The organism is Runella limosa DSM 17973 (genome assembly GCF_000482465.1).
Lineage (GTDB): Bacteria > Bacteroidota > Bacteroidia > Cytophagales > Spirosomataceae > Runella > Runella limosa.
Window position 1 is genome coordinate 1 of sequence record NZ_KI519426.1, and the last position, 57,671, is coordinate 57,671.

42 protein-coding genes (1 of these 42 running past the window's edge) are annotated in these 57,671 nt (G+C 45.6%); 4 read left to right on the forward strand and 38 right to left on the reverse strand.

The window, feature by feature from the left end; translation table 11 throughout:
* The 38 genes from K339_RS0124690 to K339_RS0124870 all read right to left on the reverse strand — a co-directional run.
* The coding region (locus tag K339_RS0124690; protein ID WP_028525754.1) for a transposase at positions 1-275 on the reverse strand (275 nt) is incomplete at its 3' end.
* Between the two features lie 53 nt (positions 276-328).
* Positions 329-637, reverse strand: a complete 309-nt coding sequence (locus tag K339_RS0124695) for a two-component regulator propeller domain-containing protein (RefSeq protein ID WP_028526003.1) — start codon at positions 635-637, stop codon at positions 329-331.
* 695 nt (positions 638-1,332) lie between these two features.
* On the reverse strand, positions 1,333-1,824 hold the full coding sequence (locus tag K339_RS36215; RefSeq protein WP_028526004.1) for a hypothetical protein: 492 nt from the start codon (positions 1,822-1,824) through the stop codon (positions 1,333-1,335).
* Positions 1,825-2,020: 196 nt separating this feature from the next.
* Positions 2,021-2,236 (reverse strand): hypothetical protein, encoded by a 216-nt coding sequence (locus K339_RS37290; RefSeq protein ID WP_157607736.1) that lies wholly within the window; start codon positions 2,234-2,236, stop codon positions 2,021-2,023.
* Positions 2,214-3,236 carry a DUF4365 domain-containing protein gene (locus K339_RS0124705; protein WP_028526005.1) on the reverse strand — a complete coding sequence of 341 codons (1,023 nt, stop codon included), beginning with the start codon at positions 3,234-3,236 and terminating at the stop codon, positions 2,214-2,216. Before K339_RS0124705 ends, K339_RS37290 begins: the two co-directional genes overlap by 23 nt.
* Before the next feature lie 205 nt (positions 3,237-3,441).
* Complete coding sequence (locus K339_RS0124710) at positions 3,442-3,906, reverse strand: HEPN family nuclease (protein ID WP_028526006.1); 465 nt, start codon at positions 3,904-3,906, stop codon at positions 3,442-3,444.
* A 321-nt stretch (positions 3,907-4,227) separates the two neighbouring features.
* On the reverse strand, positions 4,228-5,310 hold the full coding sequence (locus tag K339_RS0124715) for a DUF4932 domain-containing protein (protein WP_028526007.1): 1,083 nt from the start codon (positions 5,308-5,310) through the stop codon (positions 4,228-4,230).
* 44 nt (positions 5,311-5,354) lie between these two features.
* Positions 5,355-6,101: a LytR/AlgR family response regulator transcription factor gene (locus tag K339_RS0124720; RefSeq protein ID WP_028526008.1), complete on the reverse strand. Its 747-nt coding sequence runs from the start codon at positions 6,099-6,101 to the stop codon at positions 5,355-5,357.
* Positions 6,098-7,729, reverse strand: coding sequence for a sensor histidine kinase (locus K339_RS0124725; RefSeq protein WP_037301861.1), 1,632 nt, complete (start codon positions 7,727-7,729; stop codon positions 6,098-6,100). The genes K339_RS0124720 and K339_RS0124725 overlap by 4 nt, the downstream gene beginning before the upstream one ends.
* 312 nt (positions 7,730-8,041) lie before the next feature.
* Positions 8,042-9,178, reverse strand: a complete 1,137-nt coding sequence (locus tag K339_RS0124730) for a chromate transporter (RefSeq protein ID WP_037301863.1) — start codon at positions 9,176-9,178, stop codon at positions 8,042-8,044.
* Between the two features lie 14 nt (positions 9,179-9,192).
* Complete coding sequence (locus K339_RS0124735; RefSeq protein WP_211243841.1) at positions 9,193-9,717, reverse strand: hypothetical protein; 525 nt, start codon at positions 9,715-9,717, stop codon at positions 9,193-9,195.
* An 82-nt stretch (positions 9,718-9,799) separates the two neighbouring features.
* Entirely contained in the window at positions 9,800-10,645 is an 846-nt protein-coding gene (locus K339_RS0124740; protein ID WP_028526012.1) for a chromate resistance protein ChrB domain-containing protein, read from the reverse strand.
* An 8-nt stretch (positions 10,646-10,653) separates the two neighbouring features.
* Complete coding sequence (locus K339_RS0124745; protein WP_028526013.1) at positions 10,654-11,913, reverse strand: YeiH family protein; 1,260 nt, start codon at positions 11,911-11,913, stop codon at positions 10,654-10,656.
* A gap of 28 nt (positions 11,914-11,941) precedes the next feature.
* Positions 11,942-12,850 carry a cyanophycinase gene (locus K339_RS0124750; RefSeq protein ID WP_028526014.1) on the reverse strand — a complete coding sequence of 303 codons (909 nt, stop codon included), beginning with the start codon at positions 12,848-12,850 and terminating at the stop codon, positions 11,942-11,944.
* On the reverse strand, positions 12,847-14,286 hold the full coding sequence (locus K339_RS0124755; protein ID WP_028526015.1) for a phytoene desaturase family protein: 1,440 nt from the start codon (positions 14,284-14,286) through the stop codon (positions 12,847-12,849). The genes K339_RS0124750 and K339_RS0124755 overlap by 4 nt, the downstream gene beginning before the upstream one ends.
* Positions 14,286-15,215: a TIGR01777 family oxidoreductase gene (locus tag K339_RS0124760; protein ID WP_037301865.1), complete on the reverse strand. Its 930-nt coding sequence runs from the start codon at positions 15,213-15,215 to the stop codon at positions 14,286-14,288. The genes K339_RS0124755 and K339_RS0124760 overlap by 1 nt, the downstream gene beginning before the upstream one ends.
* 87 nt (positions 15,216-15,302) lie before the next feature.
* Complete coding sequence (locus tag K339_RS34695; RefSeq protein ID WP_051398230.1) at positions 15,303-16,820, reverse strand: hypothetical protein; 1,518 nt, start codon at positions 16,818-16,820, stop codon at positions 15,303-15,305.
* A 41-nt stretch (positions 16,821-16,861) separates the two neighbouring features.
* Entirely contained in the window at positions 16,862-18,265 is a 1,404-nt protein-coding gene (locus K339_RS0124770) for a hypothetical protein (protein WP_084332307.1), read from the reverse strand.
* Between the two features lie 47 nt (positions 18,266-18,312).
* The gene (locus K339_RS0124775) at positions 18,313-19,617 is read right to left on the reverse strand and encodes a RagB/SusD family nutrient uptake outer membrane protein (protein ID WP_037301867.1); all 1,305 of its coding nucleotides are present in this window, start codon (positions 19,615-19,617) and stop codon (positions 18,313-18,315) included.
* Between the two features lie 29 nt (positions 19,618-19,646).
* Positions 19,647-22,751, reverse strand: coding sequence for a SusC/RagA family TonB-linked outer membrane protein (locus K339_RS0124780; RefSeq protein WP_028526019.1), 3,105 nt, complete (start codon positions 22,749-22,751; stop codon positions 19,647-19,649).
* 688 nt (positions 22,752-23,439) lie between these two features.
* Positions 23,440-24,846 carry an APC family permease gene (locus K339_RS0124785; protein ID WP_028526020.1) on the reverse strand — a complete coding sequence of 469 codons (1,407 nt, stop codon included), beginning with the start codon at positions 24,844-24,846 and terminating at the stop codon, positions 23,440-23,442.
* Between the two features lie 4 nt (positions 24,847-24,850).
* Positions 24,851-26,014 (reverse strand): LLM class flavin-dependent oxidoreductase, encoded by a 1,164-nt coding sequence (locus tag K339_RS0124790; protein WP_028526021.1) that lies wholly within the window; start codon positions 26,012-26,014, stop codon positions 24,851-24,853.
* Complete coding sequence (locus K339_RS0124795) at positions 26,014-27,720, reverse strand: amidohydrolase (protein ID WP_051398231.1); 1,707 nt, start codon at positions 27,718-27,720, stop codon at positions 26,014-26,016. Before K339_RS0124795 ends, K339_RS0124790 begins: the two co-directional genes overlap by 1 nt.
* A gap of 31 nt (positions 27,721-27,751) precedes the next feature.
* Positions 27,752-29,221: a RagB/SusD family nutrient uptake outer membrane protein gene (locus tag K339_RS0124800; RefSeq protein WP_037301869.1), complete on the reverse strand. Its 1,470-nt coding sequence runs from the start codon at positions 29,219-29,221 to the stop codon at positions 27,752-27,754.
* A 19-nt stretch (positions 29,222-29,240) separates the two neighbouring features.
* On the reverse strand, positions 29,241-32,426 hold the full coding sequence (locus tag K339_RS0124805; RefSeq protein WP_028526024.1) for a SusC/RagA family TonB-linked outer membrane protein: 3,186 nt from the start codon (positions 32,424-32,426) through the stop codon (positions 29,241-29,243).
* Between the two features lie 401 nt (positions 32,427-32,827).
* Complete coding sequence (gene ygiD, locus K339_RS0124810; RefSeq protein ID WP_028526025.1) at positions 32,828-33,703, reverse strand: 4,5-DOPA-extradiol-dioxygenase; 876 nt, start codon at positions 33,701-33,703, stop codon at positions 32,828-32,830.
* A gap of 13 nt (positions 33,704-33,716) precedes the next feature.
* Positions 33,717-34,919, reverse strand: a complete 1,203-nt coding sequence (locus K339_RS34700; RefSeq protein ID WP_051398233.1) for a dipeptidase — start codon at positions 34,917-34,919, stop codon at positions 33,717-33,719.
* Positions 34,920-35,158: 239 nt separating this feature from the next.
* Entirely contained in the window at positions 35,159-36,406 is a 1,248-nt protein-coding gene (locus K339_RS34705; protein WP_229598811.1) for an alginate export family protein, read from the reverse strand.
* Positions 36,407-36,439: 33 nt separating this feature from the next.
* A complete protein-coding gene (gene soxC, locus K339_RS0124825; RefSeq protein WP_028526026.1) occupies positions 36,440-37,678 on the reverse strand; it encodes a sulfite dehydrogenase in 1,239 nt (412 codons plus the stop codon).
* A gap of 2 nt (positions 37,679-37,680) precedes the next feature.
* Entirely contained in the window at positions 37,681-38,289 is a 609-nt protein-coding gene (locus K339_RS0124830; protein ID WP_028526027.1) for a c-type cytochrome, read from the reverse strand.
* Between the two features lie 11 nt (positions 38,290-38,300).
* Positions 38,301-39,182 (reverse strand): DUF1684 domain-containing protein, encoded by an 882-nt coding sequence (locus K339_RS0124835; protein WP_028526028.1) that lies wholly within the window; start codon positions 39,180-39,182, stop codon positions 38,301-38,303.
* A 49-nt stretch (positions 39,183-39,231) separates the two neighbouring features.
* On the reverse strand, positions 39,232-40,980 hold the full coding sequence (locus K339_RS0124840) for a tetratricopeptide repeat protein (protein ID WP_028526029.1): 1,749 nt from the start codon (positions 40,978-40,980) through the stop codon (positions 39,232-39,234).
* Positions 40,981-41,044: 64 nt separating this feature from the next.
* A complete protein-coding gene (locus tag K339_RS0124845) occupies positions 41,045-42,505 on the reverse strand; it encodes a RagB/SusD family nutrient uptake outer membrane protein (RefSeq protein WP_028526030.1) in 1,461 nt (486 codons plus the stop codon).
* Between the two features lie 241 nt (positions 42,506-42,746).
* The gene (locus tag K339_RS0124850; RefSeq protein WP_028526031.1) at positions 42,747-45,920 is read right to left on the reverse strand and encodes a SusC/RagA family TonB-linked outer membrane protein; all 3,174 of its coding nucleotides are present in this window, start codon (positions 45,918-45,920) and stop codon (positions 42,747-42,749) included.
* Between the two features lie 29 nt (positions 45,921-45,949).
* Positions 45,950-47,638: a hypothetical protein gene (locus K339_RS0124855; RefSeq protein ID WP_028526032.1), complete on the reverse strand. Its 1,689-nt coding sequence runs from the start codon at positions 47,636-47,638 to the stop codon at positions 45,950-45,952.
* 19 nt (positions 47,639-47,657) lie between these two features.
* Positions 47,658-49,001, reverse strand: coding sequence for a hypothetical protein (locus K339_RS0124860; RefSeq protein ID WP_028526033.1), 1,344 nt, complete (start codon positions 48,999-49,001; stop codon positions 47,658-47,660).
* A 100-nt stretch (positions 49,002-49,101) separates the two neighbouring features.
* Positions 49,102-50,445: a RagB/SusD family nutrient uptake outer membrane protein gene (locus K339_RS0124865; protein ID WP_028526034.1), complete on the reverse strand. Its 1,344-nt coding sequence runs from the start codon at positions 50,443-50,445 to the stop codon at positions 49,102-49,104.
* A 15-nt stretch (positions 50,446-50,460) separates the two neighbouring features.
* The gene (locus K339_RS0124870; RefSeq protein WP_028526035.1) at positions 50,461-53,496 is read right to left on the reverse strand and encodes a SusC/RagA family TonB-linked outer membrane protein; all 3,036 of its coding nucleotides are present in this window, start codon (positions 53,494-53,496) and stop codon (positions 50,461-50,463) included.
* Between the two features lie 961 nt (positions 53,497-54,457).
* Here K339_RS0124870 and K339_RS0124875 point away from each other — a divergent pair.
* The 4 genes from K339_RS0124875 to K339_RS0124890 all read left to right on the forward strand — a co-directional run.
* Positions 54,458-55,075: a YceI family protein gene (locus K339_RS0124875; protein ID WP_028526036.1), complete on the forward strand. Its 618-nt coding sequence runs from the start codon at positions 54,458-54,460 to the stop codon at positions 55,073-55,075.
* 131 nt (positions 55,076-55,206) lie between these two features.
* Positions 55,207-55,671 carry a hypothetical protein gene (locus K339_RS0124880; protein ID WP_157607737.1) on the forward strand — a complete coding sequence of 155 codons (465 nt, stop codon included), beginning with the start codon at positions 55,207-55,209 and terminating at the stop codon, positions 55,669-55,671.
* A gap of 257 nt (positions 55,672-55,928) precedes the next feature.
* Positions 55,929-57,158: a cysteine desulfurase family protein gene (locus K339_RS34710; protein ID WP_064751014.1), complete on the forward strand. Its 1,230-nt coding sequence runs from the start codon at positions 55,929-55,931 to the stop codon at positions 57,156-57,158.
* Positions 57,142-57,671 carry the start of an O-acetylhomoserine aminocarboxypropyltransferase/cysteine synthase family protein gene (locus tag K339_RS0124890; protein ID WP_037301870.1) on the forward strand. 763 nt of this gene lie beyond the right edge of the window, so only the first 530 of its 1,293 coding nucleotides appear in the window; it begins with the start codon at positions 57,142-57,144; its stop codon lies beyond the right edge, outside the window. Before K339_RS34710 ends, K339_RS0124890 begins: the two co-directional genes overlap by 17 nt.

Sequence of the window (57,671 nt, forward strand, 5' to 3'; positions counted from 1 at the left end):
GCATCCTTGATTCTAAGTGACAATTCTTTTTCAGCGATTATCTCTTTATAAGCTTGAATCTCTCGCTGAAGGCGAAGAATCTCTTTGTCTTTATCAGAGTTACTAACGCTGGATGGGCTTGAAAAACCTCCTTTTTCGTACTGGGAAACCCAGTTATAAATGTTTGCACTCGAGACGTTAAACTCCTTAGATGTCTTAGCAGCTCCGTGTTCTTTGTAGTAATTCACTATGGTCAGTTTTTCCTCCTGGCTCCATGATTTTTGATGCTTTCCCATTGAATCACAAATTTAAAAGTTATACCCTAATTTGTGTCCAACTTTTTAGCGGGCTAGATTCTGCCTGACTTATCTTCTTTTATATCATCAATTCTATCGCTGTGTAAACCGTGTTTTGTTGTATAATTTATCAAATTTTTGCCGTCATATTTGTACACTCCTGTTTTCCAACTGCCAAACCAATACGTGTTTTTCTTGTCTTGGTAAATTACCATAATACTGCTTCCAAGTTCTTTCACAGTGTCGCCCTTTGCATTGGTTTTTTTTAAAAGGATAGGTTGGTTATTCGAATTAGAAGTCTGCCCATTGCACGAAGATAAAAAGGATAAAATACTAAAAAATAAGAGTGTTGTTAATTTCATTTCTATTGGTTTATTGTTTAGCGCTGTCTGTTATAGAATAGCCGATAACGTTTTCGGGAGTTGTGTTCGGACTGGTTTTCGAAGCACAAAGCTCTAATTGATACGCCATCAAGCCTGACGCAAAACCCGTGTTGAACAAAACCTTCGGTAGCTACACAGCGCACAAAGGGGCATTATATAGCCCAATTTAACCTTAAAATTTAGCATAACAAAAAGAAGCAGGTTGAACGAATTAAAATGTAACTTCCCTTTTATTGCTCCAGAGGAGCTAAATCTTAGTAGAAAAAAATGACGTAGGTTTTCCCCCCAAGCCCCATCGGGGTGACATCTTTCACCAAGCATCGGCCGTCCCATCGGAACCTTGGGAGGTGTTTGTTTGCCTTTTTCTACTAAGATTTAGGCCTCGCTGAGGCTTTTTGTATAATGCGTTTCACCTGAAAAGGAAGTGTAATGCGCTTAGAGAGAATAGGTTCGTGTATGGCGCGAGGAGGTTAAAGCCTGCTCTCAGTATAGTTGTTCGCTCGACGATAACTCCATAACAAAAGTAAAAGGTTAGGTGAGCACTCACCGCTACCTAAGCTTTCGTTCAAGACTGGGCGTCCCCCAGCTATTTCATCGCTTGGCTTTCAGCCACGACGAAACCTTAGTTATTACCTGCAGTGCTTTCTTCCGTTGTGTCGTTGATTATTCTCATTTTATACTACTTGTCCGTAATAAATTACTCCAGGAATATTGTCACCAAAGTTGAATTGCCTGTAAAGGTAGTTTTCTAAACCATTGGTTATGTGTCCGAGATGAACTTGCCAATTTAAGTTGTCGTGAGTAATTGGAAACACAATGAACACAACGAACTTGTCAATAAAATTTGTGCCTCTTAAATTCTCAATGTCTTCGTTTACGCCATTAATATTTTTCGTGATTGGTCTTGTCGTGTTGATTACATTGGGATAGCGAATATTCGTGTTCACCGTTTTAAGTTCAATTCCAACTGTGTCAAATGAAACATCAATTCGTTCAATTTCAGGTAAAGCATTTTGTCCACTTCGAACCAAAATGTCAATTAGTTCGACTTTAAGCCAACCTTCAAATTTTGCTCGTCTATGTGCAAACTTTGTCAAGCCAACAGAAGTTTGGATTCTTGTTACAATGTCGTCCGCTGTTAGGTCAAAAAGTTCTTGTGTTGTCATTTGTCAAAAGTTGTCAGTCGTGTTAGATGATTGCCTGTTCGCAATAATTTTTTTTCTATAAAAGTCAACGGTTGACTGTCCACTGACAAAAAGTTAAAGAAAGCACCAAACTTGCAAATTACGTCTAAGTTTGCCAGAAGTCGAGTAGTGGACAGTCCACCGAGGACTTTACAGATTGTCGTGATTGTGTGGTCGTCTAACATTGCTGGTAACGTTCCCGCGCTTGGCGTTCGGGCGGGTTTCGGAGTACAAAACTATCAACCAGCACTGAACTTGAATAGAAGTACAAAGCTCCAAGTTTGCACATCGCCCCGCCTGAAGCAGAACCCGTGTTAGCGGCTGGGCTACTGCCCGTCCGAATATGTGTCAGTTCGTATTTACAGACAAATTTACTGACTACTAATCCAGTCATATTCCTCCTTTAGATTTTGCTTAATAAGTTTCTTTTTGTCCTCCGCAATTAGGTCTCCGTTGCAGTTGTAGAGCAAGTAAAGGCAAAATGCTCTGAGTTGAACAATGTAAGTTTTGTCATGTAGAATTTCTTCCAAAACTGGCGGTGCATTTTCATTGCAATTCAAAACATCAATCGCTCTTTCCCCTAATCCTTCTGGTCCATTCCAATATTCGTCTTCTACAAGTTTTACAACTTGTATTATTTCATCTTTAGCCAGTGAAGCACAAATTTCTGACGCATACTTGATAATCTCTTTTTCCTCCTTGTTGTTTGGATTCCACGACCATCGTTGTCTGCCAGCACAAAAACCTAAAAGGAATAAAGCGTCCTTGGCAAGTTCAATGTCAGAAGACATGAGAAGTCTCTTTGCAATAAAGGTTGTGATTTTTCGGTCTCTTGAAAATGGGTGGTTTGATAAAATTAGAAATCCGTCTTTTTGTTTTTGTAAGTCGTCACTTAAACACTTGTCGGTTGAATCCAGCAATATCTTTTCATCTTTATAAACTTCAAGTAATCCTTTGAAATTTTTACCGACTGCATCCGCATCAAATTTTCTGCTCTCAAGTCCAACTTCAATCCTTTTGATTGGGAGTCTGTCATGATACTTCTCGTGACTAACAAAACTTTTAATTTCTATGTAGGCGGATTTGTCTAAAGTCGGTGAATAGAAAATTAAGACAACAGGAATTGAAAAGTCATTCCAATATGATAAATGCTTTTCACTAACTGATAATACAAACTCATCTTTCTTACTGTTTAAATAAGAGTCGCCTGACTTAACTTGAACAGCAATGAGTTGTCCAGTTGCTACTTCATTCTCAACAAACTCTATAAACCCGTCAATGCCGATGTCTGTCTCTTGATGAACAGGACGGAAAATTGAACCATGTTTGTTAATCTCTTGCTGAAGGAAGATTATTCCTTCGTTGGCTACAATATTTTTCTTAGTCCATTGCATCGTCTCTTTGTCGTTACTATTTTTTACTGTCTGGCGATGTTTGCACGGTCGTCAAGCCTTGCCGCTAACGTTGAAGCATTGGCGTTGTGGCGGCAATAGAATTTCGTCAGCCGAATATAGCAAAAAAGCTAAATAGTAGTACAACTGTTGAGCCTATATTCGTCAGCCGCCATAATGCCAATGCAATGTTGGCTGTCAGGGCTTATTAGTGACGTTCAAGATTCGCTAATAAAGATGTTGAGTAATATCTTAAAAACTGTAAAAATTCGTCAGCATAAAACGTTGCTACATCAATACCTGCTTCAACGTCACGGAACTCAATTCTATCAATTAGATGTTCTGGCGTTTCTGAAATAAAATCAATGTCAAAATGAGCAACTGCATTTCTAAGTCGTTGGAACAGTTCACTTGTGTCTTTGATTTCTGGGTTGAATGTTGATTTGGTTATACCCCATTCTTTTAGAGCTTTTACAAAGGCGAGTCTCGTTTTAGGAATGTATGTCAATGCCTTTTCCTTTGGTAAAACGATAAGTCCTAATAAACAATTTGTCAACAAGGTGTGATTGTATTGTTGGTCAAAAGGGTACTGCTCTTTTAATTCCTCGTATTGGTCAATTAGGTTTAAAGTTCTTCTTACAAAGTCAATTTCAAGTTGATAATAGTTTCCCATATTTCTTGTGGTAGAATTTATTTGTTTGTCAACGGTCGGTTAGCTGGGTCGTTGTAGCCTTGCAGCCAACTCCCAAATATACGAAAGTTTTGCAGTATTTCTTGTATTTATTTGTATTATATCAATTATTTATGGTATTATTTATGCCTCATTTTCATTGCCACCTCACCACACCCCAAAACAAAGATAACCACCTCCAAAAACAATTCAAAATCAAATAGTCAACCGTAACCATTAAATTAACAAACCCCGACAAAACGCTTAAAAACGGGTCGGGGTTGTGGAAAAATTAGGTTTTGGTTGCCGTTGGGTGGTGCGTTACTATTTTTTTGGTGGTTGGGCTAGGGTGGTTTGCAATTGGCCGAGGTGTTTGATGAAGGCGGGATACAGATCGGCAATCGTTTGGCCACGCTTACGGCGGCGGTACATTTTTGACAATTCTTCGTTAAACAAAACGCTGGCGTGAAAACCTCGGGTGGCATTTTGCTTGGCCCACGCGAGGCTCACTTTCTCGGCAACGGTAGGGAAGAAACGTTGCACGTACAAATCGTATATGCCCCACGTCATGTATTCGTTGAAGGTGGCTAGGCTGTCGGTTTCGTAGCCGCTGCCTTTGTCCCAGACCTGATTGGAAAAATTTGCTTTAATTAGGTTTTGGTACTTAGCAGAAAGCGGATTGACAAAGGCGTGGTCAAGCTCGGTAAACAACATGTGCGTTCCCGACGCAATTTCTTCTTCGCTCGCCGCTTTCACGGTCTTGCCCGACAAAATAAAGTCGGGAAGGGTGATGAAATCGGTGCCCACGCCCTGCACCACGCGGTGGCAGTTCATCCGCCCAACGAGCGGCGAAAACACAATCGCGTACGACGTCAAATGGGATTGTTTGCCCAGTTCTTCTTCTAAAAACTGCCGCATTTCGGGGTAGCGTTGCGATGCCAAATACGACGACGCGATGCCCTCAAAATACGAGAGGTGGCGTTGGTAAAACGCCCGAAAACGGCTGGTTTTGGCAAAATCTTCGATGAGTGCGAGCTGTTCCTCAAACGGATTAAACCCTTTATTGGCCGAAAACGGCATCGTACGCACCAGCCGATTGTTGGCGTCGAAGGCAAAAGCGTACGAATCGGTGCGGAAACTGAGGTAATTTTCCCATTCTTTGCGCGAATAGTTGACTTTCGCCAACAAAGGATGCTGGCTGTAAGGGTCAAAATATTGCCGCACTTCGCGGTAGTAATCCGAGCTTTGCCACACCTCCCAAGGGTCGGTTTTGCCGTAGTCGGTCAGGGCCAAAATGATGTTGGCCAACTCGTAGGTTTCCGACAAACGAACGGGCGAATTGGCCTGCGAAAAGAGGGGAAAGTAGCCCAAAAAGAGCATAGCAAAGGTGGCTGATAATTTTTTCATCAGAGTCAATGGTTACAAATGGACAGAATGTACTTGGAGAAAGTCTATAAATGAAGCGCTTTTTTGATGGCGTCTTTTTTGCCGCGCGAAATGGGCACCTGAGCCCCGTTGGTCAGCAGCAGCACGTCGCCCACGTCTTTTTTCCAGCTTTTGATAAACGTCTTATTGACCAAATGTGACTGGTGGCAGCGCAAAAACCCGTGGCTACTCAGCAGGTCGTCGTATTCGTAAATCGGTTTGCTCACGACTAAGGCCGAGCCGTCGGTCAGGAAGAACGTGGTGTAATTGTTGGACGATTCGCAGCGAATGATTTCACTGGTTTTGACAAACCGTGTCTCTTGCCAACTAGACAGGGCGATTTGCAGCTCTTCTTGCTGCGACTGCGCTTTTAGCCACCGCATCAAATGCCCAATCTGCTGGTTTTGAACCTTCAGCGCGCGCTGTTTGGTCGCGCGTTCGACGGCATTTTGTAACTCACTAATAGCGACGGGTTTGAGCAGATAATCCACCGCCGAAAACCGCATGGCTTGAATAGCGTACTGGTCGTAGGCCGTCACAAAAATGACCTCAAAGTCGCATTCGGCAAGGCTGCGAAGGAGCTCAAAACCGTCTTGTTCAGGCATTTGAATGTCCAAAAAAAGCAGGTCGGGCTGGTGCTTACTCAGGGCTTTTTTGCCTTCTTCGGCGTTCAAAGCCACGGCACACACTTCCACGCTGGGGCAATACGTCGCCAAAAGCGAACGTAGGTTGCTAAGGTTGTGGGGTTCGTCGTCAATCAAAATCGCTTTCATACAAACCAGTGGTTAAAAGTGAGCGTCACGCGTGTGCCCAACGTGGGCGAGGAGTCAATGGCCAGCGTAATCGGCTGTTCGGGGTGCAGTTGGTTCAACAACGTAATGCGTTCCTGCGTCAGTTTTAACCCAAACCCAGGGTACGTCTCTTGGAGAACAAAGCCTTTGCCGTTGTCGTGCAGGGTCAGCACGAGCGCTTCCTCCTGTTGCTGAAACCTCACCTCGATGTGCCCACGTTGTTGTCCACTCGCGACGCCGTGTTTGACGGCATTTTCCAACAGCGGCTGCCAAAGCAACGACGGCAGGTTGGTCGAATACACATCCAGCGCCTTCGGTACGTCGATGTGGTAGCGAAACCCAAACCGAAGTTGTTCGAGTTTGAGGTAGGTGTCCATGCTTTGGAGTTCTTGTTGAAGCGGAACCTCTTCTTTGCTGCTGTTGGTCAAGGTTTCACGCATCAAACGCGCAAAATCCGACAAGTACTCGTTGGCCCCTTGCACGTCGTGGCGGTTGATTAGCCCCTGAATCGAACTGAGTGCGTTGAAAATAAAATGAGGATTGAGCTGGGCATGAATGGCTTTCAGTTCGAGTTGGAGTTTTTGTTTGGTCGCCATTTCTTGCTGGGTTTTTCGCCGCTGCCGAACCAGCAAGTATCCAAACACGCCCAATCCCGCGAGCAAGATCCCAAGACCAATGATAATCAGCGCAAACCAAAACGTTTGGTACCAATGGGGCTCTATCTCAAAGTGATACTTGGACAGGTGTTGAGGCTGAACAGTATAGCGAATTTGAATGGTGTAATGCCCAGGCGAAAAATCTTTGAGCCAAATGAAGCTGTTGTCATACTCGTTGTTTTGCCAAGGACGAATCAGCGTTCCGTCGCGGAGCAACTGGTATTGAATCTGGTTTTTGGTATAAATGTCGGCGTTTAGGGTGAAAATCAAATTACTATTGTTGGCGGGCAATTGCAGCTTGTCCAACGAATAGGTAGGGGAGCGGCGCGCGGGCGATTGCGCCCAAGGGTACTGGAGTTTTTGGAGGAAAATGTCTAAGTTTTCGGAGGTGTAAACCCCTGCTACCGTGGGGCGAATAGACTCCCACGCCAGCAAGCTAGTGGCTACGATGCCAGCCTTGCCTTTCTTCCGAACATCGACGATAATCATGCTCCCCAAGCGGGTAACGTACCCTCCCAAATAGGCCATTGGGGGCAGGGTTGAGCTTTTTACCACGGTTTCATCGGCAAATTGCGTAATGGCACTCCACGGTACTAGCACCCGTTGGCTAGGGTAGTCGGTGACGCGAAACTCGTAGTCTTGGGCATTTTTGGCATGAACCCCGTGGAGAAAAAAGTGTCCTTTGTCCCTGCTAAACGTGGTGCGGGCGACAATTCCCGACGGGCGATTTTTGCGAAAAGCAGCGTCTTTTTCCAGCGTCCTAAAATGCTCGCTGTGTTCCCGAATTGTCCAAAAAGAGTTGTTGGTTTTGGGAATGGTTAAAATCAAGGCAACCGTTTCGGGTTTGTCCAACGCGCCCGTCAGGTAGCTCTGTGAATAATTTCCCCAATTGATTTGGGCAAAAAGCGGGGAGGAGCCCAACAACAAGAGAATCAGCAAGCGCATTGTTTTCATGGCGGCGGTTTTGATAGGTCAAATATCTGCCGTTTTTTTTACAAACAAGTACGCGATGTGAATTCGGTGCCGTTGGCTGTGAATGTGGTAGAAAAGCGGGGGTTTAGGAGAAGTTCAAAGACACGCAGTAAGCTAAGTTACTTTAACTATTACCCGCAGATTTACGCCGATTGAAAGTCGCAGATGACGCTGATTAATAACACTATAAAGCCCTTTTTCAGCGAAAATCAGCGTTTATAATTCTGCGGCTTTCTGCGGGTAAAAAATAAAGCTATTTAGTTTACACTGTAATTAGCCTATCTATATTATATTTTATAAAAAATACTTCAAAAAAATACCAACAAAAGCTGCCATAAGAATAATAGAGGGCTCTTTTATTTTTTTGAATTTGAGCATGACTACCACCACGGCGAGGGCAATCATCCAAGTAGGAGTATCGGTTAGCGTCCGTTTACCCAATACCAACACTGAACCAGCGATGGCCCCCACTGCTGCGGCTGTGATGCCTGTTACAAAGGCTTTGAGTTGTGGGTTGTTACCATATTTTTTTAGGTAAGGAGCAAACAAAATGGTGAATAGGTAACAAGGCAAAAAAGTAGCGGCAGCGGCGACACAAGCCCCTGAAAAGCCTTCAATGAGGAATCCGATGAAACCTACCGTGATGACGACGGGGCCTGGCGTAATCATGGCTACGGCTACGGCGTCAATGAACTGTTGTTCGGTCAGCCATTGGTATTCTTTTACAATGCCACCGTATAAAAAAGGAACAATCGCTAGGCCGCTGCCAAAAACAAATGTCCCAGCTTTGGTAAAAAACCAAGCAAGTTGGGTAAGTTTAGAGCCAGAATACAACGTAGGAACGACCCCAAACGGCAAAAAAATGAATACTTTTGGGGTAGCCTGCGAGGGAGATTTAATCAGCCAATAAAATAGCCCAGCCACTAAGATGAGCCATAAGATTTCTTGTTCGGCAATAAAAGTCACAATACATACGATACTAAAAATGCCCCATAGCCAATAATCATTCTTTAGGGATTTTTGAGTTAATCTAAAGCTACTGAGCGTGATAATGCCAATCACTGCGGCGCCTACTCCGTAAAAAATGGCTTGTATCCAAGGTAATCCCCCAAAGTGCTGATAGGTAATTCCCAACACCAACACCATAATGAAGGAGGGAAGCACAAACGCTAGCCCAGCTAACGTTGCTCCCCAAATTCCGTAATGGACATATCCAAGATAAATACTTACTTGCGCCGCGAGTGGCCCAGGGGCAAGTTGAGCCAGTGTCATTGCTTCGCGGTATTCTTCTTCAGAAATCCAAGAACGGGTTTCGACTAAGTCGCGGTGCATATAGCCCACTAAAGCGACGGGGCCGCCAAAGCCAGCATATCCCAATTTGAGAAAATAAAGCACAAGTTGGCGTAGTGTATAAGAAGGCATTTTGTCCATGAAACTAAGGGGGATTAGAAGCTGATTCCGAATTGAAATCCGATGGTGGCGGAGGTAGGTCTATCGTTCCCAAATCGTATTGGAAGTGGAATAGCGATAAAGTAATTGCTGTGGTCGTTGCGTTTAAACGCTTTGTTGAAAACGGGGGTAAATCCGTACCTGCCCGATGTTTCAAAGGCCGCTCTTCCTGCAAAAGTAAATCCCTTTCCTAAGCTCAACAATATACCAGGATGAAACAACAAATTTGACATTTTACTCACGCCTTTTTCTGCCCGAATTTGCGGGACAATTTCTACCGAAAATCCAATTTTATTGTTTTTCCAAAGATTAAGCCCCGTTGGAAAACCAACCACGTAGGCATCTCTAAAATTGGGGGTTGTACCCTCGCTGCTAAAAGTGACAATGGGATGGAGAATGCCCATATAGCCCGCCATTTTCGGATAAACTGCGGGCGTTGTTTGCGCACTCACTTTTTGTTCGGCCCCCCACAAAAAGAAGGCTAGTAGCAGTGACGTAGAATAAAAGTAGCTTTGTTTCATTGTAAATGGGTTGATAAGACGGCACAATGCTACAAAGCGTGAAGCTAGGAGAATAGAATGAAATTAACCTTTTGTATATTCTTTACCTTTTAGGCTTATTTTTTCTAAATTCTGAGGGGTTTTGCCCTTTGAGTTTTTTAAAAATACGGGTAAAATGGCTTTGGTCAGAAAAGCCCGTGAGGTAGGCGATTTCGGTTAGGGTACGGTTAGAGTTCTCCAACAACTCAACCGCCTTTTCGATTCGGAGCTTACGGATGTATTCGCCATAACTTAGGTTATCAAAGTATTTTGAAAACTCCCGCGACAAATAGGAGGGATTGAGGTCAAGCTCTTTAGAAATCTCTTTGAGGTTTAAAGACAGGTTGGTGTCGATTTGGTCTTGTAAAATCTCCCTTAGTTCCTTGGCCCACGAAGGGGTCTTTTTATGCGGAGAGGTAGCGGAGGTCAATACTTCTCGAAAGATAGTGACCAGTAGGTCTTCAAAAGGAGATTGGAGGTGTTTGACAGATTGTAGATAGGATGCCCAGCTGTAAAGAGCATCGTAGATAATCATCCCTTGGGTGAGCAGGGCTTTGTCATCGCTAAAATTATGCGCAAGCCCTGCTGAAATGGCCCAAAGTCCTGCCGATTGAGCGGCGAGGTCGTGCCGGTCGGTATCTGCTCCTCTAACAATCACTGCCATGGTATGGATGGCAGGGTCGTCAATTTGGTATTTTTCCACTAAATAATCGAAAGTACATTTTTCCCCATAGTGTGAGAACTCTACATTGGGTACGTCGAAGGGAATAGCATCAAGCCGAAGAGCCTCGCTTATTACTTTGTCGAAAGGCACGTAAAAAAACACGGCATCGGGGTCGATAAACTTTTTAATAAGCCAAGGACAAGCAATTCGATCAATTTTGGGTTTTTCGCGGGTAATCCAATTCATGGCAAAAGTTACCTAAAAAGCAGGTAACTCACAACCAACGTAATCAAAATGTTGAAAAGTTGAGCGGTTAGAAATGAGTAGAGGGGCTTGCGATTTTCGGCATTGAAGATGTCGGAGAAGTTTGTTTCCAACCCAATGCTTGTAAATGCCAACGCAAACCACAACCCTTGTAAGTTTTTAAGGCTTCCTTTGACGCTATCAATCGTTTCGGAAGGGATAAAAAATGAAAAAACAACAGAGGCGGCCACAAAGCCAAGGACAAACTTGGGAAAACGCTCCCAAATGACGCTTGCTGTAGGTTTGGCTTCTTGGTCTTTGGCCAATGGGTTGTTGGTGTACGTCCAATAGACCGAAATGGCAAAAGCGGCTACTCCAAGTAAAACATTTTGAGAAAACTTGACGATGGTGCTAATTTTGAGGGCAGTTTCTCCGACTAAGGTGCCTGCCGCCGCAACCGCTCCCGTCGTGTCGATGGTTCCACCCAGCCAAGCTCCAGTAACTTCTTCGGACAACCCGAGCCAATGAGCAATGTAAGGTTGAAATATCAGCATCGGAATGGCAACAATCAACACAAGTGAGATGACGTAAGAGAGCTTTTTGCTGTCACCTTTGATGGCTCCCGCAGTTGCGATGGCCGCCGAAACACCACAGATAGAGACGGCACTCGAAATCATAATGGCTAACTCATCGTCAACGCCTAGTTTTTTGGATACCCAAAAAGCAAAGTACCAAACTGATACCACGACAATAAGTGCTTGAATCAGCCCTAATGAACCTGCTTTTAATATGTCGGAAAAGATGATGGTAGTTCCGAGCAAAACCAAGCCGATTTTTACGAATACCTCCGTAGATAAGGCTGATTTGAGCCAGTCGGGTAAGGTAAAAAAGTTGCCAATCAACAAGCCGATTAATAAACTGAAAATGACAGCTTCTAAATTAATGGCTTTGACGGCGCCATTGCCTGCGATGATTAACGCGAAAATGGTGAGAAAATAAACGATGGGTAAACCGATAAAAAAAGGTCTGACGGACTTTCCTGTCAGCCAAGCGCCTAAAGCTGCGATGACCAATACGACACCGAGTTGAAGAAAGATGCTTAGTAAGTTGGTGAGTGAAAGTACCTTTTCAACTAAATCGCTGGCAGATTTCCAGCCAAAGGAGGGCACAGGAAGGGTCAAGCCTGCAATAGAGGCTACAATAATAACAAAGCCTAAGACAACGACGGTCCAGTCTTCGGAGAGAATAGGTTTAGGTGGTGAAGTTGACATACATGGAGGTTGGTTATACTGAATCGTTTTAACGACTGATTGGCAATTTTTCCCGAACCACTTTTCGTTGTTGTAAATCGTAGCGTTGGCCACTGCTCAACAAAATGAAAGGGCCGTTGGAGGCGGTACTGACTTCGTTATCGTTGACCACGTGAGGTGCGCCTTTTCCGATAATCGTCTGGTAGTCATAGACGGCCACGTACGATTTCCCAATGACTTCAAAGGTGTCTTTTTGGACCAAAACGGCGGTTGATTCGTCCAACCCAAGACCAATTAAATCGGGAGATTGGCGGATAAAATCGACCAAATCAAACTGACGGTTGCGACGAAGTAAGTGCTGATCGATGGCCGAATTTTTCAGAAAACCGAGTCCTTGGGTATGGTCACCGACCAAAATGTGAGGGCCTTTGGTGTCGCCGCGCCACAAAAACGACCCTTGAATACTTGCCCCTGCGGAGGTGCCCGCAATCACCCCGCCGCGCTCTAGTACTTCGTTGAAGGCTTGGTGGGTGAGGGTATTGAGGTACGAATCCGCAATGCGCCATTGACGACCACCCACAAAAAACACGCCCGTCGCTTGTCGGAGCGAAGCCACAAACGCTTCGCTGTTGGCTTCGGTGAGGCGTTTGGTGTGCAACAGCGTCACTTGCGCCGCACCCGTTTGTTTTTTTACCAGTTCCACGTGCGACGGACTCAAGGCCGCCGAATCGCCCGCCGCCGCCGTCACCACCACAAGTTTGGCTTTTTCTTTTCCCCCTGCCAGTTCGATGAATTTAGCCCAAATTTCGGGGGGAATCGTCCCGCCGCCAATGATGAGCAACGAGCCTTTTTCGGGGCCGTGGCGGGTGACGGTTTTTTCGTTGATGGTAATGGGCGTCTGAGCGACTAACGTAAGCGTGAGGCAGCAGGCCAGCAGCGTAGATAAAAGGCGTTTCATTGGGAGATAGTTAGGTTGAAAATGTCTTTAAGGGCTTGTTTTGCAGCATGATACCCGCTCATGCCGTGCACTCCGCCCCCTGGAGGAGTAGAGGCAGAACAAAGATACAAGCCTTTTGTCGAAGTTCGGTAGGGCGACCAACGCAACGCAGGGCGCGTAAAAAGTTGGTCTAATGTCACCGCCCCGCCGTTGATGTCACCCCCAATGTAGTTGGGGTTATATTCTTCTAATTGAGCCGTATGAAACGTATTTTTTGCCAAAATTCGCTCTCGAAACCCTGGTGCAAACCGTTCAATTTGGTTCTCAATCGCCTCGGTCATGTCTTTGGTCGAACCGTTCGGGACGTGGCAATACCCCCAAAGCGTATGTTTTCCTTCGGGCGCGCGGGTTTTGTCAAACAAACTTTGCTGGGCCAGTAAGACAAAGGGTTTTTCGGGATGTTCTCCTTTCCAAGTGGCTCGTTCAGAAGCGGTTATTTCTTGAATGGTATTTCCCAAATGAAGGGTTCCTGCCAATCGCGCATCCCTCGACGTGAACGGCACAGGCCCATCCAGCGCCCAATCCACTTTGAAAACCCCCATGCCATAACGGTACTTTTCGAGTTGCCAACGGTAAAGCGATGAAAACGTATGACCAGCGATTTGGAGGAGTTGGCGCGGGGTAGTATCAAACAAAATCGCCTTCGACGAGGGCAACTGTGCCAAAGAGGTGACCTGAAAATTTTTCTCCACTTTTCCACCCAAAGCCACAAAATACGCCCCGAGTGCATTCGCAATTTGTTGGCTTCCTCCTTTGGGAATGGGCCAGCCGCCGAGGTGAGCGGCAGTCATCAAGACCAAGCCAATGGCTGACGTCGTGGGTTTTTCAAGCGGTAAAATCGAATGTGCTGCCATTCCTGCCCAAAGCGCTTGGGCGGCAGGGGTGCGGAATTTGTTGGCTAACCAAGTGGCTGGTTGTAGGGCGGAAAGCCCAAATTGCGCCAATTCGATGGGGCTTTCGGGAAAGCGCAATGGTCCCAAAATAGCGGGTATGAGCCTGTCCCATTGTTGTTTGAAAGGCTGAATCAACTGTTTGTACACTGTTTCGTCACTCCCCAACAATGCCGCTGTTTCTTCCAAATGTCGAGTAAGGACGGCTGATGTTCCGTTGTCGAATGGATGAGCGGCAGCAATGGGAGCGTGCACAAATTCAAGCCCGTGATGTTGAAGCGGCAACGACTTAAAAAAAGGCGAAGCAAATGCCATCGGATGAATGGCCGAGCAGATGTCGTGATGAAAGCCTGGCAAGGTAAGTTCGGCGGTGCGCATTCCGCCCCCAAGGGTAGCTTTTGCTTCTACCAATAACACCGAAAGCCCTGCCCGCTGGAGGGTAATGGCGGCCGCAAGCCCGTTGGGTCCCGAACCTACTACGATGGCGTCAAAGTCTGTGTGAGGCATTAAAGAGGCGTTTGGTTAACGTTGATTAAATTTTGCAATGCTGGTTTTAGTGTTACAAACGTAAATTCGAAGCCGTTTTCTTTTAGTCGTTTAGAAATTACTCTTCTTCCCTTCAAAAGCAGCTCGGGTTCTGTTCCAACTACCTTGCCACCTATTTTAATCAACCAGGTTGGAAGTGGAAGAGCGACAGGAATGCGGAGAACAGTTCGTAAATCAGCGAGGAAATCCTCGTTTTTGACGGGTTCAGGAGAAGCGGCATTGTATATACCTTCCGCTTCTTTCTTCTCAATGCTCCAGTGAATGAGGCGGATAAAATCGTGCTCATGAATCCACGTAATGTATTGTTGCCCAGAACCGATACTTTTCCCAAAACCAGATTTGACCAAATAAATAAACGGTTGCAGTAAGCCTTGACCTTTTTGAAAAACGAGTCCCATCCGCAAGAGAACCTTCCGAGTATTAGGAGTGGTACAACTAAAAAATGCTGACTCCCACTGTTTACAAACTTCCGCAGGAAAACCATCGCCCGTGGCCGAGGTCTCATCTTTAAATACGTTTCCTCCGTCCCCAAAAATAGCAGCAGAGCCCGCATTTATCCAGACTTCTGGCGCTTTTTTTCGAGAAGCGATGGCTTGGCCAAGGACGAGAGTTGAATCAATTCGCGATTGGATTATTTCTTTTTTGTTAATGTCAGTGTAACGACAATTAACGGATTTGCCTACCAAGTTGATAACAGCGGTACTCCCTTCCAGTTCGTGTACCCAATCTCCTGCGGTTTTTGCATCCCAAGCTACAAAACGTACACGATCAGTAGCGGGGAGTGTTTTACGAGTGAGAACTACGATTTCTACTTCGTGGGGCGAAAAAGACTGAATGATTGACTTCCCAAGGCAGCCTGTTCCACCCGCAATGACCACTTTTTTCTTCATTACTCTATGGTTAGAAAAGAGGAAACTGACTGTTCATAGTCAATTCCCCCTTTTTGGTTAAGTGCTCAAATACACGTTTAAAATATTCTAAAACTCACGCACTCCTTTGCGCCCTTCCACCAGTGGGTATTTTTTAGGGTTTCGCTCCAGCACTACGTAAATAGAATCTTTAAATTCATTCGTCCCGTTTAAAATGATTTTATCGGGAGTCGAACGGGTATAGTGCAGTACTTGCGTCTCAGTAGCGTGGTTTTTGTTTTTGTTTTGCAAGTATAAAACGTGATTGACAGTATCAGCTTTGTAAAAGAAGTAGCGTCGTTCTCCCGACATTCCCCCTACTTCCCAGCGCGTGACACCAAGGTCGCGGTTTTTGTTTTGCTTGCCGAGTCGGTCAGAATCTTGCGTATTGACTTGGTTAAGCTTGGTATTTGTTTTATCACCTTTTACGCGCAACGGCGAATAACCAATCATACGATCTACAACGGCTCCTCGGTTAGTTCGATAGCTCAAAGACGACCAAGCCTCCAGCGTGGCGTCTTGCCAGCGCAGCGAATCAAACGGCGTGTAGGAGAGAGGTTTGTTGTTCAACCGATATTCTGTTACGTTGTAGTATCCTTGGGTGCCAGTCAAGCCTGGAGTGCTCGGTATGTTGTAGTTGTTGCCAAAGAAAAACCCGTAGGCCCACATAGCCGCAGCAACTGGGACGAACAACGTATTGAAGAAAAGCTTCAAGCCTGTGCGTAAGTTACGTTGCCATTTTTCAGGAAAAGTAGGGTAGTAGCGATAGGGTTGAATGTCTTGCTCGTTGACGAGTAAGTTCCAAATTTTTGGCAAGTCGTACCACGCAATAAACGTTCCGATGAGGGCAAAGTAGGCAGCAGGGACAGCCACGCCAGCGTCATAGGCATGGTTGGCGATACAAATGTTAAAAGTAACAACCGCAGCTAAGGCAGCTCCCAATACCGCCGTTTTACGGTGTAAGAGTAACAGTCCAGGGATAATTTCTGCAAACCCAAGAAAAACGGTGTAATTGGACGACACGCCAACGTGTGACCAATAGAGTTTTTTCTCCGCCATATCGACAAAAGGAGTGTTCAGCATCCCGATGGTAGGATAGACCATTTGCATAGGAAACGCTTTTTTTAATCCCCAACCTACCATGCCATAGGCCAAGCGATACCTGGCCAAAACTCGTACCCAGTAATAAAGTTTACTGTAGTTTTTTGATTTTTTATCGACAAAAGTCCAAAGGACACCCCCAACTACCGCTACGACAAAAACTAGGAATAAGTTGATGTAATTAAATAGTCCAAAAACTCCTTCTTCGGATTCGATGAGTATGAATTGAGGCGGCCAAAAAGCGACAACACTCTGGAAGTCATGGTAGGTGATTTTGGAAAATTTTAACCCAAAAAGGTGTTTATAAAAATTGGAATACGTCGGAATACACAGTAAAAAAAAGTAAACAAAGGCAATTCTGAACGCTATCTTTTGGAGATTAGTCCATTCAAAAGAGGGCGTTGAAGTGGTCGGTACGTCAGGAGATGCGCTTTGATTTTGCTGCGCTTCCTCTACTTGTTCTATGCTATTTTCTGCCGTTGACATATCAATGAGTCGATTAAAAGGTGAATAAACGGAGGAGATATTTAGATTTTTACAGGGCGTCGGCGTCCTTCAAACATTAAGAATTTCTTGTTGATTTTAGACAGCGCTACGCGGATGGAATCCTGATTTTCGTTGGTACCTGTGAGAAGTAAAGTAGAGTCAGGAGCCCAACGGTAGGTTAAAACCATTTTCTCGCTTCGGTGATTGCGATTTTTGTTTTGGAGATACAGGGTGTTGGTGAGTGTATCTACTTGGTAATGGAAATAATGGCGACCAGCAAAACCCGCAATTTCGTAGTTACGATCAATATCTTCTGGATGGTATCCTTCACCATTGGTTAAATCGATTTTTACGGGTCGATTTACTTTAATCGATAGCGTGGACCATTGCTCAAATACAACATCTTGCCAACGCTGAGGGTCGGTTTTTGAGTAAGCCAATGTATCATTATTGACGACAAAATCTTGCACATTGTAGTACCCGTAAGATCCTTTCAAGCCAGGGGATTTAGGGTATTTGTAGGGGTCATTTGCCCAGCTTTGGTACGTTTTAAAGGCATACAAAACCACAAACGAGTAAAACAAAGTACGACCAGCGATGCGTAAGCGATGCAGGGTAGGCGCTGTAAATTGTGGAATAAAACGATTGGCGCGTGCGGTTTTTTCTTGAATCAAAAGTTGGTAAAGCCGAGGTATATCGTAGGCAAACAGAAATGCGGAAAGCAGTACGATAAGGGTACTCAATGTTTGTTCTCCAATGTCGTAAAACCCATTGGCTACGGCTACATTTCCCAAAAAACCAATGATAAGACCCACACCGAAGGTAACAGTACGGCGATTAAAAATCAGGAAAGCCGCGATGATTTCAACAAAACCAAGAAACGACTCATACTTTGGAGCAATGCCGACGGTTTGGAAATAAATTTTCCACGCGTAAAAATCACCATAATTGGTCAACAAATTACTCAACGATGGATAGGGCATTTGCAAGGGAAAAAGTTTGAAAAAACCATACGCAATCAAGACGATGGCCAATCGGAAACGAACGAGTACCCTCAGCCAGTAATACAACGTTGTGTATTCTTTTCGGGGGTGGTCAACTCGCCCCCAAACGTAAGCTCCCACGCCAGCAATCAGCGCAGCAATACCCCAATTATAAAAACTTTTAACCCCCAAAAGCGGTACCCCGTTTTCTTCTAATGGAATAAACTGAGGTTGGTATTTTGTGAGTGTTAGCAAATCATAAAAATGCAAGTCGCTCCAATCAATCGAAAAGACCAATTGGTAGTATTTCCAATCAAGCGGGACGATTAAAATGACTAGAAAGAGGGCAAAAAAACGGAACAGCACTTTTTCCCATTCTTTCCATGGTTGGAAAGAAACGTCAGGGTTAGCAACCGACAATAAGTGGTCTGCTAAGGTTGGGTTGGAAGTAGTTTTGCTCATCAGAATATTGATTTTAGTAAGGAAGTATCAAGCGAAAAGAATAAGAATTAGTAACCAGGATTTTGTTCTAACACTGGGTTCGTAGAAATTTCGTTGGCGGGAATGGGAAAGATGTATTTGTTGGCATCGGCGAGTTTTAGAACTGCGGAAGCGCGGCCTGTTCTTACCAAATCAAACCAACGATGTGGCTCTAACGCAAACTCTATACGTCGCTCATTTTCTATGTCAAGTAAAATCGCCTCTTTGGTGGTTGCGGTGCTGTTGGATATTTCCGAACGGCTTTTTACTTGGTTGAGGTCGCTAAGTGCTCCTTCAATGTCGGGCGTAGATTTATTTAATCTCGCCTCCGCTCGGTTCAGGTACAATTCGGCGGTGCGAATCACGTAGTTTGCCGACGTATTGGTGGGAAAAATGCTGCCAATAAACTGATTAGACGCGTTTAGCTTAGAGAGAATTTTTCTGCCTCCACCTACTTTGGGGTCGTTTAGCAGTGCGTGTAGCGTCGCAGTGGGCGAAAGCTGACGGTTGCCCTGCCAAAGTGTAAAACCTGGGTTTTGATTGTTGATGGTATAGGTAAGCTCAAAAACAGATTCTGTGGTGCCACTTGCCAAATTGAACGGTTTTATCAGGCGATAATTGGTGTTTGCTAGGACTAAATTTAAGTCTTTTTCCGCGTCATCGTAGCGTTTTAGGTAGAGGTACAAACGGGCGCGAAGTGCATACACTGTGAATTTAGTAGCTCGATTACGGACAATCGTAGAAGGCAACAAGGCTTCGGCTTTTGTAAGATCATCCAGCACTTGGGCATAGACTTGGGCTTGCGTACTTTTTTTGACCCCCAGTTTGTCGGCAACGGATTTGGTGGGTGTTAGAAACAACTGAACCCCTCCGTACAACCGCGCTAAGTCAAAATAGGACAACGCACGAATGAAGTAGGCTTCCCCTAAAAACTGATTTTTTAGCTCCGTAGTCAATTTTACGTCATTAACCAGCGGGACTTTCTCCAGGATGTGATTGGTTCGATTGATTGTGTTATAGTTGTTGTTCCAATAAGTTTGCAGAAAGGGAATATCAGAACGTAAATTGTAATTTGTAACCGATAGGTCAGTCAAACCTACGTTGACCGAAACGATGTCGGCGCCAGATTGTAAAATTGTATTTTGAAACCCACCGCTGTAGTTGAGGTTGGCAAGTCCACGGTAAGCACCCCTTACGGCTGTTTCAGCGGAGGTTTTATCAAAGATGGTTTGTTCGTCCGAAACTTGGTCAAGTGGCTGAACCTCCAGAAAGTTTTTGCAAGATTGAAGACTAACCCCAGTGCAAAGAAATAGGATGACAATAAATTTCTTCATTTGAATAAAAGTTACTTTGGTGGAAATAATTAAAAAGAAATACTCGCTCCCACTTGAATACCAACAGGTTGAGGAGGGGTAGCTGTGTCTAAGCCTTGGCGGTTTTGTAAGGCACTACCAGAAGACTCAGGGTCGGCACCTGTGTATTTGGTGAAAATCCAGAGGTTGGTGCCTTGGGCAAACAAGCGAACTTTTTCAGCTTTGATGGCTCTCGCAACGCGCGTAGGAAATGAGTAGCCAATGCTCAACGATTTCACCCGCAAAAACGAGCCATCCTCCAAAAAGCGACTGTTTTGCTCAATTGTATAATTATTGCCAAAAAAAGTAAGTCGAGGAACGTCAGTAACATCGCCAGGTTTTTGCCAACGATTTAGCTGACTTTTTAAGATCGAACGAGAAGCATCTCTCGTACCGCCACCTTCCAGAATGAAGCGGTTGAAGTTATATACTTTATTGCCGTACTGAAAAGTAAGCAGGAGGTTTAGGTCAAAACCTTTGTAAGAGATACGGTTGGTTAACCCACCAAAAAAGTCAGGAATTAAGTTTCCTAAAAGTTGACGGTCAGCGGCGGTAAGTTTTCCGTCTTTATCCACATCGTCAAAAACGGCATTTCCTGTTTCTGAGTCCACGTAGAGTTGTTTGTACAACCAATAAGAGCCTAGTGCCGCCCCTTCTTGCGTACGAATGTATTCACGGGCTTCAAAAGTAATGGGGCTAACGAGCTTTTCGGCACGGTTAACATTTCGGGCGATATTGAATGTGGTACTCCATTCCCAACCCGAACGCTTGATATTTGTTGAAGTAACGGCGAGCTCAACCCCTTTATTACTTACCTCACCCCCGTTGGAGAGTACGCTTGCATAACCAGTACTACCAGGAATAGGTACGTAGAGTAGGGCGTCGGTAGTGTATTTGTAATACGCATTTAGGTCAACAAACAGGCGGTCTTTGAAAAGCCCTAAATCAACCCCAACGTTGTACGTGGCAGTTTTTTCCCATTTCAAATCGGGGTTAGCCAACTGTGACGGAGCGGTTCCTGATTTATCACCACTCGTGAGGTTGTCGGGGTATTGGGCTGTTCCATTCCAAAGACCAAGAGCGGCAAAATCACTGATTCCGTTTTGGTTACCTGCCGTACCTGCACTGACCCGAAGTTTTAAATCCGAAATGACGTCCACGTTGCGCAAAAATGCTTCTTGTTTCACTCTCCACGCAGCTCCAATGCCTGGGAAATAGCCCCAACGATTATTGGCTCCAAACTTAGAAGAGGCATCTGCTCGGAATGTGCCCTCAAGAAAATAGCGGTTGTCAAAGTTGTAAGTTAGGCGACCAAAGAAAGAAGCTAAAGTTGATTTCGAAGCACTTTGGGCCGATGTTCTATTAGACGCAGCTGAGATTTGCTGAAAAGAGTTATTAGGGAAACCAAAACCAGTGGCTGAAAGCACTTTTAGATTGGTAGCTTGAATGGTGTTCCCAATCAGAGCAGAGAAATTGTGGTTTTTCCCAAATGTTTTTTTGTACGCCAGTGTTTGCTCATTAACAAATACGCTAAAGTTGGTGTTGACTTCATTTTTGTATCCACCAGGATTGAGCACGCCTCCAATTTGAGTTTGATCGTTAAAGAACTCTTGTTCATTGTATATATTGTAATCTAATCCGAAGGAAGTTTTAAATTTTAGATTCGGAAGTACATTCACTTCTACAAATTGATTTCCTAAATACCGCAAACTTGTAGTTGAAATATTAGCCGTATTTATGTCAATTAAATTGTCAATACTTTCATAAATAGAGCCTCTTGAAAAAGTGCCGTCAGCATACGTAAAGGGAAAATACGTTGGGTGATGCAGGGCCGATAATAAATGCCCCGCTTCTTGTCCAGCCCCACCACGAACTTGCTGACGAAACGAACGATACACACCATTGCTTGAACCAAATGTTACATTTTCGTTGAGCTTTGTATCGAAGTTAAACTTGAAACTTGCCCTTTCAAAAGAAGCTGGTCGTAAGATGGCTTCTTGTTTGGTATAACCTGCTCCCAAATAATAACGAATGCTTTTTCCACCGCCTCTGACACTAAAATCATAATTCTTGATTTGGGCAGTACGAAAAACTTTGGATAGACGGTCATAGGTTTGCTGGTCTTCGGGATTACCTCGTAAAGTTGTTGAGAAAGGGTCTGCAATTCCTTTGGTATTTGGTTGGAATGGACGGGTCGCAAACGAATATCTGGTTTGAGCAGGATTCTCAATGCCTGAGTTGGTGTAAGCTTCGTTCACCAGCGTTGCATGTTCGGGACCAGTGGTGAGCTCCCACATGCGAGTTGGGTCAGCCCACTGTACACCTTGAGATACATTGAGGTCATATTTGGTTTTGGGTGCTTCATAATTGCCCCTTTTGGTCGTTATCAAAACCACACCATTGGCACCTCGTGACCCGTAAATGGCCACGGCGCTCGCATCTTTCAGAATCTCAATACTTTCAATGTCGGCGGGATTGAAGTCGGCTAGCGGAGAGGTAAATTTGCTACCGAGGTTTATGGTTGATAGTGTATTATTATTCGCAAATACTCCGTCGATAACGTAAAGAGGGTCATTACTTGAGTTGATAGACCCCGTTCCCCTCACTTGTACGCGAACGCCCTCACCAGGCATTCCAGAAAAGGTATTTACTTGTACACCAGCTGCTTGTCCTTGGAGTTGGGCGTCAAAACTTGCTACAGGTGTTGTTTGAGTTTCTTTAGGATTAATCTTGGCAATGCTGCTTATCAAACTCTTTTTTTCTTGGGTTCCGTAACCAACCACTACGATTTCGCCGAGTTGGCGTGCATCGGGTGCTAATTCAATGATAATGGTGTTTTTATCAACTACAATTTCTTGTGAAGTATAACCGATAAAACTGGAAACAAGGGTAAAAGGTAATTTTTGACCCGTTTTTAAGTAAAACTTACCTTCAACGTCGGTGATGGCACCATTGGTCGTACCCTTTATTAGGACGGATGCACCGATGAGGGGCTCCTGCGTAGTTTTATCGACAATTTTGCCTGATAACGTGGCATTAATGGTCGGGGTATTTTGGGAAAAAGCAAGTCCGTAAACTAGCGTGAAAAATAATAAAAGTAATTGTTTTTTTTTCATTACTTTGCGAGGGTTAAATTAAACAATAAGGTAACAGTGACTGTCAAACAGTCATTAAGAATCATAGCCAATGAGCCTTAAAAAATTTAACAAGTGCCAGGGTAGTTGCCGCTACTCTGGCACGTTTTGTTTATAAACTAGTAGCTTTTTGTTTTGCGTTAAAATCTATAGTTTATATATATAATTTACTAAAAATAAATTGCTCGTTTGATGGTATTTGCGTTAAAAATAAACAGAGACTAGTTGAAAAAAATGCTTACCAAACTAGCGTTTTTTGGTGTTTGAATGATAGAAGAAGTGTAACTAGGCGTTCGTAAATATAGATCTACAATTAGTATTTTTAATTGTGATTGCAAAGTTGAAAATCATGTTTGAAATAAACAAGTAAAAAAATGATTTATTTTCGATTTTTTTGTTATAAATCTATCGACTTTCAGCGTTTTAACTGCTTCATAATAAGCGATTTTTATTGTATCATTTCAGTACTCTCATATTTGTATAATTATAGCAAGGATAGTGTGTATATTTTAAATTTAACTCTGATTTTTGATAAAAAATAAAAAAAGAAAATTTCAGTAAAATACTATTTTAATAGATTTTTTATTTTTGATTAGAATACCCATTTAGGGCATATTGAATCGCCACTTATGGATAGTGGACTGTTCAATATACCCTAAATAAAATACGCTTATCGCTTCACCCAATAATAAACAGGGACACCCAGTCCCGCGATGATGAGACCTGGCCAGGTGTAGGTGGGTTTGTAAATGATGAGTAAGGTACAAAAAGCTAATCCCATTAAGATATAAATGGCAGGCAAAATGGGATAGCCCCAGGCTTTGTAGGGACGGTCGAGGTTGGGTTCTTTTTTGCGTAGAACGTAGATAGCTGCAATCGTCAATACATAAAAAATGACGACCACAAACGAAATCATGTCGAGCAAATCGCCGTAGCGGCCGCTCAGACTTAGCGCTACCGCTACCAAAAATTGCAACCACAGGGCGTATGCAGGAACGGCATTTTTGTTGAGTTCGCCCGTTTTTCTAAAAAAAAGTCCATCTTGCGCCATGCTGTAATAAACCCTTGCCCCCGCCAAAATCATACCGTTGGCGCAGCCAAACGAGGAAATCAAAATCAAAACGGCAATCACGGCGGTACCACTTGCCCCAAAGATGGCTTGCGCCGCTACAATTCCGACGCGGTCTTTTTCGGGCGTACCAAGGGCTTCGATGGGCAACACCGCCGTGAACATGAGGTTGATGGAAACGTAAATGAAGGTAACTACGGCGGTTCCTATCAGTAAACTCAATCCAATATTTCGTTTGGGGTTTTTGATTTCACCCGCTACAAACGTTACATTGTTCCAAGCATCATAGCTAATGACGGTTCCGACCAATGCGGCTGCAATGGCTCCCCACAGCGCGGGGGTGTCGGCGTACTGCTCAAAATTGCCCGCTTTGGTAAGCCGTTGTAAGTGAAAGGGTTCAGTCCAGTTTGATTGCCAAATGTCGGGTTTGAGGTAAATAAAACCGAAGAGCGTAAGCCCCAATAAACTCAAGAGTTTGGTGCTAGTAAAAATGCTTTGGACGATTTTCCCCAGTTTCAGCCCTCTGGTATTGAGGTACGTCAACAAAAAAAGTAACGCGATAGAAGAGAGCTGGGCGGGTGACACTTTAAAGGAGTCTCCTAGCTGAAAAGCCACTAAATCTTCGCTGAAAATAGGGAAAAAATAGGCCAAAAATTTAAAAAATGACACGCAAACGGCCGCAATTGTACCCGTTTGGATGACGGTAAAAAGACTCCAGCCGTAGAGAAAAGCGACCAAGCGGCCGTATGCTTCTTTCAAATACACATATTGCCCGCCTGCTTTTGGGTACATTCCACTGAGTTCGCCGTAGCTTACGGCCGCTGTCAGGGTCATAAAACCACCAATGAGCCAAACCACGATGAGCCAACCCGCCGAACCAACGTTTCGGGTTACGTCGGCGCTGACAATAAATATCCCCGATCCAATCATGCCGCTCGCCGCAAGCAAAGCCGCATCGACGAGCCCTAGTTCGCGTTTAAATTCAACTTTTTCTTCTTGTTGAGACATAGGCTTACACCAGTTCGGCGGTGGTTAGGGGAGTGGCGGGGATTTCGGCGGGGATTTTGTCGTAAAGCCTTGGCAACGAAACATTAGGCAAATGAGGCAAAACCAGTTCTGCAAAATGATTGGCTTCCTCAATCAGCGGAAAACCCGAAAATATGAAAGCTCGGAAACCCATGTCCATGTAGCGATTGAGCTTTGATACAATCTGTTCGGCACTTCCTACCAGTCCACTGCCACAGCCCGAAAACACCTTTCCAATGTGGGTCCAAAGTATTTCTTCGGTATAGCCATCATCATCGGCCGTTTTACGAAACTCGTCTTGGCGAATAACGCCCAACGAACGAGAGTCTTCGCCCCGAGCTCGGATTTCAGCGGCGCGTTTTTCATCAAATTTTGAAATCAGTTTTTTGGCATAGGCCCGTGCTTCTTCTTGCGTTTCGCGCGCTACTACGTGAATTCGGAGGCCAAAATCTATTTTTCGGCCGTATTTTGCCGCTCTTGCCGTCATGTCTTGCATGGTTGCATACATGGCTTCTTCCGACTCTGGCCACATCAAAAACACGTCACAATGTTTGGCACAGACCTCGCGCGAGCCGTCAGACGTACCGCCGAAATAAAGGAGCGGGCCGCCGTTTTGGTAGGGTTTCACGGGGTCGGCGGGCATATCAAAGTTGTAAATTTCGCCCTTAAATTGAATTCGGTCTTGTGTCCAAGCCTGTTTCAGAATTTCGATGACTTCGGTGCAACGTTGGTACCTGAAATCGGCGTTTTCGCGCGTACCTGGTAAGTCAGAATTAATGATGTTCAAAATGAGTCGTCCCTTCAATTGGTGGTCGAGGGAGGCCAACGCTCTCGCCAGCATCGGCGGGTGGATTTCGCCCGTCCTGATGGCGGCCAAAAAAGTAATTTCACTCGTTTCTTGGGCCAGCGCGGAGGTAATCGTCAGCACATCTTGCCCTACGGTATAGGCCGTTGGGTACAAAATATTGCTAAATCCCAAACGCTCGGCTTCGAGTGTGATGTCGCGGCAATGGTCAAAACTGCTTCTTCGAGCGCTGTCTAGCACGCCTAAATAGTCGGTATCGCCGCCAATGATGTCATTAAACCACGCGATTTCGGCGACTCTTTGGGTGGTTCGGATGTCGGCCGTTGTTATTTTTGAAAGTGTCATTACTTTTTCTTAAATACTGTTTTCCCTTCTTTGATGGTTTCTAAGACGACCACGTCTTTGATTTTTGACGGTTCGATGGTCAGAATGTCGTCCGAAAGCACTACTAAATCCGCTAGTTTTCCTTTTTCGAGAGAGCCTTTTAGGTTCTCCTCAAAGTATTCGTAGGCGCCATTGATGGTGATGGCACGCAGCCCTTCGAGGGGAGTCAGGCGCTCTTCGGGGCCAATGACTTTTCCCGAACGAGATTTACGTTCAACGGATGTCCACAACAAAAACAATTGATTGATGGGCGTCACGCCAAAGTCGGTGTGGTTGGTCGCAATGATTCCTTTGGTCTGGGCGGTTTTGAGAGGGCTTAAAAACTTTGCACGGTCGTAGCCTAAGTTTGTCTCGTGTACATCGCCCCAGAAAAAGGCGTGGTTGCTGAAAAGGGAAGGTAAAAAGCCAAGTTCTTTGTATTTGTCGAGTTGGTCGAGGCGGACAAACTGCGAGTGAATGACCACAGGACGGCGGCCAAGGCTCTTGGTTCCTAGTACTTTATTGGCGTTTTCTACGGCCGTGATGTACATGTCAATCGCCGCGTCGCCATTGCAGTGAACGTAGGGCTGAATATTGTTTTTAAAGCTCTTGATAATCGCCTCGTTGAATTGGTCTTGGGTAACCACAGGAAACCCCCGACACTCGGCATGGTCGCAGCCTGGGACTTTGGTCAAATAGGCTTTGCCAAAAAAGGCAGTCTTGCCTTGAGGTGACCCATCCGAGAAAAATTTAAACCCGTTGATTTTAAAGTGATTTTTTAGAACACCGTATTGATAATCAGGGTTGTTAATGACTTTATCTACAATGGGATACGAAGGCAATGCTTCAATGTCAATCACTAACTCACCACGTTTGGCGGCTTCGCGGAGCAACTCTAACGACTCAAAACTACTGCTGCCGTCTTGGGCCGTAGTGACGCCAAAACTCGCATAGTATTCTTGTTGTTCTTTGAGTTGGGCCAATCGCTCTTCTACGGTTCCCTTACTCGACCCACTCAAATTGACCCGCACCAATCCTTGGGCTTTTTCTTGCAGGAGACCTGTGGGTTCTTTTGAATTTTCTTTGCGCTCAATGACGCCCCCCGCAGGGTCGGGTGTTTCTGAAGTGACGCCACCTGCCTTCAAAGCGGCCGAGTTGGCAACCGACATGTGCCCCGATACGTGCGTTATAACGACGGGGTTGTTGGGAAAAGCAGCATCAAAATCCTCTTTACGTGGGTGTCGTTTTTCTTCCAATTGGTCCACATCGTAGCCAAATCCACTGATCCAGTCGCTATCTTTGAGTCCCTTCTGGGCTTTAAATTTCTGCAATTCGGCCACGATGTCGGCGATTTTACGGATGTTACCGACGGGTGGTGGGTTGAGATTGGCTAGGTTGGCGCGGCCAAAACTCATAAAGTGACTGTGCCCATCAATAAAACCTGGGGTGACGGTTTTTCCACCCAAATCTACGACTTGGGTGTTTTTACCTTTCAGCTTTTCAATGTCTTTGGTAGTGCCAACCGCTAAAATTTTGCCATCTTGGACGGCCACGGCTTGGGCAATGGAGTTTTGGCTATCGACCGTTATGATTTTACCGTTAATAAAAATCTTATCGGCAGGGGTTTTCTGAGCAAACACCGCCGTGCTTGCCCAGAAAAGTGAAATACTGAGAATGACTTTTTTCATCGAATGGTAAATTGAAATTTGGGAGTAGATTTTATCTTGGAGCTAATTTGTTGTAAGCCAGTTCGTTGCTTGGGATAGCCCATACGTAGTTGGCCGCTGTGGGCAATACTTCGGGTGCAACGCCTGCGTTTCCGATTTTTGCAGGCAATTTTTGGACTCTTCTCAACAAATCAGGCGTTCGGAAGCCTTCTCCCAGTAGTTCAATCCGACGTTCGTTAAGAATCGTTTCAATCAATTCTTCTTTAGACGAGATTCCTTTTGTGAACGTATAACTCGCATCCGAACGGTTCCGAACGGCTTTCAATAACGCCGTAGCCGTCGTCAAATCGCTCGTTTGGGCAGCCGCTTCGGCATAGTTGAGCAGTACTTCCGCGTAGCGAACGAGGGGCACATAATCCGAGAAAGGTGCTGAGTTTTTTGGGAATTTTCGTACTAGTTTTTGTCCCGTTGTGTTGGTAGTAATCAAGCCTTTACGTGCGTCGTTCGAGGTTGCCGAGGCAAATACTGGGTCGGCGACAATGCCCGTCGTGCTAAGGTAAATAACGGGCGTTAGGTAGTTGGCCGCCAGCGCACTTTGCAACCCTGGCGCTTCGGTCGGATTGATGTAAGGAATGGTTAAAAGCACTTCGTTGCCTACGTACGAACCTCCGAAAACGGTAGCGATGTTGGCCTCTAGTTTATGCGTCAATGTCCCCGAAACGTACTGATAAGGAGCGACGTCCGAAACGATTTTTTTTGCTTCGGTGACTACGGCAGCATAATCGCCTTTTACCAAGTTAACGCGGGTTTTCAGGGCAATTGCCGTTGCTTTGTGGGCACGTGAAGCGACCAAAAGCGGCGTTGAGTACGTCACGGGTAAATCGGCTTCCGCATCGTTTAAGTCTTTCAAAATTTGTGCATATACTTCGGCTACCGTACTGAAAGTGAAGTCATTGTTGCCACCCGACGTCTCGGCCTTTAAGCGAAGAGGCAATGCTGCCGCTGTACTGCTTTGGAGGTAAGGCTTGGCGTAGGTTTGTGCTAAACTAAAATAAGCAAACGCCCGTAAAAACTTGGCTTCCGCAACGTAATTCTTGCGTAAATCATCGGTTAGGACCGTGGATGTGCTCAGGTTTTCTATCAAAATATTGGCCGAATTAATGGTGGTATAGGCCGAACTCCAAACCGCATTTACGAAGTCGCCCGAAGACGTAATCGACTGGTTCCAGACGTTGGCACCCGTGGAGTTGTTGCCGTCGTTTTGGCTAAATTCGTCGCCTCGTTGTTCATTAAAGACCACATGGCGACCTCCAAAATAGGATTGACTGCCAAACAGTGAGTACAGGCCGTTGACTTGTGCCAAAATTTTGGCAGGCGTACTGTAGGCGGCGTCCGTCGAAATACTTGTGACAGGAACGGGGTTCAAGAGGTTTTCGCGGCAGCTAGACAACGAACCAATCAATACGGCCGAAACCAAAAGAGAGCGACGAAAATGTGGGGTATAGAAAGAATTCTTTTTCATTTTTTGAAATGTTAAATAATTAAAAACCAACGTTTAAGCCCAACGTGATGACCGAAGCATTGACGGGGACGTTTTGGTCTTTTCCAGAGTTGACGGAGTTCCCATTGATCGAAATTTCAGGGTCTGAGCCAGTGTATTTTGTGAAGGTCAAGATGTTAGAGGCTTGAACGTACGCTTTAATCGACGATACGTATTTTGAAAACGAGCCGTTTTGAAGCGGTACATTGTAGCCAAAGGCAATGTTTTTCAATTTCAAGAAAGAGCCGTCTTCCACAAAGGCGGAGTTGGTCGAAGAGAAACCACCGCTGAAGCTATCGCCCCATACGAGCTTAGGTACGTCGGTGACTTGGCCTGGGGTTGTCCAACGGTCTTTGATCCACGTACCATTGTTGAAATAACGTTGGTCAGAAAGCGTCCCTTTTGTTCCGTTGTAAATCTTATTTCCTCCCGAGAAAATGAGCCCAATCGTCAAATCGAAGTTGCCGTAGGTAAAGTTGTTGTTCAACCCTCCGTAATACGTAGGTAATGAAGGCCCCTGAATACGACCGTCTTTGTAGTTGTCAATGGCAGCCACCGCTGTTCCTTCGAGGGTCGTGAAGGTGCGCTTCAACGCGTCGTATTGTACTTGTTGGTCGTTGGCATTGAGGTAGATACGGTTTCCGTTGGCAGGATTGATACCAAGCGAAGGCACCGCAAAAATAGAACCTACTGAATAACCCACGCGAGTGATGTTTTGAATCCCAAACGTGCTGATGACCGTAGGATAAATATCTCCTCCTGTACCCAACGCCGTTACGCGATTTTTGAGGGTGGCAATGTTAAAATTAGCATTCCACTGAAACTTCTTCCCATTGATAATGCTACCGTTGATCGCAAACTCGAATCCTTCATTGTACAACGAACCCACATTGGCCGAAATTGAGTTGCCAGGAATCCCTTGAGAAAGCGATTGGGGGGCACTTAAAATGAGGTCGTCAATGGTATTTTTGTAGTAATCAGCTTCCAACGTAAAGCGATTGTTCAAAATGCCTACACTTATCCCAATATCGGTTTTCTTGCTCGATTCCCACCGTAAATTGGCGTTTCCTGCTTGCCCAAAGTACAAGGTAGGGACGCCCGCGTAGGTGCTTGAGCTGTACTGCGAAAGCGAGGCATAGTCGCTCAAACTGCTGTTTCCAACTACGCCGTAACTAGCTCTGATTTTGAGGGAGTTAACGTAGTTTTTCAATGATGAGTTTTGGTAAAAATTCTCTTCCGAAATGTTCCACCCAACCGAACCACCGCCAAAGTTACCCCATTTATTTCCCTCGGCTAAGGCCGATAAACCATCGCGGCGGAAGTTGAGGCTTACTAAGTACTTGCGGTTATAGTCGTAGTTGATGTTGCTAAAAAATGAAAGCAACCCGTTTTCTGACTGCACCGTGGATGAAGGCGTGATGTTGGTAAAACCTCCTTGGTACGAAGTAAAGAAGGGGTCGGCAAGTCCCGTGCGCGTTGCTCCCCAGCCATCTACTTTGCGGTAGATTTCCTCGTGGCCTAGTAATACTTTTAGGTTATGCACATCCGAGAAGGTAGTGTTGTAGGTGAGGGTGTTGGTCCAGTTGGAGCGAAAAAACGTCGTGGTAGAATTGGCGGCTGTTCCTTTGGTAGCGAAGCCGTCGCCGCTCTGAGGGTTACGAAATTCCTTGTTTTCAATGACCAAATTATTGATGCCGTAAACGGTCTTAAATTTGAGGTCTTTGAGAAGCTCTACTTCCGCAAAAATACTTCCTAACAGCGTGTTGTTCTCCGACGAGTTTTTGTCAAGATCTAAAATCGACTGCAAATTATAGGCATTAAATACCCCCAGGGCAGTACTGTTCGGCCCATAACCGATGTTGCCGTTTGAGGTATTGATATTGTACGAGCCATCGGCGTTGTAAACGGGCACGTTAGGTGGCAAAATGTAGGTCATACGTGCCAACGGCTGTAGGCCAATGTACTGAGTATTCACGCTGTTGCCCGACGAACTTGCAATGGAATTGGGGCCGATTCCGCCTGAGTTAGGGCCCGTATTTAGAGAATTGGTAAACGAAAAATTGGTACCAATCGTAATGCTTTTGTTCAGTTTATGGTCTAAGTTTACCCGCGCCGTTTTACGGTCAAACGCATTGGTTTTCAGGATACCATTTTGTTTGGAATAATTGACCGATACAAAATAACTGGTCGCGTCGTTGGCGCCTGATACGTTGAGGGTGTGGTTTTGCGAAACACCCGTTTGGTAGGCGACGTCGTACCAATTGGTTTCGACGGTGGAGCCGTCGGCGTTTTTGCCCAATACAAACCCAGGCGTTAAACCTGCATTGGTACGCGCTTCGTTTTTGATGGTTACGTAATCTTCCGCATTGAGTAATTTAGGTAAATTGAACGGCTTGCTCCAGCTTACCCACGTATCGTAGTTGACTTTTGTTTTGCCTTTTTTTCCTTTTTTGGTGGTAATGACCACGACACCATTGGCCGCACGCGAACCGTAAATAGCCGCCGACGAAGCATCTTTTAGTACATCAATCGATTCGATGTCGTTGGGGTTGATGTCGGCCAAAGGGTTGTTGCCGACCGATCCTCCCGCCGACCCCGTAAATACGGTCACCCCGTCAACGATAATCAACGGATACACCGATGAAGTGATGGAGTTGATACCGCGAATCCGAAAAACAGGAGTACTGTTTAACGCACCACTGGGCTGTACGATGTTGACGCCCGCTGCTTGCCCGCCTAATAACTGGTCGAGACTTTGGGCAGGGCGATTTTCTAATTGCGAAGCAGAGACTTTTACGGCCGAGCCCGTGAAGGCTTTTTTGCTTTCGCTGCCATACCCCGTCACCACGACTTCCGACAGTTGTTTGGCGTCTTCTTCGAGGTCAACCACGATGGGGCTAGATTCGACCGTCACTTCTTTGGTTTGGTAACCAATAAAACTAACTACGATCGTAAACGGAAACTTTTGCCCCGTTTGTAAATGAAAAGCCCCTTCTTGGTTGGAAGTGGCACCGTTGGTCGTGCCTTTGATTTGAATGGTAGCGCCGAGAACGGGCTCGTTGGTGCGGTGGTCAAAAATGCGCCCATTTAATTTGGCGTTGATGGTTGGCTCGCTGTTCTGGGCGTGGAGGGTGTACGTTCCCAAGAATGCCAACGCCAAGAGAAGTAGGGATACTGTTTTTCTCATTTTGTCAAATGTTTGGTGAGTTAAAAGCATTTTGTCAAATAAAATACTTAAACTATATTTTTTATATATAAATAAAAAACGATAAAAAATCATTTACCTTCTCAGGGCTTTTTTCCCAAGAAGTATCACGTTCGACTCGTTAAACAAGGATTAGTATATGCTTGAATATAGTCTCTGCACAAATAAACTCACATCATCACGCTCTCTATCCTACTTTCTTTATCTAGGAAGAAGAGACGTGCAAATGTGAGCCTATTTGAAATAAAAACCAAAAAATAAATATAATTTTTTTTAGTAAAAATACCCATTTCTCTATCTGTTTATAGTACTAAAAATAGTGCATGTAGTGAGTAGAGATATGGGAAGTGTCGGCAATTGTTACTTTACTTCAGCCCATTTATTTACCCTTTTTCAATGTGAAGCGAGGTCATGGAAAGGCTGCCCGAAAGAATATCATCGTTGAAAAAGCATACATTTTCGTCCTTCTCCTGTAACCCCAATACGTAGAGCAACGGAAAGAAGTGATCGGGGGTAGGAATGGCGTTGTTGGCATACTCACCCAAGGATTGGTATTTCAACAACGGGGTATGATTTTTATCGGCTATCAACTTGTTGAATTTTTCCTTTGCCTCAATGGCCCAGTCAAACGGCTTGGCGTTGTTGGAGGTAGTGTAGAGATTGTGAATGATATTGCCGCTTCCTAAAATCAAGACGCCTTTTCGGCGTAACGAAGCCAACTGTTTTCCAAGTTGATAATGGTATTCCGCAGGTTTTGAATAGTCAATACTTAGCTGAATAACAGGGATGTTAGCTTCGGGGTATAGTCTTCGGATGACCGTCCAAGCCCCGTGATCTAGTCCCCAGTCGTGGCTGAATTCAATCTGAGTGTTCTTGATCAACTCTTGCGTTTGTTTTGCTAATTGAGGATTTCCTTTGACATTATACCTCACATCAAATAGTTCTTTGGGGAAGTTACTAAACGAATGAATGGTGCGTTGTTCTTCGAGTGCCGTTACGTAAGTGCCTTTGGTGAGCCAGTGGGCCGAAACGCACAGAATCGCTTTGGGAGGTTCTAACGTTTGGCCTAGTTTTTTCCACGCTTCACTGTAAACGTTGTCGGTAATTCCATTCATCGGACTTCCGTGGCCAATAAACAACAAAGGAGTTCGGTCGGAAGCGGCGGCATTGTCGTTGAAGTGCTTCATTACCGTTGCATTGGCGGCATAGCCTGCCAAAGGTAAAAGCGATAAAGTTTGGAGAAAGTCTTTTCTGTTCATCACTAAGTTGGTTTTATTTGGATACCGCCCAAGGGCTATTTTTTGAATTTCTTTCGATTTTGTCCAGCAAAAAGTAGAAGTTTCTACCCCATAATTTTCGGATGTCCGACTCCGAATAACCTCTTTTTAGTAGCTCACGTGTGATATTTTCTGCTTCCCCTACGTTGGCATAGCCCGTTACGCCACCTCCGTGATTAAAATCAGAACTGAGGCCAACGTGATCAATACCGATGCGTTTTACGGCATAATCGACCGAATCCAAGTAATCGTCGAGGTTAGCAAACTGCCAACCTTTTCGGGAGAATTTCAGGTAAGCTTCTTGGAACTTAGCGTAATCGGCTTTGCTCAGTTTGTCGGCGGGGTTTCCGTCACTCGGTTTTAGTCCAAAAGGAGCATAGACTTGCTTGGCGTATTCTTCCTGATGCGTAGGGTTGTTGGCCATGTAGCTCGAATAGGCCACAATGTGTACCACGCCCCCTTTGTCGGCGATGGCTTTTAGCTCTTCATCACTCAAGTTGCGGTTAGTGTTCACTTTTCCTTTTACGCCTGAATTGGAGGCGATTACGGGGTGTTTGCTTGCTTCAATGATTTGTAGTGTGGCCTTGCGGGAAGCCTGCGAAACGTCGATGACAACGCCCAGCTCATTTAGTTTTTTAACGGCTTTGTAGCCTAGCGGTGTTAAGCCTGCCTCTTCGGTATCGCCGTAAGCTGCTACGGGGCGCGACGAGCCCGAGAAGGCATTATTGCCGACGTGGTTGAAAGAAAAAATCCGTACGCCTTCGGCATAAAGCTGGTCGATAACACTCAGCTCTTTGAACCAAAAAGCATTCTGAAATCCCAAAATAATGCCGTGTTTTTTGCTAAATCCCAGCCGCTCGTAGTCGGGAGAGTTATGGACAAATTCTAGTTTTTCGGGGTTTTCTTTTACCCATTGTTTAATGGCCTTTAGTTTTTGGAAAACAATCTTTTGGGCTTCCTCAAAATTGGCTTTGGAGGGAGCCGACGTCCGTGCCGAAACCGTCAGATTAACAATGTTCAACTTGCCTCTTTCGAGTTTAGGCAAGTCGATTTGGTCTTCTGTTTCGAGGTTGGGATTGTTGGTTGGACTATTGAAGTCGTCTCGAACATCGGCATGAGCATCAAAGGTGATGATTACCTCATGCAGTGTTTTATAGCCGAGCTCTGAGGGGTTGGTTCCTAAATGGTTTGTTTGCATAATAAAAATGTTTATATATAGTTTATATAGGATAAGTTGAAATGCGCAAAAACGTTTGTAAATGAGTTAGTACATTGTTAATTAACTAGTTTCAATTTTTACCCGCAGAAGCCCGCAGAACAAAATAAACGCAGATTTTCGCAGAAAAGGGCTTTATATTGTCATTAATCAGCGTCATCTGCGACTTTCAATCAGCGTCAATCTGTGGGTAAAACTTAAAAAACTTAGCTAAAAGTGTATTAGCTTTTTCGCGAAAATACCGTTGGATTGATTGAAATCATCAAATAACTCCAGATGGGGGTGGAGGTGGTGTTTTGTATCTTTTTCAACAGTAACATACTGGACGTTGGGTCATAGATCGAGAGCCCGTAGTTGAGGTCAACGTAAGCGGTAGGTTTATAATTAAAAGAGAAATCAGCTTCGTATCCGAGGTATTTTTTTGCCTGGTTGGCCAAAGGATATTGGCTGTAAAACAAGTGGCTGTCGAGGCGTAGCTGAAATTTTTTGTTGAGGCGATAAAACAAAAAAAGATAGGGGTTAAACAAACCTTTGTTGGCGACATCGGCGGGAAACTTTGCGTAAAAGTTCATGTTACCCATAAATTTCCACGCGACACCGTAGGCAATTTCGTACGAATTAGAATAACCATTTTTAACATCGGCGGGATTACCGCTCAGAAGTTCTGCGCCTACCCTAAACGTAAATTTTTTAAGGGTAGCGCTGACCTCGGGTTGAATGTAATAGGCCCTTACGCGCTGGTTTTGTTGGTTTCGTCCGTATTGGTAAAAGGCACTGAGCGTAGTATAAACCCCTTTGAGCGTATATTCCAGTCGGCCACCCGAGGCGTAGCGTTTGGCATTAAAATAGGTTTTGTCAAAGAGCTCTGCCGAATTGATGAGGGTGTAAGTGAGTTGCTGGTAAGTACCTTTGAGTTGATGCACCAACAAATACTGGTACTTGTGAGAAGCAACGGGCGAATAACTGGACTCGAATCGGTGGCCGTAATCTCGCGTAAAAAAGGTAGCAAAATCGGTTCTGAAAGCACGAGTAACGTACTGAAAACGAATGCCTTCATGCGAACGATTTTGCTGCGACCAAGGAGCGGCCGAAAACATTCGCCCGTTGTCTAACTGAAAGTTTTGACGACCGATAATGGCCGAAAAATGCTTCCCAACCTTTGGTTCAATGTACAATTCGTTAAAATTGACACTGCCTACCTGTGAGCCAATGCCATTTTTCAAGAACAAATGGATTTCCTGAAAGGAGATTCTGAGGTTGAGGTTTTTTCGTACGTTGCTTATGTTTAGCCTGTTGCGCTGGCTGATGAATGTCGTTGGGTCATAGTTTTCCTCCGAAGAAAGTCGATAGTTTTCTTTAAATTCCAAACGGGGACGTATCTCTACGTTGACCGAAAGATCGTTTTTTACCGAATCTTGGGCGGGAGATTGAATCATCAGTAAGGCAGAAACAAAGGCTAGGAAAGGCATTTTGGGGAGTTAAAAATTGGGGCAAATTTGGATTTACTTCTCAGGTTTATGCAGTACGGAGCCATCAGGCTTAATTTGCCACGAGGCAATGGGGTTGAAATGATAGCCTCCGTCGGCTCCTCGGGCGGCAATGAGCTGCTGGTACGTAGGCTGAACATACCCCGTTTCGTCCGTCACGCGACTCATGATTTCGGTGGCGTCGCCTTTCCATTCCCATAAATATCGAAACTGAACGTGAGCTTTGTCCAAAATGGGTTCTTGCAGTCGGGCGAGCTGCCAAGTTTTACCAGCATTGGTACTCACTTCTACTTGGACTACTTTGCCGCGTCCGCTCCACGCCAATCCTCTGATTTCGACCCAGCCTCGCTCAATGTGCTGAGGGTAAGAAGGATAGGTGATGATGGAACGAGCGTCGATGTCAAAGCTAAATTGTCGAACTTTGCCGTTGACACTTTCGGTATATTTAGAGGTTTCTTCACGGGTCATGAACGGGGCGTCTGACAGTTCGAGGCGACGTAACCACTTTACGCTGGTGTTGCCTTCCCAACCAGGCAAAAACAGCCGAACGGGGTACCCTTGCTCGGGGCGAAGGGCTTCGCCGTTTTGGGCGTAAGCAATAATGGCATCGTCCCACCCTTTTTTGATGGGAATGCTGCGGGTCATTACGGCAGCATCACCTCCCTCGGCCAGAAACCACGAGGCGTTGGGTTTTACCCCAACTTCCCGAAACAAGGTCGAAAGTTTTACTCCTGTCCACTCACTTTGGCTGGTGAGCCCGCAAATTTCTTGGGGAGTCAGGGTTTCTTTGCCCGTGCGGTAGTTGCCCGAACATTCCAAAAAAGCAATGCGGGATACCGATGGAAAGCGTTTTAGGTCCGAAATTTTAAACACCAACGGTTTTTCTACCAGCCCGTGAATCAGTAATTCGTGTTTATGGGGGGCAATGGCAGGTACGCCCGCGTGGTGCCGCTCAAAGTGCAGATCGGAAGGGGTAATCATTCCGTAAAAATCCTGCAAAGGAGAGCGAGAAGATATATCGGAAGGTTTTTTGACCACCTTCTCAAACGATGAACGCGTGCCTACTTCGCCCGCCAAGGTGCCTACTACTTTGGTGGGGTCGTCGGGTACATCGCTTACTGTAATGGCTTGTTGGATGTTTTTGCCTTGGGCGGTTTGAACGATGGCAACGGCGGCAGTCGCTGCCCCGCCTAATAATTTTCGTCGGCTAAATTTGGGGGCAATTTGCCCGATTTCAATGAGTTTATTTTTCATCGTTATTTGATTTCGGGGCCACCTTTGCGGTCGTCTGGAATGAATGATTTTTGGGCAGGCATGACTACTTTAGGCAGACTTGTGGCGTCGATGACCGTCGTCTCGTCGATAATTTTGTTGGCATGAAGCAAATACGCCGTTAAGTGATAGACTTCTTCGTTGGTGAGCGAACCAGGAGCGTTGAAAGGCATGGCGCGGCGCACGTAGTCAAAAATGGTGGTAGCATACGGCCAATAATTGCCAATGGTTCGCTCGGAGCGTTTGCCAGCGGCGGGCACCGACGTGACCAACGAACCGTTTGGGCCTCCCACGCCGCCTACGCCGTGGCAAGGGGTGCATTTTGCTTCAAAGATGGATTTGCCTTTGGTAGAAATTCCCGAACCCGTTGGCAGGCCCTTCCCGTCAGGGCGAACGTCGATGTCTAGTTTTTTGATTTCATCGGGAGTCGCGGCTCTACCTAAGCCGAACGAACGCGGAAAATGAGCGGTATCCGACGGCATATTTTGGGGGGAAAGTTGGGTGGGGGTATCAGCGCGAAAAACTCCCAAAGTTGGAATCAACAATGGGAGTAATACAACGGTCAAGAGTACCCTGCTTAGAGTGTGGGGCATTTTTTTAGTGTTTAGTGATCTCCGTGGTACTTTTCGCCCGCTTTGATGGCTACCTGTAGCCGATTTTCTTTGGTGGGCAACGGGCAAGTAGCGTAGGGGGTAAAAGCACAAGGAGGATTATAAGCTTTGTTAAAATCAATGTACGTATATCCTTCAGCGTCGGGAGCAGGCGCGTCCAAGAAACGTCCGCCACCGTAAGTATCGTGTTTGTTGGTCAAATCTCCAAACACAAAGTGAGGACGTTCTTTCGACCCTACTGACTCAAGGCTATATTCTTTGCCATCAATCGTGAAAACAAATTTGCCAGGGGAAGCTTGCTCGTACGCCCGTCCAGTGATGTCTAAAATGGTAAGTTTTTTACCTTCCGTCGGAATAAATTTCGCTTTTACTTTCCAATCTGTCGTAATAGGAAAGGTTTCGATGCCTTTGAATTCTTTGACGTACGTTCCTTCCAAATCGCGCAAACGAATGGCAAATTTATCGCCTCGTTGGATGATAAACCAGCGTAACGTTTTGTGTTTCAGTACTGTAGGTTTGCCTTGGTAAGGAAATAAGTCGGCGGATGAAACGGCTTGCTCGCCCAACTGTACGGCAACTTGCGGGGCGGCCTCGAACGTAACTTTTCCATTTTTCAGAATCACTTTACCCAAAAACGCATCGCTGTGGTCTGAGGGGAAAACGATGCTATTTTTTTCGTTTCCGCCAATGGTATTTTCGCCCTCTTTTAGCCAAAAAAGACCCGCTAAATTGAGCCAACCTTCTTCAGCTTTTAGGCTTTCGATGCGTTTTTGGTGCCACGATTTAATCTCGGCTTCGTGGGGGGTATCACTACGGAAAGCCAACAGGCTTACTCCCAACAGGAGGGCGCCTACAAACGTCACGGGTGTTTTCATCTTTTTGTTTTTGTTTAAATGAATGTATTGATTTTCAGTAACTTGGTTGCTAGAGTGGAAACAGCCCTTTGGCCCCCTGTGGGGTTACAGACTGCAAAAGTTTGGCATATTCATTGGCCTTGGTTTGGTCTCCTTTTTGCTTAAATACTTTGTACAAACCCCAGTAGCCGTTGGCCGAATTGGGATGTTGTTGTAACAGTTCTTCGTAGGCTTCCACGGCTTTCGAGTATTGTTTGGCTTTGAGGTGGGCCTCGGCCAAACTGATCAGCACTGGGCGGGCATACGAAGGCGGTTCGCTGTAGCCCAACTCATCTTCTTTTTGTTTGGCTTTTTTGAGCAATGCGATGGCTTCGACGTAGTTATTTTCGGCACTTTGGATAACGCCTTGCAATTCCAAGGAAGCTACGTTTAGGTCGTTGACCCGCCGTGTATTGATGATGTCTTTGGCATCAGATTGGTTGGCATTGCGCCAAAGCAAGGCATCAAGGGCATTTTGGTGGTTTTTCGCCGTTGCAATGTCCCCTTTTTTTACGGCATCCATCCCCGTTGCAAAATGAAACAACGCTTGTTTGTAGGCAATGGCTTTGGGCGTAAACAAACTGTCTTTATCCAGCTGAATTGCCGCTAGTTTTTGGGCGGCACGGTCATAAAATCCAAAACAAATTTCCATTTTGGCGGGCGCAATGACGCCTTGGTAGAAAAAACGACCTTCGTACTTGCGTTTCCGCTCTTTGGTCGCGGGCATATTTTTGAGTTTTTCGGCGTAATAAAGGGCCGTATTGTAGCGCCCGTCTTCGGCGCAGCTTGACAGTAAATAATTGATGTTGTGGATGTAATTCCAGTTGTCAACCTCAGGGATAGTTTGTTGCTTCATGTAAGCCGAATCGACTTTGACCGCCGCCACAAACGACTCAAACGCTTTTCGATAATCGCCTACTTTGTAATAAACATGACCTGGCATGTGAACCATGTGCCCCGAGTTGGGAGCTAGTTTAGGAAGTTTGGCGGCACTTTCTAGCGCTTCGGCAGGACAACAGTTTTCTTTGAGGTGAATCCAATAATGGTGCGCTGCGGCATTTTCTGGGTGCGAACGGAGGAGGTCTTTGAGTAAATATTCAGCGTAAATTTGTCCATCGCGCGGATTCAATTTTGCGTCGTAGCCACCCATCTTGCTTAGGGCCAAAAAGAGTTTTGCGTCCACATCTTGCGGATGCTTGTGGACAATCAATTCAAGTTTTTTCTGGTAGCCTGCTTTTCCTCCCTCTGCCTCCGAATCACGGGCTAAAATGGCGTCGGCGTAGAGTTTTTCGCGCTCGGTAGCTTTCTCTTTCAGCGCTTTGAGTTTACGAATCGCCAGTTTTTGGTCATTTTTAAAATCATCTCCTTCAATGGCTCCAATGGCGCTGTATAATCCATAATAAGGCATGATCGCCGTTGAGTCGTACCGAATCGCTTCTTTGAAAGCTCGGTACGCTTCGAAATCCCAAAAACAATGCAAGAGCTCAATCCCTTGGTTGAAAAAGAATTGGGTTTCGTTGGAGGCCGTCGTAATCGGAAAGTTGGTTGTCCCAATCCCGTTTAATTTTTGAGGAGCGGGCAAATGGTGAACGAATACGGTTTCTTTACGGTGTTCTTGAATGTGATTTAAGTGGTCGTGGCTGGCGCCGTCGTGAGCTTCGTGGGTAGGCTGGGTGTGGGTGCTGTGCTCGCCCGACTCCCCTGCACGCGTGCGCTGTGCGTGGGTGTTGGCACTAATCACAAGAAAGCCTAACGCAATGATAGGGCGGATAAATGACATAATTTGAGAGGATAAACAGTGGTACAACTCAGTGTACCACTGTAACTAATACATGGTTATGATATCAATCCAACAAAAGCTTGTTTGTCACAATCTCCACGTTAGGGAGTGGAAATGTGTAATTGGCATCGGTAGGTTTTACTTCGGGGGCGCTCAAGGCACTGCTCGACTTGGCAGGGAGAGGCAGCAAGTTGCGTAGTAAATCATTTGAACGGAAGCCTTCGCCCAACAGCTCGATGCGGCGTTCTTTTAAAATGGTGTTGACCAAAGCCGTTTGCGTACCAATCGCGCTCTGAGGGAATACATAGCTGGCGTCCGAGCGGTTACGCACGGCTTTCAAAAGCTCAACGGCTTTGGTCAAATCGCCCGTGCGAGCGGCGGCTTCGGCGTAGTTAAGCAACACTTCTGAATAGCGAATAATCGGCATATAATCCAAGAAAGGTGAAGGCTTGTTGTATTTGGTAAGAAACTGAAGCCCCGACGCCGTCCGCGCAAACGTGCGACGAAGGTCGGCAGTGCGCCACTCGGTTTCTCCCCAAATTCCGTTGGGATTGAGGTTGTATTCCGAATTGGCGTTAAAGACGTACGGGAACGACGACTGTCCACCAACGTTGTCCAAATCCGTCATCGGCACCGACAGGATAGATTCGGTCGAGGTATAGTTGGTAGTAAAAATCTCGACGATGTTTTGAAGCTTATGATTAACGCCCGAAGCTGCCGCGTAAGGAGCCGTTTCAGAAACAATTTTCTTGGCTTCTTCAATCACTTTGGCGTAGTTGCCGCTGTTGAGATACACCCGCGTTTTGAGCGCGATGGCCGTGTTGCGGTGCGCGCGAGTTGTATTGAGGAGGGCTGTGGCGTGGTTCAAGGGCAAATCGGCTTCGGCTTCGTTCAAATCCTTGATAATCTGAGCATAAACTTCGGCAACGGTGCTACGTTTGAGGTCGTTGTTGTCCGTTGAAGTTTCGGCTTGCAAACGCAGCGGTAACCCCTTTGAAGCGCCTTTGTCTTCGTTGAACGGACGGGCGTAGAGCGCTACCAGTGAAAAATAACTCAGTGCACGCGTAAATTTAGCTTCGGCAACGTACTGTTTGGTTAGGGTAGCACTTACTTTCGTGGGGTTATCATTCAACCCTTTGATTAAAATATTGGCATTGTTAATGGCCGTATAAGCTGCCGACCAAAACCCAGCTACGAAGTTTGAACCCGCATTGAGGGTCTGATTCCACGCTTCATACGCAGTAAAGGTATTGCTGGTGCGGTTGATAAATTCCTCGCCGCGTGCCTCGGTGTAAGTGTAGTAGTTGCCACCGTAAAAATTGGCGTTTTTGATGGACTTGTAAATCCCGTTGACTAGTCCCAAGATACGGTCAGGGGTATCAAACGCATTGGCTCCACTGATGGCCGTTTCGGGTTGGGGATTGAGCAATTCTTGGTCGTTACACGAGGCCGTTGACAAGACCAATCCTACGCACAATGCGCCAATGATGCCTCTTTTTCCGATGTATTTCTGACTTTTTTTCATTTTTATTTCCAATTGAAGTTGTATAACTATTTGATATGTAAAGTTTTATGGGTAATCAAATAGCAATTAATAGATAACGGTTAATACATTGGTAGCTAAGTTTTACCCGCGGATTAGCGCAGATTAAGAACCGCAGATATTCGCCGATGAGACTAACTTCATTCAGTGCTTTATCAGCTGCAATCTGCGTTTGTATTGTTCAGCGGGCTTCTGCGGGTAAAAAATAAAGCCATTTCCCTGCCTAGAAACTCACATTTAAGCCAAAAGTGAAAGTTCTTGCTTGACCCACCGAGTTCTTTTCAATCCCAGGGGTTACGTTTGAGTTTCCGTTGACCGATGACTCTGGGTCAGTACCTGTGTAGTTGGTCAACAAAAACAAATTAGAGCCTTGGGCATAGACGCGCACTGTGCTAAGGCCGAGCTTCGTAAACACAGGATTGGCAGGAATACGGTACCCAAGTGACGCATTTTGCAAACGGAGGAAGTCGCCCTTTTCAGCATTGGTCGAAACGGGAAACGACGAACCGCTCGAAAGTTGGTCGTTATATACCAAACGCGGGATGTCGGTGATGTCGCCAGGTTTTTGCCAACGTTGTAAGATTTCGGTAGAGTTGTTGTAGGCGCGTTGGTCGAGGAGCGTAGCACGGGTACCGTTCATGATGTAATTACCTCCCGCAAACGACAAACTCACGGCTGCATCGAAGTTTTTGTACTTGAAAGTGTTGGTCAAGCCACCGTACCATTTGGGAAGGGCATTGCCGATAAGGTAATAATCAGCTCCAGTGATGGCAGGCGCTTTGGTGCCATCTAGGTACGTCCATTGGCTTTGGCCAGGCAATACCACTTGGCTGTACTGAACTTTTTCGCCCTTTGCATTGATAAAAATACGCTGTCCATTTTCTGGATTAACCCCCGCCGTTTTGGCACCGTATAAACTTCCCACCGAGTAGCCTACGCGGGTAATGTTGGTTGTTTCGTACGATACGTGCGTGGTGCCTACAATGTCGGTATTTCCTTGCGCCAACGCCGTTACTTTGTTCGCTAGGGAAGTGATATTGAACGACGTATTCCACGAAAAGTCGCCTTTACGAAGCACGGTAGCGTTGATTCCTAATTCAAGGCCACGGTTGTACATCGACCCTACGTTCCCCAAAATCGAATTGCCAGGAATCCCTTTGGAAACGGCTTGGGGTGCGCTCAAAATCAACCCGTTTACGTCGTTGTTGAAATACGTGATTTCCACCTGAACGCGGTCGTTCCACAAACCTAAGTCAGCACCGATGTTGGTTTGATTGCTGGTTTCCCAGCCTAAGTTGGAGTTCCCCGCTTGCGAAATGCCCCAAGTGGGGACACTTCCGTACAACGAGCCACTGTACAATTCCAACGAACTGTAGGCGTCGTTGAGGTTCCCGTTTCCAACGCGGCCCCAACTAGCGCGCAACTTAACGTTACTCAACAGGTTAGACAGCGGTAAATTTTTGTAAAACGGCTCCTCTGACAGCGCCCAACCGCCTGATACTCCGCCAAAGTTTCCGTATTTTTTGCCTGCACCCAAGGCCGAGTTACCATCACGACGGAAGTTGAACGTAACGAAGTATTTTTTGTTGAAGTCGTAGTTCAAACGGGAGAAAAAAGAAAGGAAAGCGCGCTCACTGATGTCATTGCCCGTGGCCGAAATAGCCCCCCAGTTTCCTTGGTAGTTTTCAAAGAAAGGGTCAGACGTTTGGGTACGCGAAGCCCCCCACGCCGTATAGTCAAACTTCTGAATATCATACCCTACCAACGCCGATGCTGAGTGTTTTCCTCCAAAGCCAAGGTTGTACGAAAGGGTGTTGGTCCAGTTCCAAGTGTCTCTAATGCCCGTGGTGTTTGAGGCATTTCCACGGGTGGAGAAACCGTTACCTTGAATGGCGCTATCGAAACTGACATTGTCGGTACGTAAACGATCGATGGAGTAGGAGCTAGTGAAATCCAAGTTTTTTGCCAAGTTGGCCACTGCCGAAAGTGAGGCAATTATACGGTCATTTTCGGAAGTGTAACGGTTCTCCCGAAGCAGTGCCACGGGGTTTCCCCAGTTGCTTACCACTTGGTTGTTGCCCATACCAATGGTATTGAGCGCTGAGGGATTGATGTTGTAAGAACCGTCGGCGTTAAACGCAGGAATGTTAGGCGATAGTGCCGTTGCCAAGCGTGCTGCTCCTACTAAGAAGAAATTGGAGCTGGGCAACGAGCCTGCGTAAGGTGATTTATTGTAACTGGTGTTGTAAGAAACGCTTCCTTTTAGTTTTAGCCAAGAGGTGATTTCTTGGTCGATGTTGAAACGAATCGCTTTGCGCTTAAACTCGTTGGCGACAAGAAAACCATTTTGGTTGGTGTAGTTGGCCGAAAAGTAGTACGATGTCGTCGGTGTGCCGCCTGAGATGTTGATGTTGTGGCTCTGCGACGTACCCGTGCGGTAAATGTAATCGTACCAACGGGTGTCAATCGGGTTTTTGTTCTCGTCGTAGTTTGGGAAAAATAGAGCCGACGCCACTTTGTCGTTGTTGGCGTTTCCGCCCAAAATTTTAGCGTTTAACACCGCTTCGTTTTTGATCGCGATGTATTGATCGGCATTTAGCAGTTCGGGTAAACGTACCACGTCCGACACGCCCGCCCAAGTTTCGTACGTAATGCGAGGTTTTCCTGCTTTTCCGCGTTTGGTCGTAATGAGCAATACCCCCGCCGCTGCCCGAGAACCATAAATAGAGGTAGAAGCAGCATCTTTTAGTACGTCAATCGACTCAATATCAGCAGGGTTGATGTCGCCAAGCGGGTTGTTAGGAACGGCCGTGCTGGTCGAAACATTTCCTGTATTAATGGGAATACCGTCCACCACGATGAGCGGATAAGAGCTCAATGAAATGGAATTGACCCCACGGATTCGAATCACAGGAGGGTTGTTGAGCACCCCGTTGGGTTGGCCAATGCTTACGCCTGGCGCACGGCCTTGGAGGGCTTGGTCAAAGCTTTGAACGGGTTGTTCCTTGATGGCTTCGCCCGAAACCCGTACCGCCGAACCCGTAAATTCGGCTTTGGTTTGAGTTCCGTACCCCACTACCCGTACCTCGCTAAGTTGTTTAGTATCTGAGTTTAGTTCGATAGAAAAAGTAGATTGATTGGCAACGGCTTTTTCAATGGACGAATACCCAATAAAAGAAAAAATAAGGGTAGAATTGTCAGCAACGGATAGTTTAAACGCGCCCTGTTGGTCAGAAATCGTTCCTGTTTGTGTCCCTTTCACAATGACCGAAACGCCAGGGAGCACCTCACCCGTTTCTTTATCTTTGATGGTTCCTGTGACCGTTTTTTGGGCCAAAGCGGTAATGGCCGAACTCACTATCAAGAGTAAAATGAAGTGTAGTTTTCTGATTTTCATAAAAATAATGGTTAGTTAAAAATGAGTTTTTAATTGTACTTTCCAGCCTCTAGCGTACTGCGTGACAAAGCATATTTTTTCTCGTAGCGATCGAGTACGACTCGGATAGAATCTTTGTGTTCGTCAATTCCCGTCAAAATCACGCGATTGCCCCCGTTCTGAACTTCGTAGTTTAAAATCATGCGGTTGCGCTTGGCAGGACGAGACTCGGCTTCGATGCCTTTGACGCGGCGGGTGGAATACGCAATGGGTTCAATCTTAGGCGCTTCGGGGCCAATAATGGCCAATGCTTCCTTGGGAATCCAGTTGTCTTCTTTCTTTTGAGCACTTTTCTTTTTGGCGGGAGCGTTGGTGCGACCGTCGCCGCCAAAGTCGGTGCGATTTCCCAAAAACTCACGCCCTTCTTGGCGATTGCCACGGTTTTTGTCTTGCAAATACAACACGTGATGAACAGTATCGGCTTCGTAATAAAATACCCGTTGTCCGCCTGCAACCCCCGTCAATTCAAACGTACGGTTGATGTCACGCATGGGAGCGCCACCACCATTTGACAAATCCAAATCGACGGGTTTGTTGACTTTGAAGGTAAGTGTGGTCCATTTTTCAAACGTGGCTTGTTGCCAACGCAGGGTATCCAACGGAGAAAACGGGATGACTTGCCCCTTGTGACGAAACTCCGTTACGTGGTAGTTGCCTCGTAAGGTAGGGATGCCTTTGAGGGCTGGTTGTTTGTAAGGGTCGTACAAGAAATTGATGACTGACAAATACGTAAAAACGGGCAAAAACAAAATAAGGGTGCCTGTTTTGAGAGAAATGCGCGTAATACGTTGCCAAGCCTCAGAAAAAGTGGGGTAGTAGGTGGTAGGAATAGTCGGCTTCTCCAAAATGAGAAGATTGTAAAGTTTGGGGATATAGTCAATGAGTAAAAAGGCAGAGAACAACACTAAGTAGGAGCTGTAAACGTGTACGCCACCATCGTAAGAAAAATTGACATAGACGATGTCGGCTAAGGCGCCAAATAACAATACCGCGCCCCAAAAAGTAGTGGCTCTAAAAAATAACAACGCTCCCGCTGCTACTTCAACCACCCCCGTAAAGACTTCGTACCAAGGCACAATCCCAATCGAAAGCCAATAGATTTTTTGAAGGGTTAAATCCCCAAAATTGGTATTTAATACCCCCCACGACGGATAAGGAAGCTGCGTAGGAGTGAGTTTGGTGAAGCCAAATCCAATGATGCCAATGCCTGCGCGGTAGCGAACAATCACCCGAAGCCAATAGTAAAGCAAGCGGTATTCTTTTGGGTCTTTTTTGATTAAAATGGCAATGCCTGTCCACGCCAAACCCACCACAACGGCAAACAAAAAGGTGATGACCCACACGGCATAGCCGTTGAGCGTACTTCCAAAAATACGGTTCCCAAAAAAGTTCAACCCTGAGCCAAATCGAGCTACGTCGTACAGGTCGCGGTAGTGCAGGTGCAACCAATCGAACGCGACTATTTCTTTGTACCAATCAAGACTGTTGGGCAATGACATTGCCACAAAAAATACAAACGAAATACGAAACGCGATTTTCTTCCAAAGCGGCCATTCCCTTCCCGTTGGGTGATTAGGCTCGTTGTGTTGCGGAAACGGTTCCGTAATCGAGGGAATAGTGAGGGCGGGCGCACCACCCAAATCGACTCTTTCTGAAGTGATCTTGTATAACTTTGACATAGTAGTAAAGCGTTTGAGATTAGAGTTTTAAGCCGCGCCGACGACCTGTTTTTTGCGCTTCGAACGTGAGGTACTTTTTATTGGTTTTTTGTAAAACCGCATATATCGAATCCCGCTGGTTGGTTACTCCTGAAAGTACAAGGGTTGAGTCGTTGGGTTGAGAATAATGCAGGTCAAATACTTCGTTGAGGTAGTGCTTATTGCGGTTCTTGAGGTGCAACACTTTTTGGTTTTCATCCACTTCGTAACTGTAGTAGTGGCGCCCCTGCGAACCCGCAAATTCATAATTGCGGTCGTCGTCGTTGGAATGAATTTCTTCCGTATCGGTTAAGTCCAACTGAACCGAGCGATTTGATTTGATACTGAGCGTATTCCACTTCTCGAACACCACATCCTGCCAGCGCGTAGAATCGGTTTTGGAATAAGGAAGCGGCACGTTATTTAGCTTAAACTCACTGACGTTGTAAAGTCCCTCTGAATTGGGTAAACCTTTTTGGGCTGGAAATTGGTACGGGCCTTTGCGATACGCTGCGTACGTTTCTGCTCCATACACCACCACGAACAAGAGCACATAAGCCGCTTTTAGTACCCAGCGTACTCGTTGCCAATTGGCTTGAAAAACAGGTTGATACTTAGTGGGAAGGGTAGGCTTTTCGAGCGATACCAAAGTGAACAAACGGAGCGCGTCGTACGAAAACAAAAAGAGCGCAAGCGTAATAAGGTAAAAGCTATAGATGTATTCGCCACCTTCGTAGGCGATGTTGGACACAAAAACGTTACCCGTAAAAGGCAGAATAACGAGGGTGCCAATGGTAGCGGTTTTGCGGTGTAGAAGCAAGAGCCCGCCCACGATTTCGACCAATCCTAAAAATGATTGGTAGTTTGGTACTACTCCCAACCCTAACGAAAATAGTTTCCAAGCCGTAAAATCGCCGTAATTGGTGTTGAGATTACTGAGCGAAGGAAGGGGAGACTGCAACGGAAAAAACTTGATAAAACCATACGCAATCACACCGAGTGCCAAGCGATAGCGAACCAACACCCGAACGCCATAGTACAGTTTGTCGTAATCGGTGGTTGGCTTGTCGATTCGCGACCAAATAACGGCTCCGATTCCCGCCAAAACGGCAACAATTAGCCAGTTTATAAAGCTTTCTTGTCCTATAAAATTGGGGGAGTATTTGGACAAATAAAAGATATTTCGGTAGCTAAACGCCCAATCTTCGGTCACAAATAAGTGCTTGAAAAATCGCACGTCAATGGGGAGAACTTGAATAAAGAAATAGAGCCCAAAGAACCGAAAAAGGGCTTTCTCCCAGTTTTTCCATTCGATAGAATCGTCGAGAAGTAATTCTTTTGCCATGGTTGGTTCTAACTGTTATAGGGTGAATAAAAGTTGTTATGATTTGGAGTAGCCCCCTCAAAATCTCCCTGTAAGGGAGGACTTTGAGGGGTGGTTGGGGTTAATAGCCAGGGTTTTGTTCTAATGCTTTGTCAGAGAGTAATTGCTGAACTGGAATGGGAAGTACGTAGCGATTGGCCTCCGAAAGGCTGAACACGGCGGGAGCTCTTCCTGTGCGCACAATGTCAAACCAACGGTGTGGTTCTAGCGCAAACTCGACCCGACGCTCGTTTTCAATCGCCAATAGCAAATCGCTTTGCGTAGCAGCCGTGCTAGCGGTAATTCCTGCACGGTCGCGGATTAGATTCAAGTCAGCCAAACCAAGAGCAAGTTTGTTCTGTTGGGCGCGAGCTTCGGCGCGAATCAAAATAACTTCAGCAATGCGAAGCACGTAACTCGGGTCGGAGGCGGGGTTGCGGTAGTACAAATTTCCGTACCAGCGGTTTTGATTGTCTTTGGCGACCAAGGTACTGCGAGTCCCACCCACGGCGGGATTGTTGAGCAGGGCCACGAGGGCGTCGTTGGGAGCCCATTGGCGCGTACCACCGTTGGTTTGTGGTTGCCATTGGCCACGGTGACTATTTACTTCGGTCGTACCATTGTAGAAAATTTCAAAAATGGATTCCGTCGTACCGCGAGCATCATTGGCAAAAAATGCACTAAATGGTTTTACCAACTTGTAGTTCGTAGCATCACTAATGACTTTATCGGCGTATTCTTCGGCCTTTACCCACTCTTTTTGGTATAAATGATAACGCGCTCTCAAGGCCCACACGGTTTTGCGGGTAGCCCGATAACGGTCGGTGGTGGCAGGTAAAAGTGATTCAGCCGTTTCTAAGTCCTTGAGTACTTGGGCGTAGGTTTCGGCCACACTACTGCGCTTGATACCGCTGTTGTCGGTAGGATTAATGGTTGGTTTTGTAATAAGAGGTACGCCGCCCCAAGTGCGCGCCAAGTCAAAATAGGCCAAAGCTCGGACAAAATAAGCTTCTCCAATGTACTGATTACGAAGGGCGTCGGTTAGCTGTGCGTCTTTGACCGTTGCTACTTTTTCGATGACATTGTTGGCGCGATTGATGGTGCGGTAAATCGAAACCCAAGCCGAACTAATGGTTGAATTGTCGGCATTTACTTTTTTGTTGATGAACTCTTGTACTTGCGACTGCGAACCTGTCCAAACGATATTGTCACTCGACAAATACCCAATGGATTGGAAAGATGTACCATAATAACCCCCGTCGGCCAAGGCGCTATAAACACCTCTTACCGCGGTTTCGGCCGAGGAACGATCGACAATGGTAGCGGCGTCCGAAATAAATTCTCTGGGTTGTACGTCAAGGAATTTTTCACAAGAACTACTTACTAAAGCCAAGCTTACCCAAAGTATATGATGTTTGATTTTCATTGTTTTGCTCAAATTTTAGAATGTAATATTGATTCCTACCTGTACCCCAAGTGGTTGAGGAGGCGTACCTAAGTCGATACCTTGTTGGTTTTGGTCGCTGCTTGCGCTCGACTCAGGGTCTAGGCCCGTGTATTTGGTCAACAGCCAGAGGTTGGTGCCCGAAACATACACGCGAAGTTGGTCGGCACCGATTTTACGACTCACCGTTTTGGGAATCGAGTATCCGACGTTGAGCGAACGAAGCCGTAAAAACGAGCCATCTTCTAACCAACGGCTACCACCGTCGCGGTAGTTGTTGACGTTGATTCCATCGGGGCGAGGTACGTCGGTGATGTCGCCAGGTTTTTGCCAACGTTGGTTATTTTTGGCAAAAATGATTCGTGCGGCATCGCGCGCACCGCCCCCTTCGCCAAAGAAGCGGTTGTGGTTGTAAATCTTGTTGCCGTATTGGAAAGAGAAGAATAAACTGACATCAAAGCCTTTGTAGGTCAAGTTGTTTGTTAAACCTCCAAAGAATTTTGGCCAAATACTGCCTACAATTTGGCGGTCAGCGACGGTAATTTGACCATCTTTATTGACGTCATCATAAATGACATTACCAGTTTGTGGGTCAACGCCCAATTCTTTATATACCCAAAACGAATACAGCGGTGTCCCTTCTTGTTGGAGAATTAAATCACGGCTACCGTAGCGAAGTGGGTTGGCAAGTTTCTCAATTTTATTGATGTTGCGGGCAACGTTGAAGCTTGTGCTCCATTGAAAATCTCCCTTGCGAACGTTGACGGTACTGATGCCTAGTTCAAAACCTTTGTTGCTGATTTCGGCGGCGTTCGACCAATACGTGCTAAAGCCAGACGTTGCGGGCAAGGCCAATTGTAGCAAACCATTGGTGGTGTATTTGTTGTAAACGTTAAATTCTACGTTGAGGCGTTGGTCTAAGAACGACGCATCTACCCCGACGTTCAACTGGCGCGTACGTTCCCACTGCAAGTCGGCGTTCCCCAATTGTTGAGGCGCAATCCCTGCCGAACTTTGATAACCCGAACCACCCGTCCAAAGGCCCTGCGAGGCAAAGTTCCCGATGCCGTTTTGGTTTCCAATCACCCCGATACTGGCCCGTAATTTAAGGTCACTCAATACCCGAACGTCTTGCAAGAATGCCTCTTGTTTTACACGCCAGGCCACTCCTGCCGATGGGAAGAAGCCCCATTTGCGGTTGTTCCCAAAACGCGACGAACCATCGGCGCGGGCACTAAAATCAATGAGGTATTTTCCGCCAAAATTGTAATCTACTTTGGCAAAGAAGGACGCTAAGTTGCTTTTGCTCCAGCTTTGAGAAGAGGCCGTGGTCGCTGCCGACGAAATTTGCGTAAACTGATTGTTGGCAAAACCGCGTCCTTCGGCATACGTACGAGTTAGTAAATCACTTTGAAGGGTATTTCCGACTAAGACTCCAAACGAATGTTTTGCCCCGATTTTCTGGCGGAAAGTAAGCGTTTGCTCGTTCAACCAAGTGGTAAATTGGCTAATCGAAGAGGTCGCCAAACCGTTCGGGCTTCCTGAAATCAACAAGTTGTTCCAGTATTCTGATTCGTTGTAGTTGTTGTAATCAATACCCCAACTACTGCGGAATTTTAGATTCGGCAAAAGTTGAACATCCGCGTATAAGTTCCCGATGTAACGCAAACTCGTAGAGTTAACGTTGTAGTTATCAAGCAATAACGTAAGGTTGTCGAAGCCTGCGCGCCCTACCAAAACTCCTTGCTCATTGACGGGCGAAAGGTACGTAGGCGTGTGCAGGGCCGCTTGCAAAAGCCCCCCCGCAGGGCCATCTCCCGCGCGGGCTTGGTTGCGGTAAGTGCGCGTAAACGTGTTGCTGACGCCCACTTGTACGTTGTCGTTGACCTTTTGGTCGAGGTTTACTTTAAAACTAGCGCGTTGAAACGTAATGGGTTTGATAATAGCCTCTTGCGAATTGAGGCCACCACCGATGTAGTATTTCGTACTTTTGGTACCACCCGAAAGCGATAAATCGTAGTTGGAAAGCGATGCCGTACGGAAAAGCTCACTTAGGCGGTCGTACGTTTGCTGTTCTTCGGGAAGTCCTCTGCCACCTTCCGACACGGGACGGAAGGGACGATTGGCAAAGGTGCGGTTGAGTGAAGGGGTATCTTTACCCGTATTGATCCACCACTCGTTGACGAGCTGGGCGTGTTCTGGCCCCGTGGTTAGTTCCCAAAGTTTGGTAGCTTTGGCTTGACCGTACGAGGCGTTCAACGAAATCTTAGGCTTTTGTTCAAAACTTCCGCGTTTGGTGGTAATCAAAATCACCCCATTGGCGCCGCGAGAGCCGTACAAAGCCGTAGCTTCGGCATCTTTTAATACCTCGATACTTTCAATGTCGTTGGGGTTGAGGTCGGCAATGGGTGAGGTCGCCTTTCCACCCGTTCCGATGGTTTGCAGCGAATTGTTGTTGATAAATACGCCATCTACGACGTAAAGTGGGTCGTTGTCGGCGTTGATGGAAGTTGCCCCGCGTACTCGAATGTTAACCGCCTCTCCAGGAACGCCTGTGTTGCTAGAAATCTGCACCCCCGATACTTTTCCTTGCAATTGGGCGTCAAAACTTCCCGCTTGAATTGATTTTGACTCGGCAGGGTCAATTTTTGCGATAGAACCGATGAGGTCTTTTCGTTCGAGTGTACCGTAGCCAACAACCACTACTTCAGAGAGTTGTTTCGTATCAGGCGCAAGTTCGAGAACTACTTTGTCTGAATTGACAATTATTTCGTTGGTCAAATAACCGATGTAACTGACGACGACCGTGAAGGGTAATTTTTGCCCCGTTCTAAGGGTAAATTTGCCATCCGCATCGCTGGTACTTCCGTTGGTGGTTCCCTTGATGACGACCGACGCACCTACCAATGCCTCCCGTGTCTTTTGGTCGATGAGCTTACCCGAAACCGTCGCGTTGATGGTCGGCGTATTTTGGGCCGAAGCCAGCCATGAGGTAAATAAAAGTAAGCCCCACAGAGATAAAATTTTTTTCATTACTTTGCAGTGTTAAATAAAACAAAAGGTTGTGCCACTTCCTGCGTAGGAAATGGTATCATTTTAGCCAATGAGCCTTTGTTGCTTTAGCTTGTGCCAGGGTAGTTGCCGCTACTTTGGCACGTTTTGTTTATTGGGTGATTTAAAAATGGTTACTTCAAAATTTGTTATTGGATTAAAGACTATCGAATAAATATAGATTTTTTACAATTTTTTCGCTATTCCTTTTTCTATTTATATTATCTCATTTGAATGATTTCTTTCAAGCTGCATTTGCTCGTAAATCACTAACCATTGGTTGACTCGTTAGTGCATCTTTTTAAGATAAATTGAAGAAACGAGTTTGGGTTTGACCAGAAGCTTATTACAATTGGTATAGAAGCTGCTGGTTGGTTGATTGTGGGCACAAAGGTGAAAAGTGTGTTTCATATAAACAAGCTTTAAATATAATTTTTTTTATAATTATTACCCTAAAATCTATCTATTTATAGTAAATAAATTAGTCTATATGTAAAATATATTGATATAAAATCTTCTAAATGTATTATTTATTCTCGTTTTGAGCGTATTATAGGGGTAAAATGGTATTATAAGAAGGATAGTAGTGGCTAAATGGCTTGGTTAGACTAAAAAATAAAAGCGTAAACTCCTAATAATCAATAGACTAATCAAAATTTCGTTTTTTAATTTTTTTTGAAAAATAGTTGGAAAATTGTTTTTTTATTTCTCACCTTTGCAACCACAATCACTGAGCGAAGTGATATACCATTTGGCTATTTATTCAACCATGCTAACTTTTGCTCTTCACTTGGAAGGGAAGCTTTTTTAGAAAAGTATCGCTCATCAAAATTCATCGAAAAAGTTTTAATAATTAATCATTTGAATACGCTCTTTCATTTATATAAAATATCTATAATGTATATAGGAATAATTATTTTTTAAACTTAAACTAGGAAACACCATGAAAAAAGTACCAGTTGTTGTCGCCTCATTTATGTTGTTTGGAGGCGTTTCGCAAGCGCGTCTGTCGAAAAAGGAAAGCGCTTATGCTGTCGATACCCGAAACAGTAAATTGGTTTGGGTGGGTAAAAAAGTGACGGGAGAACACACGGGTTTGGTTCCCATCACCAATGGAAGCCTCGTGTGGGCAGATAACAAGCTCAAAGGGGGGAACTTTGACATTGACGTTAAAAACTTAACCGTAACTGACATTACCGATGCTTCTTACAACGAAAAGTTGGTGGGGCACCTTAAAAATGATGACTTTTTTGCCGTGGCAAAATACCCCAAAGCAAGTTTTGTGATTTCTTCGGTGACGCCCAAAGGTGCTAACAACTACGAAATCGTGGGGAAACTTACCATCAAGGGCATTACGCAAGAAGTTAGGTTTCCAGCCGTGGTAAAAGCTGAGAAATCGCTCCTTACTGCCCAGGCCAAGATTAATGTGGACCGTACTAAATTCGATATTCGCTATCGGTCGAGCAACTTCTTTGAAAATTTGGGCGACAAAGCCATTGAAAACGATTTTACGCTTGACGTGAACTTGGTAGCGAATGCTTCGTCGGTAACAAAACTTTAATAGACTTGGAAAGTCTATTAATTCAAAAAATTAGTCTGTATGTATATTTAAGGTGGGTTAGTTATTTCAAATAACCGTCGGGGATTTTACCCCGACGGAGTATTTTCTGAACCATTATGACTACGAAAAAAATGAAAAAAATCGGACTAGTGACCCTCGTTTTCCTACTAGGAACGCTGGGGGTGTTTGCCCAAAATGCCGATAATGTGGCACAGTGGCAGTTTAAGTTTGCCAAATCAGGTTTTGAGATGGGGGAAGAAGTAGAGCTGGTTTTCTTGGTTCAGCTCGAAAAAGGCTGGTCGCTTTATTCGTCTGATTGCAAGGCGAAAAAAGGCGTAGAACCTACCAAATTTGAGTTTGCCGAAAACGGTTCTTTTGCCGTTACGAGCACCATTGTTCCCGTAGCACCTCTTGCGCAAAAAAATGAAGTAGAGGGAGCAGAGACTACTTATTTTACCCAAAAGGGAGAATTTAGAACCAAAGTTCGTTTGGATGACCCTAACTATGACATTACAGGAACAATCAAAGGTACGCTTTACAATGAGCGATCTGGAAAAAGTATTCCGTTTCAAAAAACGTTTCATTTTCTAAACTAGACAGGGCTGGTGAAAGATGTCACCGAACGTCAGCCGCCCTGATGGGGCTTTGGAGACGACCTCGGTCATTCTTTCTAAGAAGATGTAGCTCCTCTGGAGCAATAAATAGAAAAGCTATATTTTAATGTATTCAATCTGTAAATTAAAGAACTTCATCTAATCATCATCAACTAATCAAACCAATTTCCTTACCTAACCTACGTCGAGAAAGAGTCGGAAGTAAAACCCCGACTCTAACATTCCAATCATCAGACACCATGAAAATATACTTTGATAATGCGGCAACTACCCCCATCGACCGTGAGGTGTTAGGGGCATTGATGCCCTATTTGACCACTTTTTACGGCAACCCATCCTCCAGTCATGGATTTGGACGGCAAGCACGCGAAGCCATTGAAACAAGCAGAGCGCAAATTGGGAAGGTACTCAATACGCCTTCTGAGGCTATTTATTTTACATCGGGCGCGACGGAGGCTTTGAATTGGGTGATTACTGCAGCGGTGAATGCTTACGAACTTCGGCACGTCATCACAAGTCCTACTGAGCACAAAGCTGTGCTGCAACCCCTTCGTTGGCTTCAGAAAGAGCACAAAATCCAGCTACATTACGTGGAGCTAGATGACAAAGGGCAGATAGATACAGCCCATTTGCAACAATTATTGAAAGAATTTCCGCATTCGTTGGTGGCGTTGATGCACGGCAATAATGAAATCGGAAACCTCCATGATTTGGAGTGGATTGGCCATTTGTGTCAAGCCGCTGGAGCGCTTTTTTTATCAGATACCACCCAGACAATTGGTAAGTATTCGTTTGATTTACAGCGTCTTCCTGTTGATTTTTTGGTTGGGTCGGGGCACAAGTTTCACGCCCAAAAAGGTGTGGGTTTTGTGTATGTTTCACCCAAGCGTAAGATAAAACCTTTGTTGCACGGCGGGGGGCAGGAGCGCTCGCTTCGTTCGGGAACGGAAAATGTAGCGGCCATCGTCGGAATCGGGAAAGCCCTTGAAGTAGCCTACTATGACTTGGAGGCCCACGAAAAGAGCATTCGTTTTGTCAAAAATCGCCTGATTAAACAACTCGAAAATTTGGGCATTGGCTGTACGTTTAACGGTGAGAGTGCTTCTTCGGAAAATAGCCTTTATACGTTGCTCAATGTCGCGTTTCCCGCCTTAAAATCAGGAGAGTCTTTGCTGAGTTACTTGGATTTGTACGGCATTGCTGCCTCGGGTGGGAGTGCGTGTTCTAATCTTCAAGCCACTGATTCTCACGTGTTGACGGCGCTTCAGGCCGCGCCCGAAGCCCAACATATTCGTTTTTCGTTTAGTAAATACAACACGCCTGGCGAAGTGGATTATGTCACCCAAAGCTTGAACGAGATTTACGAAAACGACCGCCGAACTTTCCATCCAAAACGCTTACGAAACGATTTGAATGACCGATTTTTTGAACCCTTAAACGTATTATATCGTCATGTCACTAAAATTTGAAACCTTACAATTACACGCAGGCCAGACCGCCGACCCTACCACCAACGCGCGGGCTGTACCTATTTATCAAACCACTTCGTACGTTTTTAATAATGCCGAACACGGAGCCAATTTGTTTGCGCTCAAAGAGTTTGGTAATATTTATACCCGTATCATGAACCCTACCCACGATGTGTTTGAAAAGCGCATCGCGGCTTTGGAGGGTGGGGTTGCTGCCCTCGCTACGGGTTCGGGACATGCAGCGCAGTTTTTGGCCATCAATAACATTACGACGGTTGGCGATAACTTCGTCACTACGTCATTTTTGTACGGTGGAACGTATAACCAATTTAAAAATTCTTTCAAAAACCTTGGGGTGGAAGCGCGTTTTGTGGATGGTGATAATGTGGATGCCTTCGAGCGGCTGATTGACGAAAAAACCAAGTTTTTATACCTAGAAACGATTGGAAATCCAGGCTTTAATGTCCCAGATTTTGAGGCTTTTGCCAAACTTGCCGATAAATATGACCTGCC

Bases quoted from the DNA above. Each gene is read 5' to 3' on its own strand.
- K339_RS0124695 (WP_028526003.1), bottom strand. From the start codon at position 637: ATGAAATTAACAACACTCTTATTTTTTAGTATTTTATCCTTTTTATCT.
- K339_RS36215 (WP_028526004.1), bottom strand. From the start codon at position 1,824: ATGACAACACAAGAACTTTTTGACCTAACAGCGGACGACATTGTAACA.
- K339_RS37290 (WP_157607736.1), bottom strand. From the start codon at position 2,236: ATGACTGGATTAGTAGTCAGTAAATTTGTCTGTAAATACGAACTGACA.
- K339_RS0124705 (WP_028526005.1), bottom strand. From the start codon at position 3,236: ATGCAATGGACTAAGAAAAATATTGTAGCCAACGAAGGAATAATCTTC.
- K339_RS0124710 (WP_028526006.1), bottom strand. From the start codon at position 3,906: ATGGGAAACTATTATCAACTTGAAATTGACTTTGTAAGAAGAACTTTA.
- K339_RS0124715 (WP_028526007.1), bottom strand. From the start codon at position 5,310: ATGAAAAAATTATCAGCCACCTTTGCTATGCTCTTTTTGGGCTACTTT.
- K339_RS0124720 (WP_028526008.1), bottom strand. From the start codon at position 6,101: ATGAAAGCGATTTTGATTGACGACGAACCCCACAACCTTAGCAACCTA.
- K339_RS0124725 (WP_037301861.1), bottom strand. From the start codon at position 7,729: ATGAAAACAATGCGCTTGCTGATTCTCTTGTTGTTGGGCTCCTCCCCG.
- K339_RS0124730 (WP_037301863.1), bottom strand. From the start codon at position 9,178: ATGGACAAAATGCCTTCTTATACACTACGCCAACTTGTGCTTTATTTT.
- K339_RS0124735 (WP_211243841.1), bottom strand. From the start codon at position 9,717: ATGAAACAAAGCTACTTTTATTCTACGTCACTGCTACTAGCCTTCTTT.
- K339_RS0124740 (WP_028526012.1), bottom strand. From the start codon at position 10,645: ATGAATTGGATTACCCGCGAAAAACCCAAAATTGATCGAATTGCTTGT.
- K339_RS0124745 (WP_028526013.1), bottom strand. From the start codon at position 11,913: ATGTCAACTTCACCACCTAAACCTATTCTCTCCGAAGACTGGACCGTC.
- K339_RS0124750 (WP_028526014.1), bottom strand. From the start codon at position 12,850: ATGAAACGCCTTTTATCTACGCTGCTGGCCTGCTGCCTCACGCTTACG.
- K339_RS0124755 (WP_028526015.1), bottom strand. From the start codon at position 14,286: ATGCCTCACACAGACTTTGACGCCATCGTAGTAGGTTCGGGACCCAAC.
- K339_RS0124760 (WP_037301865.1), bottom strand. From the start codon at position 15,215: ATGAAGAAAAAAGTGGTCATTGCGGGTGGAACAGGCTGCCTTGGGAAG.
- K339_RS34695 (WP_051398230.1), bottom strand. From the start codon at position 16,820: ATGTCAACGGCAGAAAATAGCATAGAACAAGTAGAGGAAGCGCAGCAA.
- K339_RS0124770 (WP_084332307.1), bottom strand. From the start codon at position 18,265: ATGAGCAAAACTACTTCCAACCCAACCTTAGCAGACCACTTATTGTCG.
- K339_RS0124775 (WP_037301867.1), bottom strand. From the start codon at position 19,617: ATGAAGAAATTTATTGTCATCCTATTTCTTTGCACTGGGGTTAGTCTT.
- K339_RS0124780 (WP_028526019.1), bottom strand. From the start codon at position 22,751: ATGAAAAAAAAACAATTACTTTTATTATTTTTCACGCTAGTTTACGGA.
- K339_RS0124785 (WP_028526020.1), bottom strand. From the start codon at position 24,846: ATGTCTCAACAAGAAGAAAAAGTTGAATTTAAACGCGAACTAGGGCTC.
- K339_RS0124790 (WP_028526021.1), bottom strand. From the start codon at position 26,014: ATGACACTTTCAAAAATAACAACGGCCGACATCCGAACCACCCAAAGA.
- K339_RS0124795 (WP_051398231.1), bottom strand. From the start codon at position 27,720: ATGAAAAAAGTCATTCTCAGTATTTCACTTTTCTGGGCAAGCACGGCG.
- K339_RS0124800 (WP_037301869.1), bottom strand. From the start codon at position 29,221: ATGAAAAAGAATTCTTTCTATACCCCACATTTTCGTCGCTCTCTTTTG.
- K339_RS0124805 (WP_028526024.1), bottom strand. From the start codon at position 32,426: ATGAGAAAAACAGTATCCCTACTTCTCTTGGCGTTGGCATTCTTGGGA.
- ygiD (WP_028526025.1), bottom strand. From the start codon at position 33,703: ATGAACAGAAAAGACTTTCTCCAAACTTTATCGCTTTTACCTTTGGCA.
- K339_RS34700 (WP_051398233.1), bottom strand. From the start codon at position 34,919: ATGCAAACAAACCATTTAGGAACCAACCCCTCAGAGCTCGGCTATAAA.
- K339_RS34705 (WP_229598811.1), bottom strand. From the start codon at position 36,406: ATGCCTTTCCTAGCCTTTGTTTCTGCCTTACTGATGATTCAATCTCCC.
- soxC (WP_028526026.1), bottom strand. From the start codon at position 37,678: ATGAAAAATAAACTCATTGAAATCGGGCAAATTGCCCCCAAATTTAGC.
- K339_RS0124830 (WP_028526027.1), bottom strand. From the start codon at position 38,289: ATGCCCCACACTCTAAGCAGGGTACTCTTGACCGTTGTATTACTCCCA.
- K339_RS0124835 (WP_028526028.1), bottom strand. From the start codon at position 39,182: ATGAAAACACCCGTGACGTTTGTAGGCGCCCTCCTGTTGGGAGTAAGC.
- K339_RS0124840 (WP_028526029.1), bottom strand. From the start codon at position 40,980: ATGTCATTTATCCGCCCTATCATTGCGTTAGGCTTTCTTGTGATTAGT.
- K339_RS0124845 (WP_028526030.1), bottom strand. From the start codon at position 42,505: ATGAAAAAAAGTCAGAAATACATCGGAAAAAGAGGCATCATTGGCGCA.
- K339_RS0124850 (WP_028526031.1), bottom strand. From the start codon at position 45,920: ATGAAAATCAGAAAACTACACTTCATTTTACTCTTGATAGTGAGTTCG.
- K339_RS0124855 (WP_028526032.1), bottom strand. From the start codon at position 47,638: ATGTCAAAGTTATACAAGATCACTTCAGAAAGAGTCGATTTGGGTGGT.
- K339_RS0124860 (WP_028526033.1), bottom strand. From the start codon at position 49,001: ATGGCAAAAGAATTACTTCTCGACGATTCTATCGAATGGAAAAACTGG.
- K339_RS0124865 (WP_028526034.1), bottom strand. From the start codon at position 50,445: ATGAAAATCAAACATCATATACTTTGGGTAAGCTTGGCTTTAGTAAGT.
- K339_RS0124870 (WP_028526035.1), bottom strand. From the start codon at position 53,496: ATGAAAAAAATTTTATCTCTGTGGGGCTTACTTTTATTTACCTCATGG.
- K339_RS0124875 (WP_028526036.1), top strand. From the start codon at position 54,458: ATGAAAAAAGTACCAGTTGTTGTCGCCTCATTTATGTTGTTTGGAGGC.
- K339_RS0124880 (WP_157607737.1), top strand. From the start codon at position 55,207: ATGAAAAAAATCGGACTAGTGACCCTCGTTTTCCTACTAGGAACGCTG.
- K339_RS34710 (WP_064751014.1), top strand. From the start codon at position 55,929: ATGAAAATATACTTTGATAATGCGGCAACTACCCCCATCGACCGTGAG.